Origin of the sequence: Plantactinospora sp. GCM10030261 (assembly GCF_042666615.1) — a bacterium.
Classification (GTDB): domain Bacteria; phylum Actinomycetota; class Actinomycetes; order Mycobacteriales; family Micromonosporaceae; genus KBS50.
Map to the genome: position 1 here is coordinate 1 of NZ_JBHTDD010000042.1, position 42,075 is coordinate 42,075.

Annotated in this window: 40 protein-coding genes and 3 pseudogenes; 17 read left to right on the forward strand and 26 right to left on the reverse strand. The window is 69.2% G+C overall.

Translation table 11 applies throughout. The annotated features are described in order from the left end of the window. Positions 1–383, forward strand: a 383-nt coding sequence (locus ACFQUZ_RS30385) for a hypothetical protein (protein ID WP_377448394.1), incomplete at its 5' end; no start/stop codon positions are given. A 127-nt stretch (positions 384–510) separates the two neighbouring features. Here the strand turns inward: ACFQUZ_RS30385 and ACFQUZ_RS30390 are convergent. Further along, entirely contained in the window at positions 511–2,238 is a 1,728-nt protein-coding gene (locus tag ACFQUZ_RS30390; RefSeq protein ID WP_377448396.1) for a tetratricopeptide repeat protein, read from the reverse strand. Then, complete coding sequence (locus ACFQUZ_RS30395) at positions 2,192–2,860, reverse strand: hypothetical protein (protein ID WP_377448398.1); 669 nt, start codon at positions 2,858–2,860, stop codon at positions 2,192–2,194. The genes ACFQUZ_RS30390 and ACFQUZ_RS30395 overlap by 47 nt, the downstream gene beginning before the upstream one ends. Positions 2,861–3,141: 281 nt before the next feature. Between ACFQUZ_RS30395 and ACFQUZ_RS30400 the strand changes: the two genes are divergently transcribed. Further along, positions 3,142–3,948, forward strand: a complete 807-nt coding sequence (locus ACFQUZ_RS30400; protein ID WP_377448400.1) for a hypothetical protein — start codon at positions 3,142–3,144, stop codon at positions 3,946–3,948. Between the two features lie 302 nt (positions 3,949–4,250). On the opposite strand, the gene ACFQUZ_RS30405 is transcribed toward ACFQUZ_RS30400, so the two are convergent. Next, entirely contained in the window at positions 4,251–5,054 is an 804-nt protein-coding gene (locus tag ACFQUZ_RS30405) for an alpha/beta fold hydrolase (RefSeq protein ID WP_377448402.1), read from the reverse strand. Positions 5,055–5,379: 325 nt separating this feature from the next. Here ACFQUZ_RS30405 and ACFQUZ_RS30410 point away from each other — a divergent pair, with 325 nt between their 5' ends. From ACFQUZ_RS30410 to ACFQUZ_RS30420, 3 genes are all read left to right on the forward strand, one after another. Next, entirely contained in the window at positions 5,380–6,108 is a 729-nt protein-coding gene (locus ACFQUZ_RS30410) for a GntR family transcriptional regulator (RefSeq protein WP_377448462.1), read from the forward strand. 142 nt (positions 6,109–6,250) lie between these two features. Then, positions 6,251–6,454 carry a ferredoxin gene (locus ACFQUZ_RS30415; RefSeq protein WP_377448404.1) on the forward strand — a complete coding sequence of 68 codons (204 nt, stop codon included), beginning with the start codon at positions 6,251–6,253 and terminating at the stop codon, positions 6,452–6,454. A gap of 69 nt (positions 6,455–6,523) precedes the next feature. Continuing rightward, positions 6,524–7,483, forward strand: coding sequence for an amidohydrolase family protein (locus ACFQUZ_RS30420; RefSeq protein WP_377448406.1), 960 nt, complete (start codon positions 6,524–6,526; stop codon positions 7,481–7,483). Between the two features lie 26 nt (positions 7,484–7,509). On the opposite strand, the gene ACFQUZ_RS30425 is transcribed toward ACFQUZ_RS30420, so the two are convergent. The 10 genes from ACFQUZ_RS30425 to ACFQUZ_RS30470 form a co-directional block, all read right to left on the reverse strand. Next, a complete protein-coding gene (locus ACFQUZ_RS30425) occupies positions 7,510–8,391 on the reverse strand; it encodes a fumarylacetoacetate hydrolase family protein (RefSeq protein WP_377448408.1) in 882 nt (293 codons plus the stop codon). Continuing rightward, complete coding sequence (locus ACFQUZ_RS30430; RefSeq protein ID WP_377448410.1) at positions 8,391–8,801, reverse strand: RidA family protein; 411 nt, start codon at positions 8,799–8,801, stop codon at positions 8,391–8,393. Before ACFQUZ_RS30430 ends, ACFQUZ_RS30425 begins: the two co-directional genes overlap by 1 nt. Before the next feature lie 23 nt (positions 8,802–8,824). Beyond that, positions 8,825–9,361 carry a cupin domain-containing protein gene (locus ACFQUZ_RS30435; RefSeq protein WP_377448412.1) on the reverse strand — a complete coding sequence of 179 codons (537 nt, stop codon included), beginning with the start codon at positions 9,359–9,361 and terminating at the stop codon, positions 8,825–8,827. Beyond that, a complete protein-coding gene (locus tag ACFQUZ_RS30440; RefSeq protein ID WP_377448414.1) occupies positions 9,358–9,717 on the reverse strand; it encodes a cupin domain-containing protein in 360 nt (119 codons plus the stop codon). The genes ACFQUZ_RS30435 and ACFQUZ_RS30440 overlap by 4 nt, the downstream gene beginning before the upstream one ends. 13 nt (positions 9,718–9,730) lie before the next feature. Next, on the reverse strand, positions 9,731–11,386 hold the full coding sequence (locus tag ACFQUZ_RS30445) for an FAD-dependent monooxygenase (RefSeq protein WP_377448416.1): 1,656 nt from the start codon (positions 11,384–11,386) through the stop codon (positions 9,731–9,733). Beyond that, positions 11,383–12,117, reverse strand: a complete 735-nt coding sequence (locus ACFQUZ_RS30450) for an SDR family NAD(P)-dependent oxidoreductase (RefSeq protein ID WP_377448418.1) — start codon at positions 12,115–12,117, stop codon at positions 11,383–11,385. Before ACFQUZ_RS30450 ends, ACFQUZ_RS30445 begins: the two co-directional genes overlap by 4 nt. Beyond that, entirely contained in the window at positions 12,114–13,229 is a 1,116-nt protein-coding gene (locus tag ACFQUZ_RS30455; protein WP_377448420.1) for an Ldh family oxidoreductase, read from the reverse strand. Before ACFQUZ_RS30455 ends, ACFQUZ_RS30450 begins: the two co-directional genes overlap by 4 nt. Beyond that, positions 13,229–14,026 (reverse strand): ABC transporter permease, encoded by a 798-nt coding sequence (locus ACFQUZ_RS30460; RefSeq protein ID WP_377448422.1) that lies wholly within the window; start codon positions 14,024–14,026, stop codon positions 13,229–13,231. The genes ACFQUZ_RS30455 and ACFQUZ_RS30460 overlap by 1 nt, the downstream gene beginning before the upstream one ends. Then, complete coding sequence (locus tag ACFQUZ_RS30465) at positions 14,023–14,793, reverse strand: ABC transporter ATP-binding protein (RefSeq protein WP_377448424.1); 771 nt, start codon at positions 14,791–14,793, stop codon at positions 14,023–14,025. The genes ACFQUZ_RS30460 and ACFQUZ_RS30465 overlap by 4 nt, the downstream gene beginning before the upstream one ends. A 65-nt stretch (positions 14,794–14,858) precedes the next feature. Next, positions 14,859–15,860 carry an ABC transporter substrate-binding protein gene (locus ACFQUZ_RS30470; protein ID WP_377448426.1) on the reverse strand — a complete coding sequence of 334 codons (1,002 nt, stop codon included), beginning with the start codon at positions 15,858–15,860 and terminating at the stop codon, positions 14,859–14,861. Between the two features lie 227 nt (positions 15,861–16,087). On the opposite strand from ACFQUZ_RS30470, the gene ACFQUZ_RS30475 reads away from it, so the two are divergent. Genes ACFQUZ_RS30475 through ACFQUZ_RS30485 form a run of 3 tightly spaced genes read left to right on the forward strand, consistent with a single transcriptional unit; the run spans position 16,088 to position 20,022 of the window. Further along, the gene (locus tag ACFQUZ_RS30475) at positions 16,088–17,470 is read left to right on the forward strand and encodes a cytochrome P450 (RefSeq protein WP_377448428.1); all 1,383 of its coding nucleotides are present in this window, start codon (positions 16,088–16,090) and stop codon (positions 17,468–17,470) included. Further along, positions 17,467–18,402, forward strand: coding sequence for a PDR/VanB family oxidoreductase (locus ACFQUZ_RS30480; protein WP_377448430.1), 936 nt, complete (start codon positions 17,467–17,469; stop codon positions 18,400–18,402). The genes ACFQUZ_RS30475 and ACFQUZ_RS30480 overlap by 4 nt, the downstream gene beginning before the upstream one ends. Positions 18,403–18,429: 27 nt before the next feature. Then, complete coding sequence (locus ACFQUZ_RS30485; protein WP_377448432.1) at positions 18,430–20,022, forward strand: phytoene desaturase family protein; 1,593 nt, start codon at positions 18,430–18,432, stop codon at positions 20,020–20,022. Between the two features lie 107 nt (positions 20,023–20,129). Here the strand turns inward: ACFQUZ_RS30485 and ACFQUZ_RS30490 are convergent, their stop codons facing one another. The 5 genes from ACFQUZ_RS30490 to ACFQUZ_RS30510 form a co-directional block, all read right to left on the reverse strand. Further along, on the reverse strand, positions 20,130–21,176 hold the full coding sequence (locus ACFQUZ_RS30490; protein ID WP_377448434.1) for an ABC transporter permease: 1,047 nt from the start codon (positions 21,174–21,176) through the stop codon (positions 20,130–20,132). Continuing rightward, on the reverse strand, positions 21,173–22,681 hold the full coding sequence (locus ACFQUZ_RS30495; protein WP_377448436.1) for a sugar ABC transporter ATP-binding protein: 1,509 nt from the start codon (positions 22,679–22,681) through the stop codon (positions 21,173–21,175). The genes ACFQUZ_RS30490 and ACFQUZ_RS30495 overlap by 4 nt, the downstream gene beginning before the upstream one ends. Next, complete coding sequence (locus ACFQUZ_RS30500) at positions 22,674–23,771, reverse strand: substrate-binding domain-containing protein (protein WP_377448438.1); 1,098 nt, start codon at positions 23,769–23,771, stop codon at positions 22,674–22,676. Before ACFQUZ_RS30500 ends, ACFQUZ_RS30495 begins: the two co-directional genes overlap by 8 nt. A 326-nt stretch (positions 23,772–24,097) precedes the next feature. Further along, positions 24,098–25,717, reverse strand: a complete 1,620-nt coding sequence (locus tag ACFQUZ_RS30505) for a phytoene desaturase family protein (protein WP_377448440.1) — start codon at positions 25,715–25,717, stop codon at positions 24,098–24,100. A gap of 166 nt (positions 25,718–25,883) precedes the next feature. Further along, positions 25,884–26,678, reverse strand: a complete 795-nt coding sequence (locus tag ACFQUZ_RS30510) for an SDR family NAD(P)-dependent oxidoreductase (protein WP_377448442.1) — start codon at positions 26,676–26,678, stop codon at positions 25,884–25,886. Between the two features lie 166 nt (positions 26,679–26,844). Here ACFQUZ_RS30510 and ACFQUZ_RS30515 point away from each other — a divergent pair, with 166 nt between their 5' ends. Continuing rightward, on the forward strand, positions 26,845–27,777 hold the full coding sequence (locus ACFQUZ_RS30515; protein ID WP_377448444.1) for a LysR family transcriptional regulator: 933 nt from the start codon (positions 26,845–26,847) through the stop codon (positions 27,775–27,777). Between the two features lie 37 nt (positions 27,778–27,814). On the opposite strand, the gene ACFQUZ_RS30520 is transcribed toward ACFQUZ_RS30515, so the two are convergent. Beyond that, positions 27,815–29,014 (reverse strand): low temperature requirement protein A, encoded by a 1,200-nt coding sequence (locus ACFQUZ_RS30520; RefSeq protein WP_377448445.1) that lies wholly within the window; start codon positions 29,012–29,014, stop codon positions 27,815–27,817. Between the two features lie 601 nt (positions 29,015–29,615). On the opposite strand from ACFQUZ_RS30520, the gene ACFQUZ_RS30525 reads away from it, so the two are divergent. Further along, positions 29,616–30,743, forward strand: a complete 1,128-nt coding sequence (locus tag ACFQUZ_RS30525; protein ID WP_377448446.1) for a Fic family protein — start codon at positions 29,616–29,618, stop codon at positions 30,741–30,743. A gap of 40 nt (positions 30,744–30,783) precedes the next feature. Here ACFQUZ_RS30525 and ACFQUZ_RS30530 read toward each other — a convergent pair. Next, positions 30,784–31,323: pseudogene (locus ACFQUZ_RS30530) on the reverse strand (kinase). 135 nt (positions 31,324–31,458) lie between these two features. Here ACFQUZ_RS30530 and ACFQUZ_RS30535 point away from each other — a divergent pair. Next, positions 31,459–31,635, forward strand: coding sequence for a VOC family protein (locus ACFQUZ_RS30535; RefSeq protein WP_377448447.1), 177 nt, complete (start codon positions 31,459–31,461; stop codon positions 31,633–31,635). Between the two features lie 55 nt (positions 31,636–31,690). On the opposite strand, the gene ACFQUZ_RS30540 is transcribed toward ACFQUZ_RS30535, so the two are convergent. Genes ACFQUZ_RS30540 through ACFQUZ_RS30550 form a run of 3 tightly spaced genes read right to left on the reverse strand, consistent with a single transcriptional unit; the run spans position 31,691 to position 34,428 of the window. Further along, the gene (locus tag ACFQUZ_RS30540) at positions 31,691–33,238 is read right to left on the reverse strand and encodes a hypothetical protein (RefSeq protein WP_377448448.1); all 1,548 of its coding nucleotides are present in this window, start codon (positions 33,236–33,238) and stop codon (positions 31,691–31,693) included. Further along, entirely contained in the window at positions 33,235–33,807 is a 573-nt protein-coding gene (locus ACFQUZ_RS30545) for a DUF3558 family protein (RefSeq protein ID WP_377448450.1), read from the reverse strand. The genes ACFQUZ_RS30540 and ACFQUZ_RS30545 overlap by 4 nt, the downstream gene beginning before the upstream one ends. A gap of 12 nt (positions 33,808–33,819) precedes the next feature. After that, the gene (locus ACFQUZ_RS30550) at positions 33,820–34,428 is read right to left on the reverse strand and encodes a hypothetical protein (protein WP_377448452.1); all 609 of its coding nucleotides are present in this window, start codon (positions 34,426–34,428) and stop codon (positions 33,820–33,822) included. A 176-nt stretch (positions 34,429–34,604) separates the two neighbouring features. Between ACFQUZ_RS30550 and ACFQUZ_RS30555 the strand changes: the two are divergent. The 3 genes and pseudogenes from ACFQUZ_RS30555 to ACFQUZ_RS30565 form a co-directional block, all read left to right on the forward strand. After that, a pseudogene (locus ACFQUZ_RS30555) lies at positions 34,605–34,796 on the forward strand (glycoside hydrolase family 15 protein); the annotation flags it as partial. Positions 34,797–34,866: 70 nt separating this feature from the next. Beyond that, positions 34,867–35,376 (forward strand): hypothetical protein, encoded by a 510-nt coding sequence (locus ACFQUZ_RS30560; protein WP_377448453.1) that lies wholly within the window; start codon positions 34,867–34,869, stop codon positions 35,374–35,376. Positions 35,377–35,815: 439 nt separating this feature from the next. After that, positions 35,816–36,277 carry a DUF1877 family protein gene (locus ACFQUZ_RS30565; RefSeq protein ID WP_377448454.1) on the forward strand — a complete coding sequence of 154 codons (462 nt, stop codon included), beginning with the start codon at positions 35,816–35,818 and terminating at the stop codon, positions 36,275–36,277. Positions 36,278–36,519: 242 nt separating this feature from the next. On the opposite strand, the gene ACFQUZ_RS30570 is transcribed toward ACFQUZ_RS30565, so the two are convergent. Beyond that, positions 36,520–37,224 (reverse strand): hypothetical protein, encoded by a 705-nt coding sequence (locus ACFQUZ_RS30570; RefSeq protein WP_377448456.1) that lies wholly within the window; start codon positions 37,222–37,224, stop codon positions 36,520–36,522. Between the two features lie 137 nt (positions 37,225–37,361). Between ACFQUZ_RS30570 and ACFQUZ_RS30575 the strand changes: the two genes are divergently transcribed. Next, the gene (locus tag ACFQUZ_RS30575) at positions 37,362–37,763 is read left to right on the forward strand and encodes a hypothetical protein (protein ID WP_377448457.1); all 402 of its coding nucleotides are present in this window, start codon (positions 37,362–37,364) and stop codon (positions 37,761–37,763) included. Positions 37,764–37,870: 107 nt separating this feature from the next. On the opposite strand, the gene ACFQUZ_RS30580 is transcribed toward ACFQUZ_RS30575, so the two are convergent. Next, complete coding sequence (locus ACFQUZ_RS30580) at positions 37,871–38,386, reverse strand: hypothetical protein (RefSeq protein WP_377448459.1); 516 nt, start codon at positions 38,384–38,386, stop codon at positions 37,871–37,873. A gap of 1,272 nt (positions 38,387–39,658) precedes the next feature. Here ACFQUZ_RS30580 and ACFQUZ_RS30585 point away from each other — a divergent pair. Continuing rightward, entirely contained in the window at positions 39,659–40,075 is a 417-nt protein-coding gene (locus ACFQUZ_RS30585; RefSeq protein ID WP_377448464.1) for a hypothetical protein, read from the forward strand. Between the two features lie 13 nt (positions 40,076–40,088). On the opposite strand, the pseudogene ACFQUZ_RS30590 reads toward ACFQUZ_RS30585, so the two are convergent. Continuing rightward, a pseudogene (locus ACFQUZ_RS30590) lies at positions 40,089–40,199 on the reverse strand (tyrosine-type recombinase/integrase); the annotation flags it as partial. Between the two features lie 481 nt (positions 40,200–40,680). On the opposite strand from ACFQUZ_RS30590, the gene ACFQUZ_RS30595 reads away from it, so the two are divergent. Further along, on the forward strand, positions 40,681–41,832 hold the full coding sequence (locus ACFQUZ_RS30595; protein ID WP_377448460.1) for an epoxide hydrolase family protein: 1,152 nt from the start codon (positions 40,681–40,683) through the stop codon (positions 41,830–41,832). Positions 41,833–42,075: the final 243 nt, after the last annotated feature.

Genomic DNA, 42,075 nt, shown 5'->3' on the forward strand with positions numbered 1-42,075 from the left:
TCCGTGAGTTCCTTGACGTCGAGATCGAGGGTCTCGTTCCGGATCTGGACGCGGACGTCGACGGCTTCATCGTCCAGTGGGGCCGCTATTCCTGGCATGGCGGGCGACGATGCGTCTCATTCACCCGTCAGCTGGCGGTGGCGACCGGCGGTGACGATCCGCAGCCGGAGTATTGGCAGGTGGGCCTGACGTTGGTCTTCGACGATGCAGCCGGGCTGGCCGTTCTGGATAGCGGCCGCGAGCCGGACACCGGGTTCTTCTTCCGGCCCGTCGGTCCGCAGCGTGACGACGCGGTCGCCGAGGCTGGGCGGTACCCGCAGGTGCACGCCGCCCTGACCGCGAAACCCGCCCACAGCGAGCTGTCCTTCGACCGCGTCTGCTGACCATTCCGGGCCCCTCACCTTCCTGCGTGCCGAAGGGCGAGCATCCGCGTCGATCGTCCCAGCGGCCGCGCCGGCCGGCATGACGCGCGTGATGCCGTAAGCAAGCTCGACCAAAGCCGATCGCGGGCTACATCCTCCACGTCCTGGAGTTTTGGTCGGCCGCGTCAGCCGGGGGCGCTGCCGGCTGCGCGGGTGGTGTTCCGTCGAGCCGTGCCCGGACGGCAGCCGCTTCGGAGACGCCAAGCTCCTCGAGGATCGTGAGCGCTTGTCGCCACGCACGTCCGGCCGCCTCCGGCAAGCCGGCGGCCTGGTGGGTGTCGCCTAGATGGACCAAAATCTCCGCCTCGTTGTTCCGTTCACCGATCCGGCGGATGAGGGCCAGCGCGCGCCGGTAGGCGGCGTCCGCTTCTCCGTACTGCCGGAGCCCGTGGTGGGCGAAGCCGATACTGTCCCAGGCCTGGGCCTGCCCCAGCCGGTCTCCGACGGCCCGCATCAGGTCGAGGGCGCGGGCGCAGGAGGCGAGCGCGACCTCGTAGTCGCCGAGCAACGCATGCTGCCAGCCCAGCCCGTTGTACGCGCGGGCCTGCCCGGGACGGTGACCGGCACGCTCGAAGAGTTCCAGCGCCCGCCGGGTGTGCTCCAACGCTGCCCGGTACTCGCCGTTCCGTTCGCAGAGCAGGCTGAGGTGGAACCGTATGTAGCCCTCGTCGATGGGCCGGTCGGCGGCGGCGAAGTTCCTCAGGGCCCGGTCGAAGTGGATGCGGGCCCGGATTCGGCGGTTGTCGATGCTGCTGTAGGCGCGGCCGAGTCCGCGATGGGCGTAGCCCAGGGCCAGCGGGTCGCCGATCCGCCGTGCCGCGGCCAGTGCCACCCGTTGCAGGGCGGCCCACTGGTGGCGGGTCACCTGGCGGTACAGCATCGGCTCGCACGCCCACGTCAGTCGCCAGGCACGGGCGTGGAAGCCGGACCGCGCGGCACCGTGGATCGCCGCGACCAATGTGGTTTCCTCGGCCGCATACCAGTCCAGTGCGGCGGCTTCGTCGCTGATGGCGGCCACGGTCACCCCTTCGCCGGGCGGCGGAATGGCGATCGTGTGACGCTGGGGGTCCAGCATCCGGCTGGCAGCGTGGGCGGTGTGGAGCAGATGGTCGAGAAGCCGACCCTGCGCCACCCGTCGGCGCGCTTCGGGATCGGTGGCCCGGGCCAGTTCCATCGCGTAGGCGCGCAGCAGATCGTGCGTGCGGTACCGGTCAAGATGGGGCGCTGCGACGAGATGCGCGCGGGTTAGTTCCGCCAGGGCCGGCCGGACCTGCCGCACGGGTACGCCCGCGAGGCTGGCGGCGGCGGCCACCGTGACGTCGGGACCAGGGTGCAGCCCCAGCGTCCGGAACAGGTACGCGGCGGTCGGGCTCAGCCGTCGATAGGACCAGGAGAAGGCGGTACGGACGTCGGCGCCGTCCGTGCCGGTGGACAGCCTGTCGAGCACCGCGGGGCCGGTCCGTAGCTGCGCGGCGAGGGCGGCGAGTGGTTCGTCGGGGTGGGCGGCTGCGCTGGCGGCGGCGATGGCCAGGGCCAGGGGTAGCCGGGCGCACCGGTCGACGATCTCCGCCAGGGCCGCGGGTTCGTCGGCCGCCCGGCGGGTGCCGAGTCGGGACGCGAACAGGTCCGCCGCGTCGGTGGGGGGCGGCAACTCCAGCCTGAGCGGCAGCGCGCCCTCGCCCACCACCAGGCCGGTCATCTGGTTGCGGCTGATCACCAGAGCCAGGCAGGAGGGGCCGCCGGGCAGCAGCGGGCGGACCTGGCCCGGGTCACGGGCGTTGTCCAGCACCACCAGCACCTGACGGCCGGCCAGCATGCTGCGGTAGAGCGCGACGCGTGGACAGGTCGTCCGGCAGCCGGTGGGGGTCGGTGCCCAGCGCGATGAGGAATCCCCGCAGGGCGTTCTCGGGGGAGACCTGGGTGCCGTTCGCGTCGAAGCCGCCCAGGTCGACGTAGAGCTGACCGTCGGGGAACCGGCCGCCAGCCCGGTGTGCCCACCAGAGCGCGACCGTGGTCTTGCCGACACCGGCGGTACCGTCGATCACGACCACGGTGGCCGATCCGTCCGGCTTCTCGCAGCTTGTGGCGGCCCTGTCGAGTGTGGCCAGTTCGGTCGCCCGGCCCACCAGGTGTCGGGCGACCGGGGGGAGCTGCCGGGGCACCGGCCACCGGCGGGATGCCGTGGGCGGGCGGGAACCGGTGCCACTCGGCGGGGTACGCCTGCGCTGGAATCCGTACTCCAGCACCGCGTACCGGGGTCGCCAGGTCTCCTCGATGCCGGTACGCAGGGACAGCCGGGACAGCCGGTTGTGTGCCCGTGCATGGTCGTGAAAGCACTCCACCAGGCGACGCACCACGTCCCAGTCGGGTGGCCGGCGGACCGTGCCGTTGAGGATCGCGCCCACCTGGCTCTTGCCGAGACCGACTCGGGCGCTCACCACCCGCAGGCTCGGTCCCTGCGCCTGTGTCCAGAGTAGACGTAGGTCAGCGCAGAGATCACGAAGCAGCTCGTCTGGATCGTCGGCGGGCACGGGCGTCGTCCTTCCGCTCGCTCGCTGGCGGAGTCGGCCGCTGGCTGTCCGGTGCCGTCCGGCCGGGGCGGTCGGCAGCGTGCACCCGACCAGCGGCATCACGGTACCGCGACGCAGAGCGTCCGCACCGGCCACTCACCGTCACCCGGACAGTCGACCCTGAAGGCTCCCGACGGGAGGGAGTGGGAATGACAAGGGGTAAGACGAGGGTCCGGGGCCGGCCGGCGCGCGTCCTGCTGGCCGCCCTGCTATCCATCGTGGTGGCAGTGCCCATCGGCGCTCGACCGGCGAAGGCGGCGATCGACTGGACCCAGGTGATCACCGCAGCGATCAGTGCGATCAGCTCGTGGGTGAACGCCGGTAACACCCAGGCCGCGATCGAGGAGGCCACCCGGCAGATCCTGAGCGCGGTCAACTCGGCCCGCAACGACATCCTGGCGCAGATCCAGACGATCACGGTGGCACAGACCCGGGCCTGCGCCAACCATGCCGTGATCGAGTTCGCCGACATCGAGCGGATGACGCCGGACAACATGCAGCGGTTCGCCCAGGACGCCACCGGCTGCGCGGTGGCGATCGAGAGCATGATCTCCGCCCTGACCGACCCGGCGAGCGTGGACCAGCTCGGTTTCGCGATGAATATCGTGGCGCCGATCGCCCTGGTGGCGCGGGCCCGGACCGGCCTGACCACCGACGGGCTGGAGAACACCCTGCGCTCGGCCAACACTCAGGTGGCGTCGAAGATCTGGGCATCGGTGCGCTGCGGCGTCCCCTGGTCCCCCGACCTGGATCCGGAGCTGCCTCCGCCCCGCAACGGTCAGATCGTTTCGTTCTATATCTACTGCGATTCGCACAACGGTTTGGGGCAGGCGTACGTGGAGGTCGTCTGGCCCAACCGCATTCCGGACAGCGCCTGGGAGGCGGTGATGACAGACGCCACTCGTAACACCAGCCGGGCGATCGCCGTCTCGGTGTTACCCATGCTGGGAGGCTGACCCAGGGACGGCGCCCCCGCGCACGGTCAGTCTCGTGCCGGCACCTGTCACACCTGTCTCGTCGGTGTGGCAGGTGCCCGCCGTTTGCCACGCCGATCGCCCTTTAGCCTGCCCAGCCGTGGATCCTCGCGGAGGGTGCGCACTCATGGCCGATGAGCGCACATGCTGCACGATGTCCCGTGTGCACGGAGAACTCGACGACACGGGCAGGGTCAGTTCTGCGAATGGGCGGATAGCTCGCTGCGGTCGATCGTGGGATCAGAGACCTTCGGAGGCGTCATCGAGCCAGGCGCACTGAGCTGTCACGGACGCAAGAACGCGGCCAATGCGGCGGCGAGTTCGGCGGGGCGCTCCAACGGAATCAGGTGTCCGCAGTCGGCGACCGTGTGGAGAACAGCGTCGGGTGCGACGGCCACCATGCGCTCGGCGACCTCGGCGGGCAGGTTCGGGCTCTGTTCCGCCCGTACGACGAGCAGTGGGCCGGGAAACGCGGCGAGTTCTGGCCAGAGATCTTCGGCGCGGAACGGCCACCGGTGGGTGAGGCGCGGGTCCATCTTGCGGTGGTAGCCGCCGTCCGGTCCGGGACGGGTCAGGTGAGCGGCGTCGCGGCGCAGCACTCGATCGGTGGCGCGGGGGGCCAGGCCGCGGCTGGCGGCGACGGCGGCCCGCTGGTCGGCGAAGGTGACCGGCAGGCGCGGGATGTCGGTGTCGGACAGCGGTGTGGACGGCGGGATGTCCAGGACGGCCAACCGCCGTACCGCCGAGGGTCGCTGGGCGGCGAGGGCCAGCCCGACGAGACCGCCCCAGGAGAAGCCGACCACGTCGGCCGGTTCGGCAGCGAGGGTACGCAGTACCTCGCCCAGGGTGGCGGCGAGTGACCGGCTCGCGTAGTCCCCGTCGGCGCGCCATCTGCTCTCTCCGTACCCGGGTAGGTCGGCGGACAGGAGGCGGAGGTCTCCGGGAAGGTGTTCGAGCACCGGCTCCCAGGTCCACGCGCCGCCGCCGACGCCGTGCAGGAACAGGACCGGCCGACCGGTGCCGCCGAAGTCCAGGACGTGGACGACGTCCTCGCCGGCCGTCACCCACTCGTGGGTCACCCGAGCCATGCTCACCACCCCCGGCCAAGAGTTTGACATTTGATAAAACATGCGTCAAGCTGTCCTCCCCCGCGGGTTCCTGGAGATGGCATGGGTGGACCGGTTCGTCTGACCGAGCGAAAGACCGTACCGTTCGCCGACGATGCGGCAGACGGCCTGCGGCGACGCCGGGTCCGCCCGCGGCACACCCGTCGACCTACGACGAGCGAGCTGTGCGCCAGGTGCCGCGGCGCCCCCGGGCACGGCGGGAGTCGTAGCCTCGGTCAGGTAATCGCGGGTACGGAAACTGGCGTGTCGGGCGGACGGTTCGACTCCGGAGGGAACGTTGACACTGATGCACGGGCTGGGAGCGGGCAACGGGCTGGGCGGCAACGGCGACCTGGCCCGGCCGGCACAACGGCAGTCCCAGCACCGGACCCTGGTCGACACGGCGACCGCACGCTTACACGAGGCCATCCTGACCGGAGAGCTGCCCGCCGGGACGCCCCTGCGGCTCAATGAGATGTCCAGCCGGCTGGGGATGAGCATGAGCCCGGTACGGGAGGCCATCCGGCGACTGGCCGCGCTCGGGTTGGTCGAGATCCTGCCGCACAAGGGTGCCTGGGTGGTCCCGCTGACCGTCGAGGACGCGCTCGACACCCACGAGACCCGGCTCGCGTTGGAGTCCATCCTGACCGAGCGGGCGGCCCGCTGGTTCACCCCGGAGGACACCGAGCGGGCCCAGGCAGAACTGGACCGGCACGCCGCGGCGGTCGAACGCGGCGACGCGGCGGAGGCCCGGCTCGCCCATTCGGAATACCACTTCACCATCTACCGCGCGGCCCGGTCCCGCTGGTTGCTGCGCGGGCTGGAACCGGTGTGGGAGAACAGCGAACGGTACCGGTTCGCCACGGTGACCACCGCCGGCGCCGGAGCCGACCGGCTGCGTGAACACCAGGCCATCCTGGCGGCCTGCGCCGCGAACGACGTCACGGCGGCGGTGCTGGCAGTCCGCCAGCACATCCAGCACGCCACCGACCGTGTGGTGGCCAAGATGAGCGCCGCCGGCAAGGACGGGGACTGACAGCCGAACCGGACCGCGCCGCGAGCGGGTCGGCGCCGCGCAACGACAAGGAGGCCGGTCATCTTTCTTGCCCGAGGTTTCCGCCGGGTCGGCCTGACCTGGGATCCGGACCCGGGCCCGCTGCCGGCATGGGAGTGATGACATGCGAATTCAGATTGATCGACAACGCTGCCAGGCGACCGGCCTCTGCGAGGCGACCGCGCCAGAGGTGTTCCGGCTCGGCGACGACGGGGTCGAGCTGATCGAGGGTGTCGACCCGTCCGGGTATGCCACCGAGGTGGCCGCGGCCGTTGACGGCTGCCCGATGGAGGCACTGCGGCGGCTCGACGCGTCCGGGCCGCCGTGACGACCCGAGGCGTCACGTGGTCGCCCGGGCCAGCGAAACACCCCCGGATCGTGATTCCACCGTGCACCGATGGAGGAGACGCCGATGCCCGGCATCGATCTGCACACCCACCTGGCGCCGACGCTGACCGGGGCGCGGTTGCCCGGAGTACACGAGGACACCGGCACACTGGTCCTCGACGGTAACCGGGTCGGACTGCCCGACCTCTACCGGCCGGACCGGCTGGAGCAGCACCTCACCTCGGTGGGGCTGGACGAGGCCGTGGTCACCGTGCCGCCACCGTTCTACCGCCAGCACCTGCCCGCCGACGCCGCCGCGAGCTGGGTCAGCGCGCTCAACGACGGACTTGTCCGCGCGATCGCGGGACATCCCCGGCTCACTCCCCTGGCCTACCTGCCGCTGGAGCATGCCGAGGTGGCGCTGGCCGAGTACGACCGCGTCGCCGACGATCCCCGGTGGGCGGGAGTCGCGGGTGCCGCGGGCGGGCGGAGCATCCCGCTGGACGACCCGAGGCTGGCTCCGCTGTGGCTGCGGCTGGCGGACGACGGCCGGACCGTCCACCTGCATCCGGGGCAGTCCGCCGACGCCCGGTTGACCCGGTACTACCTGGCCAACCTGCTCGGCAACCCGATGGAGACCACCGTCGCGGCCGCGCAACTGGTGTTCGGCCAGGTACTCGCCGACTACCCGGGGATCCGGTTCCTGCTGGCGCACTGCGGCGGGTACCTGGCCGCGGCGGTCGGCCGCTGGGAACGGGGACACCGGACCGCCCGCCCCGGCCTGCCGGACATGGCGTTGGCGCCGGCCGCCGCCGCCCGCCGCTTCTACGTCGACGTCCTCGGGCACGATCCGGCACTGGTGGACCTGGCGATCTCGGTCTTCGGCGCCGATCGGCTGGTGCTCGGCAGCGACTGGCCGTTCCCGATGGGAACGGACGACCCGGCGGCACTGGTCCGCCACCGCGGGACGGTGTATGCGGCACAGGTGGCCACCACCAACGCGGCGGCGGCGCTGGGCCGCCGGCACTGATCCCGACTCCGATCCGAACGCCGGGGTCAGCTCAACCGGGTCAGGGCAAGACGGTTGCGCAGTTCCCCCAGCCCGGTCACCCGGGTCACCACCAGGTCCCCCTGGTTCAGGAAGACGGGTGGCTGCCGGGCGTTGCCGATCCCGCTGGGGGTGCCGGTGAGCAGCACGTCCCCGGCCCGCAGGGTCATCCCCCAGCTCAGCTCGGCGATGATCCGGGCGAACGGGAACGCCATCTGCGCGGTGCTGGCGTCCTGCCGCAGTTCCCCGTTGACCTCGCACTGGATGCGCAGCCCGGCCGGGTCGGGTACCTCGTCGGCGGGGGTCAGCCACGGGCCCAGCGGCATGGTCGCGTCGATGCTCTTGCCCTTGAGCCACTGCCCGCCGTGGGCGCGTTGCAGGTCCCGCTGCGACACGTCGTTGGCCACGCAGTAGCCGAAGACGTACGACAGCGCGTCCGCCTCGTCGACGGAGCGGCAGTCGGCGCCGATGACGAGCGCGACCTCGGCCTCGTAGTCCCACCGGGCGGAGATCCGTGGGTCGTAGGCGATGTCGTCGTACGGGCCGACGACGGTGTCCGGGCCTTTGGTGAAGAAGGTGGGGCGGGTCGGCTCGGCGGGCGGGTCCTGCCCGTCGCGTCTGCCCCGGGACTCCTCGAAATGGTCGCGGTAGTTCCAGCCGGTGCAGAGGATGTCCCGGTTGAACCGGCGGAGCGGGGCGTCCAGGCGTACCTGTGACAGCGCGACGGTGGGTGCCTTCCCGGCGGCCTCGCGGACCCGGTCCAGCGCGGCGGGGCCGCCGCGTACCACGTCGTCGACGGTTCCCCAGTCCGGGGACAGTACCGCCACCTCGTCGTGGCGGACCAGCCCGACGCACGGGCCCTGACCGGTGCGGACCGATGCGAGCGGCATCAGCCGGCTCGTTCGTCGGCGAGAACGGCGATCGCGTTGATCTCGATGAGGTAGTCCTTGTTGACGAACTTGGCGACCTCGACCATTGTCGACGCGGGCGGATCGCCGGTGAAGTACTGCCGGCGTACCGCGTGGATGGCGGCGAAGTCCTCCATGTTGCGTACAAAGACGTCCACTCGGGCGATGTCGTCGAGTTCTCCGCCGGCCGCGGCCACCGCGGCGCGCAGGTTGCGGCAGACCTGGTGTGTCTGCGCGGTGATGTCACCGACCCCGACGACCGTGCCGTCCCTGTCCCTGGCCGTCATGCCGGAGATGAAGACCAGCCGGGCCCCGGCGGGTGCCACCGTCGCCTGGGCGAAGTGTCCGTTGGGTGCGGCCAGGTCGGTGGAGACGATCTGTTGTTTGGGCATGCGGCGCTCCTGAGGTGGCTCCACTAGCGGGCGTCGGTTGGGTCGCTGTACCACCGGGGCTGGGTGGGATAGTGCGGACCGTCGTAGATCTCCAGCAGCACGGTCTCCTCCTCGGCCCGGGTGGGCCCGTGCAGGCAGCCCTTCGGGTTCCAGTAGAAGGTCCCGGGGGTGAGGGTCAGCCCGGTCGGCAGGTAGGTGTACCGCCCGCGCAGGCAGAACATGAACTGGTTGGCGGCGTGCGAGTGCCGCTCCGGAATGCCGGCGCCGCGTTGGAAGCGGACCAACGCGATGGACGCCTCGGTTTGCTCGTCGCGCCACAGCATCCGCTGCGACAGGCCGGCCAGCGTCTTGTCCACCCAGTCCAGTTCGTCGGTCCGCAGCAGGATCTCCCGGAACCGGGCCAGCACGACGCCGGGGGGTCCGGGCACCAACCGCTCCCGGGACCGGTCGGGGGCGGCACCGGAGTAGTCGGCCGGATCGGACAGATTCTCCGTCCACTCCCCCGGGTCGGTGCCGGGCGGCACCGGCGGGCTGGGCACGACCGGGACGTCCCTGGTCACCGCCGGCCCTCCGGCGCACCGCCGGTCGGCCGCTTCAGCTCGACCAACCGGCTGCGGTACCGGGTGGAGCCGTGGTTGGTGAGCATGTGGATCTCCCCCGGTTCGCGGTAGACCACGCCACCGACCGGTTCGTGCACCAGCCGGGGCGGGCCACCAGCCAACGCGTCGATCCGGTTGTCCGCGGCCTCCAGGGCCAGCACCAGGTACGGGTGATGGTGGTGGTGCCAGGGTTGGCTCTCACCCGGGGCGAGGGTGATCTCCCAGACCCGGACCTCGTCGTTTTCGAAGACGACCTGTTGGCCTACCGGCCCAAGGGTGATCTGCTGGCCCTCCGGGGAGGAGACGGTCTCGGTCATGCTGAATCTCCAATCAGATTTTTCGCCGGGCGGGACGGATCGGCGGGACCGCCGGTGCGGGCGGGCACCCGGTCACCGCGGTGTAGATGTCGGCGGCGGTGTCCGAGCCCACCCGGGGATCGACGTCGATCACGGCGGCAACGTGCGCGTCCGGTCTGATCAGCACCAGGGTGTCAGCCGCCACCCCGAACCGGTTCCGTACCCGGTCGCCGGGGTCGAACAGCGCCCGGTCCCGCAGGCCGGAGTCGTGCGGGGCGTCCCAGCGGCTGACCAGGAAGTGCCGCAACGCCGGTGACTGTGCCGGTATCACCGGCATCCGCCGGGGATCGGTGAAGTAGAGCGCCACGAAGCCGTCCGCCACCAGATCGTGCAGGTGCACGATCCCGGATGGGCCGAACAGCGGCAGGTCCGGCGCCCGGGAGCCGGCGACGACGGGTTGCGGCACATCCCCGTTGACGACCATCGACCAGTCGCCCGTACCGTCGACGTCGAGCCGGACACCGAGCATGGCGCGGGTGAACGCGTTGCCCCAGCCGCCCTCGGTCATCACCCCGGTGTCCGCGACCCGGCGTTCCATGTAGGCCCGGGCCGCCTCGGCCATCGCCCCGGACCCGCGGGCGGCGATCGGTGCCTGCTCGGTCTGATAGCCGGCCAGCAGGGACGGTGTGGCCCAGCCGCGCAGCACCCAGGCCAGTCGCCACGGCAGGTTGGAGGCGTCGAGAACTCCGGTGTTGAGGCCGAGGGCCCACATCGGGGTGATCAGGTGCGCGGCGTCGCCGAGTAGGAACACCCGACGGTCCTGCCAGCGGTCGGCGACCCGCTGGTGGACGGTGTAGACGTTGGTGCCCAGCACGGTCAACTCGGTGACGTCGCCGATGAATCGGCGGGCCTTCGCGGCGATTTCCTCCGGCGCGGGTTCCGGGCGGCCAGCGGGCAGCGGATAGAGGAACCGCCAGCAGTGCGGCTGCCGCACCAGGATCATCCATTCGGTCGGATCGCCGAAGTAGGCCAGGTACGGGTAGTCGCGGGGGTTGGCGATGTCCAGGTCCACCTTGAGGTCGACGAGCATGTACCGCTCGTCGTAGGTGCTGCCGGCCACGGTGGCGCCGAGTCGCTCCCGCACGACCGACCGGCCGCCGTCACAGCCCAGCAGGTACCGCACCGCGACGGTCCGCTCACCGGCGGGTGTGGCGAGACAGACCGTCACCCGGTCGTCGTGTTGGACGAAGTCGAGGAGCCGGTGCTCCATGCGCAGGGCGCCGGGGGCGACGTCGGCGAGCCGGTTCCGCAGCACCGGTTCCAGCTCGTGCTGCGGAATGTTGATCACGAATGGGAAGCGGGTGTCCTCGGTGAGCAGCCCGGTGCGGACGCTCAGCGTCTGCTGGTTGGTGGCCCGGTCCAGCTCGCCGATCTCGTCGATCCGCAACGCCGCCCGCAGCACGTCGGGCAGCGCACCGTACCGGTGCAGCACCTCCAGGGTGCGGGTGAGAACCGTCCCGGCCTTGGTGTCGCGGGACAGCCGGTCGTCCTCTTCGAACACCACCACGGGAACGCCGTAGCGGGCCAGGCCGAGTGCGGTGATCAGGCCGACCGGGCCGGCGCCGACCACACCCACCGGCAACTGGTCTCCGGCGTACGGCCGGCCGTCGGCGTGCGGTTGGCCGGTCACGACAGGTCCCCCGCGGAGAAGGCCCGCTCCCGGGTCAGCACGGATCCGGTCATCGCGGCGGCCGGGGACAGCAGGAACAACAGCGGCCCGACGACATCCTCCGCGACGCCGATGCCGGTGCTGCGCTCCCAGCGTTCCCGCTCGCCGCCGGGTGGATTGGCCGCCCGGAACTGGGCCGTGTCCACCACGCCGGGAAAGACGGCGTTGACCCGGATCCGGTCCGTCGCGACCTCCGCGGCCAACGACTTCGCGAAGGCCACCAGGGCGGCCTTGCTGGCCGCGTACGCCGAGGCCCCGGGATGGCCGGCGCTGCCCAACCCGGATCCGAAGACGAGGATCACGCCGGACTGGCGGGACAGCATCTGCGGCAGCACCGCCTGGACGCACCACAGCACACCGTCGAGGTTGACCGCCAGCGCCCGCCGCCACTGCCCGGGGTCCATCTCCAGGACGTTGACCCGGGGCTGCACGGCCGCGCCGGCGACCAACGCGTCGATCCGGCCGTGCTCGGCACGCACCTCGGCGACGGCGGCGAGTACCCGGTCCCGGTCGCTGACGTCGACCAGGTAGTGGTGCACCCGGCCGGACGGGTGGTCGGCGCCGCGCCGCACGTCGAACACGGCGACCGTGCCGCCGGCGGCGGCGTACGCCCCAGCGAGCGCCGCGCCGATCCCGTTGGCGCCGCCGGTGATGATGAGGACGTCACCGTCGGCGTCGAACCTGGCTTTCATCGCCACCCCTTCTCCGGTTGGTCGGCCACCGGCTGGTCGGCGGGTGGGTCGGGTTCGCCGACCGGCACGCCCAGCGACGCGGCCGTGTCGCGCAGCCGGGTCAACACCGCCGGTTCGACGGACACCCCGGCCCGCAGGGCCCGCGCGTACCGGGTCGCCTCGATGTCGCCCGGTAGGTAGACCCGGTCCACGTCGGGCGCCAGGTCGGCGGTCAGCACCTGGTCGGCGAGGTCGGCCAGCCGTTTGCCGAACTCCGCCGGATCGCCGAACGCCGCCACGTCGAGGGCGAGGAAGAAGTGGGCGCAGTCGTTGGGAACGGAGGTGTCGGCGTACAGCCCCCGCACGTGCCGGCCGTACCCGCCGCCGGACAGCACTCCGGCCAGCACGTCGACCATGAACGCCAGCCCGTACCCCTTGTGCCCGCCGGTGGGCAGCAGCAGACCGTCGAGGGCGGCGCCCGGGTCGGTGGTGGGCCTGCCCTGGCGGTCAGTGGCCCAGCTGGCCGGGATGGTCCGGCCACCGCTGGCGGCCAGCCGGACCTTGCCGAGCGCGGCCTCGGACAGGGCGATGTCGAGGACCACCGGCGCTCCGTCCGGCCGGGGCACCCCCACGGCGACCGGGTTGTTGCCCACCACCGCCGCCGCGCCACCGGGCGCTGGCATGAGTGGCCGGGTGTTGGCGGCGGCGATGCCGATGCAGCCGTCGGCGGCGGCCAGTTGGACGTACCGGAAGGCGCCACCGAAGTGGAAGGCGTTGCGAACGGTGACCGCTCCGACGCCGAACCGGTGCGCCTTGGCCACCGCCAGGCGCATCGCCTGGTCTCCGGTGAGCTGGCCGAGGGCGTGTCCGCCGTCGAGGACCGCGACGGCACCGAGGTCGGACACCGATTCGGCCGCCTCGCGGCGGCTGACCGATCCGGCCTGGATCCGTTCGACGTACATGGGCACGAGCATCACCCCGTGCGAGCCGATGCCGCGCATGTCGGCCGCCACCAGGGTCTCGGCGACCAGCCCGGCGGCCGGGCCGGAGAAGCCGAGAGCCCGGAACACGGTGGTGACCGCGTCGACCAGCCATGGCACCGGGACGGTACGGGGAGCGTCACGGGTGTCCATCACTGCTCCGCCCAGGGCAGCAGCCGGCGTTCGACGGCGACGAGGGCGTAGAACAGCGCCACGCTCATCGCCCCGAGCAGCACCATCGCGGCGAAGGCCAGGGCCGTGTCGGCACTCGCCCCGGACACCACGATGACGTACCCGAGGCCGGCGGTGGCCCCCACGAACTCGGCGATCACGGCGCCGATCACCGCGAGGGTGATGGCGACCTTGAGGCCGACGAAGAGTTGCGGCACCGCCGCCGGCATCCGGATCTTGCGGAGGTTCTGCCACCACGACGCCCGCAGTGAGCGGCCCAGTTCGACCAGGTCGGCAGGGGTGGCGGAGAGACCGGCGGCGGTCGAGATGACGATGGGGAAGAAGCAGACCAGGAAGACCATGAAGACCTTCGGAAACTGGCCGAACCCCATCCAGACCACCAGCAGCGGGGCGATGGCCACCTTGGGTACCGCGTTGAGCATCAGCAGCAACGGGTAGATGGTGCGTTCCAGCAGTTTGGACGCGGTCACCACGAGCGCCAGCGGGACGGCGACGAGGATCGCCAACAGGAAACCCTGAACCGTCTCCAGCAGGGTCACCCAGGCGTTGTCCAACAGGTAGCCGGCCTGGTCGACGAGGGTCCGCACGACCTGTCCCGGCGTCGGCAGGATGAAGCTGCGGACGTCGAAGACCAGGATGACCGCCCACCACAGGGCGACCACGGCGACCGCACCGACCAGGGGCATGAGCCGGTGGGCCCACCGACCGCCCGGTTCCGCTCCGGTCGCGGACCGCCGGTCCGGGATGACGACGGTCATCGTTCGGCCCCATCCTGCCGGTTCGTCAGCAGCTCGTGGAGGTCGCTGCGTAGTTCGGCGAGTCGCGCCGCGTGCTCGTCGTGTCCGAGCGATCGAGGGCGGCTGATATCGATGTCGAGGATCCGCCGCAGCCGGCCGGGTCGTGGACTGAGCACCACCACCCGGTCGGCGAGCAGGACCGCCTCGTCTACCGAGTGGGTGACGAACAGGACCGTGGACGCGTCGCGCATCTGCAGCCGTTGCAGTTCGACGGCGAGATCGGCCCGGGTCAGCGCGTCGAGCGCGGAGAACGGTTCGTCCATCAGCAGCACCCGGGGGCGCATGAGCAACGAGCGGCACAGCGAGACCCGCTGTTGCATGCCGCCGGACAGTTCGTGCGGCAACCGCTTGGTGAACTCGGCGAGCCCGACGAGATCGAGCAGTTCTGCCGCCCGCTCCCGGGCGATCCGCCGGTCGAGACCGGCGATCTCGGCGGGGAGCAGCACGTTGTCCAGGACAGACCGCCAGGGCAGTAGGGCGGGGCGCTGGAACATGAGGCTGATGTCCCGCCGTGGTCCCCGGATCGGCGTACCGCTCACCGTGAGTTCGCCGGCGGTCGGCGGTAGCAGGCCGGCGACCAGCCGCAGCAGGGTGGACTTGCCACAACCGGACCGGCCGACGATGGCGACGAACTCCGACTCGGCGACATCGAGCGACAGGTCGTCCAGGGCCCGTACCTCGCCGCCGCGGGTACGGAAGGTCTGCGTAACCCGGTGTATGCCGATCATCTCTGCGCTCCTCGACGGCCGTCCCGCCTGGCCCGGTACGGCTGACTGGGCGGGGATCGTGGTGGTCACGAGCCGGTGCGGACGTCGAAGACCGCGACGTCGTCCGGGGCCGGCACGGCCGGCAGGGTGCCGGTGGAGCTGAACAGCTCGATCATGCGTTGGATCCGTGCCTGGTCGAGTTGGCCGACCGGGGTGCCGTCGACGCGCACGTACGCCTTCATCGCCTCAAGTTCCGCCGCGGCCACCGCCGTGTCCTGGGTGGGCTGGTACTTCTTGAGGATCTGGGCGGCCTCGGCCGGGTTGTCGAGCGCGTCGTTGAGGCCGCGGGTCAGAGCGGTGACGAACCGGTCGACCTCCGCCCGGTCGCCGTCGAGCTTGCGCGTGTTGGTGAGCAGGCCGACGCCGTACAGGTCGGGCAGCTTGTCGGCGTACGGGAGCATGGTGACGGCGCGGCCGGATGCGGCCCGTTCCAGCAACGGCTTGCCCACCACGAACTGGCCGATGCCGTCCACCGTGCCGGCGGCGAGCAGTTGCGGCAGGGCCTGCGGGGCGGACGGCACCCATTTAACGGAGTCGGCGCTGATGCCGGCGGCCTTCGCGTACGCCGGGAAGACGACCGAGACGGTAGAGCCGGAACTGTCGGCGACGCTCGCTCCGGCGAGCTTCTCCGGCGTGTCGATCCGGCCATCCAGCGAGGCGATCGCGACAAGTGATTTCTGGTGCACCGCGGCGACGGCGCGGACCGGCAGTTTCTCCTTGGCCTGGGTGGTCACCACGGCCGCGAGGTCGGCGACCCCGTAGTCCGCCTGTTCGGAGGCGAGCAGCTTCATCACGTCCACGCTGCCCGTACCCGGGCGGATGGTGACCTTGAAGCCAGCGTCGGTGAAGTAGCCCTTTTCCAGGGCGACGTACGCGTACGCGTCCCGGCCGAAGGTGCCGAAGGAGGTCAGGTAGGTGACCTCCTTGGCCGGCTCGGTCTCGGCGACGGGGGTCGAGGAACCACAGGCGGGGAGGACGAGAAGAAGGGGGACCGCTGCGGCGGCCAGTAGCGGGTGACGGCGGGACATGGCGCCTCCTGAACGCGAGGGGTTTTATCAAATGTCAAATATCCTCGGCCGTCAAGAGCCCAACCACCTCCGGTACCCTGGGTCTACGGAACATAACCGCAGGTAGCGGCGCCGGCCTGCCGATCGGCCGGCTGCCGTACCGCTCGCCCGCAGCCCGTCCCGCCGCCGATCCGGGTCGCCGAACGCCGCATCGCCCGACGCCCTCACGAGACTCCGACCCACCGGAAATGACCGGCACGACGAATCGTCGGCATTACTACATCGCCGCGGCTGATACAAGGCATCACCACCAATCGTTTCCGGAGATTCCTCGACCCGCCTACGCTGACCGGCACGGCGACCACCGTTGGCCTGCCGTGACGAACGCGAACCGCGGAAATGGAGTGGCGGACATGACGGCCTGCCCCGTTCACTTTGACCCTCTCGCGCCGGACCAGCTGGCCGATCCCTATCCGGTGTACGCGCGGCTGCGGGACGAGGCGCCGGTCTACTACGACGAGCAGACCGACCTGTGGATTGTCAGCCGTTACGAGGACGTGGTGGCGGTCGCCAGGAACCCGGACGTCTTCTCCTCCGAGAATGCCGTACGCGCGTCGGTGAAACCATTTCCCGAACCGGTCCTTGAGGTGCTGAGAAGCGGGTGGCCGCTGGGGCCGACACTCACCGACAGCGACGGCGACGTGCACCGGCGACTACGACTTCTGGTGAGCAAGGCGTTCACCCCGAAGCGGATCGCCGCCATGGAGGACGACATCCGGCGCACCACCGACGACCTGATCGACGCCTTCCACGCCGACGGCCGCGTCGACATCATCGAGCGCTTCGCCTGGCATCTACCGATGATCGCCATCACCGACATCCTCGACGTGCCCCGCGCGGACGTCCCGACGCTGCACCACCAGAGCTACAACTGGCTGCGCCTGTTGCAGGCCACCGACCCCGTCGACGACCTCGTCAGGTACGCCGAGGACGTGGTGGCGATGCAGCGCTACTTCATGACCGCGCTGCGGGAGCGCCGGGGTGACTTCATGACCGGGCTGCTGGAGGCCCGCGTCGCGGGCGGCGACCCACTCACCCTGGAGGAGGCGATGCGCGTACCGATGAATCTGATCATCGCCGGCCACGTCACGGTGACCCGGTCCATCGGCAACGGCATCACCACGCTGCTGGCGCACCCCGACCAGCTCGCGGCCGTCCTGAACAACCCCGGCCTCGCCCCCACCATGGTCGAGGAGATCATCCGGTACGAATCCCCCGCGCAGGGCCTGTTCCGCACCGTCCGCGCCGACACTACCCTCGGCGGCGTGCGCATTCCGGCGGGCGCCCGGCTCATGGTGCACTGGGGCTCCGCCAACCGGGACGAGACCGCCTTCGACCACCCGGACACCTTCGATGTCACCCGGGACTCGGCGGCCGTCCACGTGGGCTTCGGCAAGGGCATCCACACCTGCCTCGGCGCCCCGCTGGCCCGGCTGCAGCTACGGATAGCGCTGCCGCGGCTGTTCCAGCGGCTGCCAGGTCTGCGCCTGGTGGATGGCGGCGCGGCCCGCGACACCATCTTCTTCGCCCGCGGCTTCAAGAAGCTTGAGATCGAGTGGGATCCCGCATGACGATGCTCAAGGTCACCAGCAAGACGGTCGCCGCCGACGGGGTGGTGCTGCTGCACCTGGCCGCCCCGGACGCGAGCCCGCTTCCGGAATGGACTCCGGGTGCCCACATCGACCTGGTCCTCGGCGACGGCATCATTCGGCCGTACTCGCTCAGCGGCGACCCCGACGACCGCGGCGAGTGGCGCCTCGGCGTGCTCCGCGAGGAGAACAGCCGCGGCGGCTCCGCCTACCTCCACGACCACCTCCAGCCTGGACACGAGATCGAAGTACGGGGGCCACGCAACAACTTCGCCCTCCACCCCGCCCGGCAATACCTGTTCATCGCGGGTGGGATCGGCATCACGCCGCTCCTGCCGATGATCGCGTACGCCCACCGACAGGGCGCGGACTGGCGACTGCTGTACGGCGGCCGGTCGCGCGCGTCCATGGCCTTCCTCGACGAACTGGAGGTCTACGGCGACCGGGTCCGCGTCGTCCCGCAGGACGAGGAGGGCCTGCTCGACCTGGACACGGTCATGAAGTCCGTCACCGAGGAGACACAGGTGTACTGCTGCGGCCCGGAGGGTCTGCTGGCCGCGGTGGAAGGCTGGTCGGACCGGCTACCCAACGGAGGTGTCCACGTCGAACGCTTCCGCGGCCTACCCCTCGAGGACGCCGTCTGGGAGGGGCCGTTCGAGGTCGTCTTCCAGCAGAGCGGAATCACCGCCGTCGTCGAACCGGACCAGCAGATCATCGAGGTGGCCGAGGAGGAGGACATCCCGGTCCTGTACTCGTGCGCCGAGGGGACCTGCGGCAGCTGCGAAACCACCGTACTGGCCGGCGCCGTCCACCACCGCGACTCCTACCTGAGCCCGCAGGAACGGACCGCCGGCGACCGGATGATGATCTGCGTGTCGCGCAGCGCCGGGCCCCGCCTGGTCCTGGACCTCTGAGCCGAGCGCGACATGGGTGCCGGGCCGATGAACACGTACGACGTGGTGGTGGTGGGCGGCGGTCACCAGGGCCTCGTCGCCGCCCTCTACCTCGCCCGGGCCGGATGGTCCGTGGCGGTCGTCGAGCGCAACGACGTGGTGGGCGGCGCGATCGCCAGCGGCGAGGTAACCCTGCCCGGGATCGTGCACGACCTGTACTCCACTAACCAGAACCTCTTCCTCAGCTCGACGGCGTACGCCGACTTCCGGACCGACCTGACCCGGCACGGCCTCGTGTTCCGGACCACCGACCGGCCGTACTCGAATGTCTTCCCGGACGGCCGCAGCGTGCGCGTCTACCGCGACTATGACCGCACACTGCGGGAGCTGGCGGCCCACGACCCGCGAGACGCCGCGGGCTTCGAGCGCCTGTACCAGCTCTACCAGCGGGTTTCGCCGCACCTGTTCGCGCTCTACGGCGACGCGCTGCGACCCGGTCCGGTCCTGCGCAATCTGGCACGTCTCGTCCGGCGCCAGGGCTTCGGCGCCACCACGGAACTGGCCAGCACGCTGCTCATGACGACCCGCCAGCTGGGCCAGACCTGGTTCGCCTCGCCCGAGGCACAAGCGGTGGCGGCCTGCTGGGGCATGCATCTGGACTTCGCGCCCGACATCGCCGGCGGCGCGGTCTTTCCACTGCTGGAACTGTTCGCCGACATGGAGAACGGGATGGCGGTGGTCGAGGGCGGAGCACAGCGGCTGCCGCAGGCGCTCGCCGCGGTGCTCGGCGAGCACGGCGGCGACATCCACACCGGCCTCGAGGTCGACCGGGTGCTCTGTGCCAACGGACGGGCTGTCGGCGTCCGGACCACCGACGGCACCGAGCTGCGGGCGCGTCGGGCCGTACTGGCCAACGTCGGCCCGCGCGCACTCTACGGACGGCTGCTGGAGGACGCTCCCACGATGGTGCGACGCCAGGCGGCAAACTACCGCTACGGACCCGGCACCCTCATGGTGCACCTCGCCGTCGACGGCCCGCTGCCGTGGGCGGCCGGTGACGAACTTGCCGAGTTCGGCTACATCCACGTCGGACCGTACGTCGACGACCTGGCCCGGACCTACGCCGAGGCGCAGGCGGGCCTGCTGCCGGTCGATCCGCTGCTGGTCGTGGGCCAGACCTCCGCGATCGACCCCACCAGGGCACCCGATGGCCGGCAGGTCGTGTGGATCCAGGTGCGCACGGTGCCCTCAGTGGTACGCGGCGACGCGGCGGGCACCATCCGCGGCACCCGGTGGCCCGATGTCGCCGCCGCGATGGCCGACCGGGTACTGACCAAACTCGAACGGTACGCGCCGGGCGCCAGGTCGCGGATCGCCCACTGCACCGTCCACACCCCACAGGATCTGGAGGCGGCCAATCCGAACCTCGTCGGCGGGGACAGCGTCGGGGGCAGTCACCACCTGACGCAGCAGCTGTTGTTCCGGCCGATGCCCGGACACTCCGGCTACCGTACGGCGGTGCCTGGCCTGTACCTGACGGGCGCCGCGACCTGGCCGGGCGCCGGAACCAACGCGACGTCCGGCCGACTCGCGGCCCGGCAGATCATCCGTGACCGACACCGACTCGCCCGCCGCCGGTAGTCGTCTACCACTGGCGGCTGACCGGCGACCCTCAGCCCGCGCTGTCGCGGTGGGCCGGATCAGATCCCCGGTAGGACCTCAGCAGAACTTCGCCGGCGGCTGCCCGTCTACCCGGGCTTCGCCGCCGCCGCGCGCCGGCGGCGCTCTGCGCTGTACTGCGCGACCGCCACCGCGATCAGCAGCGCGCCGCCGTTGAAGAACTGTTCGATGTAGAAGGGCGCCCCGAGTTGCTGCAGTCCGACGATGCCGGTGGCCAGGAAATAGACGGCGATCACGGTGCCCCAGGCGTTGAAGCGACCCGGTCGCAGCGCCGCGGCGCCGAGGAAGACCCCCGCGAACGCCGGCAGCAGGAACTGTGCGCCGACCTCCGGACTCGCGGCACCGAGGATGGTGACCTGCAGGGCGCCCGCCCCGGCCGACACGACGCCCGCGACGGCGAACGAGGTGACCGTCATGCGCCTGACGTTCACACCGGACAGCAGCGCCGCCCGCGCGTTGCCGCCGATCGCGTACGCCCGCCGTCCCCACCGCGTGTATTCCAGCATCACCCACATTCCGGCGGCCAGCACCAGGACGTACACGAACGGCAGCGGGACACCGGCCAGGTTCGCCCGACCGGCCGACGTGAAGCTCTCCGGAAACGATCCGATGATCTGGGCGCCGCCGGTGTACCACTGGGTCAGGCCGATGGCCAGGGTGCCGGTCGCCAGCGTCACCACGAACGCGTTGATCCGCGCCACCGCGACCAGGAATCCGTTGGCCACCCCGAATACAGCGCCGACCAGCAGCACGACCAGCACGCCCGGCCAGGCGGGGAGCCCCTGCTTGACCACCAGCCCGGCACACAGCGCCTGGGCGAGCCCGAACTGGGAGGCGACCGACAGGTCGAACTGGCCGACCACCAGGGGGACCAACGCGGCGAGCGCGAGGATCGCCACGACGGCCTTGGTCGACGCGATGGTCTGCGCGGTCAGCGGACGCAGGAAGACATCGCCGTTCAGCGCCACGAACACCGCGATGAGCAGGAGCCAGACCACCAGCAGCCCGTACCGGGCGCCGATCCGGGTGGCCAGGTCGCGATACGGCTGGGGCTTGTGGAGTTCCGGGTGGGTCGCGCGTGGTGTGGTCGCCGCTGGCTCAGTTGAGGTACTCATGCCGTCTCCCGTGTTCGGTAGCTCTCCGCGGCCAGGCGTTGCTCGGTGAGGTCGCGGCCGGTGAGCACGGCACCGACGACGCCGTCGCGCAGCACGTACGCCCGTTGTGCCTCGGACGCGACCTCCGCGAAGTCGGTCGAGGCGAGCAGCACCGGTACTCCCGCGTCGGCGGCCCGGCGGATGAACAGGTGCACGGCCGCGCGGGCACCGACATCGACGCCGACCGTGGGGTCGTCGAGAACAAGCAGGCGCGGGTTGCCCGACAGGGCCCGGCCCACCACGATCTTCTGCTGGTTGCCGCCGCTGAGGGTGACGGCCGGCAACTCGGCCGCGTGCGCGGGGCGGATGTCGTACCGGGCGATCAACTGGCCCGCCGCCTGCCGTTCCGGTTCCGGCCGCAGCCGTCTGCCCCGCTGGCAGAGATCGGTCAGGAAGAGGTTCTCCCGGACGGTCAGGTCGGGCGCGATGCTTTCCACGCGGTCGCCCGCCACGTACCGGCAGCCGCGGCCGGCGGCGCCGATGGGGTTACCGAGCGGGTAGGGGCTGCCGTGCAGCGTCGCCCTGCCCGCGACGGGGTGCAGCGCGCCCGCGACCGCCCGCACCACGTCGCGGGCACCGGAGCCGATCAGCCCGGTGAACGCGAGCACCTCGCCCGGCCCGATCCCGAAATCCAGCGGAGCGTGGAACTGCGTCGCCCGCAACTCCCGCACCTGGAGCGCGGGCTCGACCGGCCGGTCGGAGCACCGCCCGCTCCGCGCGGGCAGCGCGGCGACATCACGGCCGACGAGCCACTCGACCAGCTGCGGATGGGTCATCCCGGAAACCCGGTCGGTGACGACCCGTCTGCCGTCACGCAGGACGGTGACGCCGTGCGCCACGTCGAACACCTCACCCAGGCGGTGCGTGACGAACAGGAAGGCGGTGCCGTGCGCGCTCGCCTCCCGCAACAGGCCGTGCAGGCGCGCGACCTCGGGGGTCGGCAGGCTGGCCGTCACCTCGTCGAGCACGATGAGCCGCGCTTCGGTCGAGAACGCCCGCGCGATCGCTACCATCACCCGCTCGGCTTGCGAAAGCTCGCCGACCGGCCGCCGCGGGTCGAGATCGACTCCGAGCCGCCCGAGCACCTCCCGGGCGCGTCTGCGGGTGGAGTCGAACCGGATCAGCCCGCCGCGGGTGGTGAAGCCGGTGACCAGGGCCATGTTCTCGGCGATGTCCAGGTCGTCGACGAGCCCGAGGTCCTGATGCACGAACCGCATACCGAGGGCCATGGCGTCGGCGAGCTGGTGGCGGGAGCGCAGCCGCCGACCACCCACGACGATCTCGCCCGCGTCCGCGGCGTACACCCCTGCCAGAATCTTGATGAGCGTGGACTTGCCCGCTCCGTTCTCGCCCAGCAGCGCGTGGATCTCACCGGGTTCGATCCGCAGGTCCACCTCGGTCAGGACGGGCTGCCCGACGAACGACTTGCTCAGGCCGGTCACGCGCAGGGCCGCCGCGCTATCCACCGTTCTGCCAACGCGCGGTCAGCTGCGTCTTGAAGTCCGCTTCCGGCACCCACAGGCTCTCCGGCATGGTTTCCGGCGTGAACAGGCGGCTGGGCATGACATAGTCCCGGCCAGGCAGGCCCGCGAACGCGCGGATCAGCAGGTCGGCGGCGAGCCAGCCCTGGAGCGAGTAGCTTTCCACGATGTCCATCGCCTGGACCCCGTCGCGCACCAGCTTGTAGTTCGGCGAGTTGCCGTCGTAGCCGGTGAGCTTCACCGCACCGGCACGGCCGGCCAACTGGATCCCCTGCGAGGCGAACAGGGCATGGTTGTCCGTCGGGGTGACCACGTGGGTCGCGTCCGGATGCTGCTGAAGCGCGGCGGTGATCGCGCTGGGCAACCGGGTCGCCAGCGTCGCGAGCGTGGAGCTGACCTTGGTTACGATCTCGCAGTCGCCGCACGTCTTGAGCTGCTCGTCGAACGCGTCGACACGCTGGCCCAGCTCGACGAATTCGTCGTCGGTCACCTCGATGACCTTCGCCTTACCACCCGAGTCAGCGATCACCCAGTCGGCCGCGAGCTTGCCCTGCGTCGTGTGGTCGGGCAGGACGTGGCCGTAGAGACCGTCGCTGGAGTCCCTCGGCTGGAACATCGACACCACCGGGATGCCGGCCGCCTTGGCCTTGGCCAGCGAGTCGCGCACGAGCGCCGGAGCGACCGCCGACAGGACGATCGCGTCGGCTCGGACGGCGATTCCGTTGAGGATCGCGGAATTCCACACCGCCGGGTCACCCTTGCCGTCGATCACGTCCACCCGCCAGCCGAACGGGCGCGTGGCCTCGCCGATGGCCTGTGCCGACAACGGGCATCCGTCGCCCTGGTTGGTGCAGGTGACCGCCACGATGTATTTGTCGCGGACGGCTTTCGGGGAATCGGTCGGTAGGTCCACCTTCGTCACGGGCGCGGATCCCGCCTCCACCGCGGCCCGGGCCCGCTCCACGATGGCGTTGTCGACGCCACCGGAGGAGGCTGTCGATTCCGTTTCGGTACTGCAGCCCGCGAGAACGACCACGGTGGCACACAACGTCGCGGCGATTCTGGAAATATGCATTCCGGTCTCCCTATTATCCGTTGGAGAAAGTGGGCACCGCCCAATTGCCGGGATTCGCGTTCGGCCGCCTTTACAGGTTGGGACAGACTGTAAGACAGCTCACGCAGAGCCGGAAACGATTGATAGCGATATCGGCCATCGACGCGGTCGATATCAGGATGACGGGCGCGGCTCGGACACGACATGGGCGCACGACAACGACCCGCCCGGGCGGGCGAGGGTCAGCCCGATGCCCGCGCGAGGGTCAGCGACGTCCGAGGACGAGGTGCCGCACCCGCGGGTCTCGACGATGGACCCGCGCTGCCAGAACGCGCCGCCCGCCCAACTCAGCGGCGCCGCAGGACCGAGGCCACAGCGTTCGTCCCGGCCCGGACGCGACCAGGTCTGGTGAGGATCTGCGCGACCAGGTGGCCGGAGGCTCCACCGAGTCCCGCGCCGGGGTGGGTGGACGCGCCGATATGCCACAGCCCCGCCACCGGCGTCTGATGGCTGGCTGCGTTCGGCATCGGCCGCCACAGGAAGTTCTGATCCAGCTCGGCGGACCCGCCGTACGGGTCGCCGGCGACCGCGTTGGGATTCGCTGCGGCGAGGTCGGCCGGCGTGATGACGTCGACGGCGAGAACCTTCGCGGTCAGGTCCGGCGCGTGCTGTCCGATGCGATCGAGCACGCGATCCGCGTAGCCCTTGGCGAGCGCGGGGGTCCACCCGTCGGTGACGGTCAGTCGTCCGGCGGCGTCGCCGACCGGCGCGAACGGCGTTTCGTGCAGTTGCAGCCACAAGGCTGCTCTGCCATCGGGTACGCGGGAGCCGTCGAGCACGTACTGCTGTCCGACCACGACGGTCGGCCGCTCGGGCAGCAGCCCGGCCTCGGCCTGGGCACACGCGATCCCGGTGCTGCCCGAGCCGTCCGAGAGGTGGGTCAGCGGAATCTTTGACAGGCGGTCATCACGCCAGCCGAGCGGAGCGGACAGAGCCACGTGGATCTGCATCTCGCCCCGCCCGTAACGGAACTGCCGCGCCTGTCGCGCGATCTTGTGACTGACCGCGCCGGGCGGCAGCAACTCGCCGTAGAGCGCGGTCGGCGTGACCGAGGCCAGGACGGCCCGGTTCGCCCATATCGTCTCGCCGCCAGCGGCCACCCCCACCGCACGCCCGGCCTGGACAAGAATGCGGTCCACGGGGGCCCCGGTGCGGATCTCCACGCCCCGCTCGACGAGCAACGACCGGAACGCCTCGACGAACCGGGCCGCGCCACCGACGACCACGGGCAGCCCCGCGCCGTGCGTGGTGGCGGCCATGACCGGCAACATGAATCCGCCGGACGCGTGATCGGGTGCGAGGCCGGCGTGCAGTAACCACGGAATCCACAGGTGGTCCACCTCCGCACCGGTGAACTCCCTGCGGCACCACGACCGCCCACTGCTCACCATGTCCCGCAGCCACCGCTCGGTGCCGGCCCGGCGTAGTCCACGAACCAGCCCTGCGCCGTGGCGCAGCAGCGCGGACGAACGCAGTTCGGCGGCCATCAGCCCGTTGACCGGACCCGCCTGGTCCTGGAGATCCCGCAGCGCGGCCAGATACCGGGCACGGTCCCCTGGGTGGGCGAACCCGGCGGCGGTCTGCTCCGGGTCGCGGTCGGCGACCACCACCCGACCGTCGTCGGCCACGCTCGCCGTCACGGGACCGTCGGCGTTGCGGAACTCCAGGCCACGGCGGTGCAACTCGTCGCCGAGCGCCGCATACGCCTTGCCCGCGACGAACAGGGGATGCCACGAGGAGTACGTGTCGTGGATGTAGCCGGGCAGCGTGCGTTCCTCGCTGCGGATGAACCCGCCGAGCCGGTCGTTGCCCTCGACGAGGGTGACCGACCAGCCGGCACCGGCGAGTTCGGCCGCCGCGACCAGGCCGTTGACCCCCGAGCCGATGACGATCGCGTCCGTCCTCACCAGCAACCTCCGCCTGCGTACCGCCGCCGCGCACCCTGCGCCGAGGGACCGCTGGCCGGCTGGTGTGCCCCGGTCACCGGCCCCGCCAGGACGTGCGTCGGTTGGGCGACGGTGTGGTGTGTACCGTCCGGCATGCCCGCTCCTTCCGACGTGCCGACCCAGGTGGTCAGGTGAACGCCCTGCCGCCGTTCACATACAGATTCTGGCCGGTCACGAAGTCCGAGCCGTGCCCGATCAGATAGAGCATCGTGCCGATGAGGTCATCCGGCCTCATCTCCCGCTTGAAGATACGCTCCTGCACGATCGCGGTTCCCATGGCGTCGTCCTGCTTGGCCACGTACGTCGGATCATGTGGCACATAGCACGGCGAGAGGGTGTTGACCGCGATGCCGTGCCTGCCCACCTCCCGGGCCAGGGCCCGGGTGAGGCCGATGATGGCCGACTTCGTGGACACGTAGTGCAGGAAGTACGGCACGGCCGTCGGCACGACCATCGAGGAGGTGTTGACTATCTTTCCGTAGCCACGATCCCGCATGTACGGAAACACCGATTTGCAGCAGAGCCAGGTGCCGCGGACGTTGACCTGGAAGGCGATGTCCCACTCATCGACGGTCAATTCGTCGAATGGCTTCTTGCGGACGGTGGTGAAGTAGGCGGCGTTGTTGATCAGTCCGTCGATCTGACCCCACCGGTCGACGACGGTCCGCGCCATGTGACCTGTCGACTCAGCGACCGCCACATCAACGTGTACCGCCATCGCCTGACCACCGTTGTCGTTGATTTCCGTGACCACCACGGACGGATCCGCGATGTCCGCCACGGCAACCCGGTAGCCGGCCTGCGCGAGCGCCAGCGCATAGGCGCGGCCGATACCTTTTCCGCCACCCGTGACGATCACGACTTCGTTGTCGACATGATTCACGTCGCGCTCCTGTCCAATGTGGTTCAGCGCTGAGAACACGATGGGATATCGAGGCGCCGGCTCCGCACCACATCGCTGCGGGAAACGTACAGTGACGGTGGTAGCATTGGAAACGATTCCTATTGATATCAACCATCAACACCGTCGATAACGCGCAATCGTCGCGAAATGATCGAAAACCGTCTTAATGCACAGGGAGGCCCTTATGGGGCTCGCAGGCATCGATCTGAACCTGCTGATTGCGCTTGACGCGTTGCTCACCGAGTGCAACGTCACGCGGGCGGCCAGACGGACCTCCGTCGGCCAACCCGCGATGAGTGCCTCGCTGGCCCGGTTGCGCAAGCATTTCGACGATCCGCTGCTGGTCAAAGAGGGTAGACGACTGATGCGTACTCCCCTGGCCGAAGCCCTCGTGAGCCCGGTGCGCGAGGCGCTGACCGCCGTCGAGTCGGTGATGCTGCGATCGTCCGCCTTCGACCCGAAGACTGACCGCGCGGCGTTCAGCATCGTCGCGGCCGACTACGTCACCATGGTGCTGCTCCGACCGCTACTCGGCATGATCGCCGACGAGGCCCCATATGTACGCATCTCGGTGCGTCAGGTCGACGTCAACTTCGCCGACCAGTTGCGCCGCGGGGATGTCGACATGGTCATCGTTCCCACCGAACTCACCGGCGAACGGCTCGCCTTCCCCTGCGAGCAGCTCTTCACCGACCGTTTCGTCCTGGTCGTCGACCGAAACCATCCCGACATCGGTGACGAGGTCACGCTCGACGAACTCACCTCCCTGCGCTACGTGGCCTACAGCGGCGGTGCCGTCACCCCGATCGCCGATGCGGACCTGGCGGCGCTCGGGGTGCACCTCCAGGTCGAGGTGACCACCCAGGGCTTCGTCGTCGTGCCGTTCCTGATCACCGGCACCCGCCTGGCCAGTCTCGCCCTCGAACGGCTCGCCCGGCTACTCGCGGATGCCGCCGGGGTGCGCATCGTCGAATGTCCACTGTCGGAGCGCTCGATCCACGAAGTGCTGTACTGGAACCCCCGGCACACCGACGATCCCGCACACCAGTGGCTTCGCAGCCGGATAATTCGGTTTGCGCGGAGCCTGCGGCATCCGACCGCTCCGTTCGTGACATAACCCCTGCGCCGTGCGGCGCTGGCCGGGAAGCGACGGCTTACTGCCCAGACCCGGCCGGGTGTGGCCGCTCGGGCGGGCTACTCCTGGCATGGACGGCGTCGGAAGCGGCGATGCCGGCGAGGACGACGACGGTGGTGACGGCCACCGCCAGCGGGGGCACGAGGACCATGAACGGCGCGGCCCCGGCAAGCGCAAGCGTGCCAGCGATCCGCGAGTTGGACGCCCGGTTGAACACGGCATGTTCTACCAGGGCCCGCCCGATCAGGAACAACATCGGTCCGCCGAGAAGAACCAGAGCCCATGCCGCGGTGGTGCGCCCGAAGGGGGCCCCGATCACGATCTCGTATCCGACGGCGACGGCGACGACCCCGGCCACCATAAGTACGTGCGCGAGGAACGCCTCCCGGATGAGGTTCGCGGGTTGATCGGCGACTCTGATCGCTTCGGGCAACAGCTGGCCCGCCCTGAACAGATAGACCCGGAACAGCAGCACGGTGGTGACGAAGGAGAGCGCGAAGGCCGCGGCGGTCCCGCCGGAGAACGACGTGTCGCTGTAGGCCGAGCCCGTCGTCAGGATCAGATCGCCGAGGGCGATGATGAAGAATTGCCGGTAACGCTCGGACATGTACTCGGCCAGGACGGGCCACCGCCGTTGGCTCGGGCGGGCCCACGGCGCGGGATAGAACAGCAGCAGTGCCGTGCAGTCCATGACGATCGCCAACGTCCACAACAGCCCGCGGACCCACCCTGTCACGATCGCCCCGACGATCCAGGGCACGGCCGACAGCGCGAACCAGAAGACCACCCCTGCCGCTCGTCGTTGCGCCTCGTGACCGCGCAGGGACGGTACGATGACCAGCCCACGAATGAGGTGGACCGCGACGTACGCCCCGGCGAAGGCCAACCCGGTGTCACCGAGCGCCTGGGGCACCGCGACCGCCATCATCAGCGCACCGAGCATGGAGATGTAGACGAGCAACTGGACCTGCGGCTGATGCGGGTCGTACAGATCGGTGACCCATGCCGTGACGAACCACAGCACCAGGAAGGCCAGCAGCAGAAGCAACGTCTCAGCCGCGTCGACGAGGACGATCCGACGCTCGGTGAGCTCCTCGACCAGCCGCTTCGAGACCCGGTTGAGCGCGAAGATGAACACCAGGTCGAAGAAGAGCTCCAGCAGGCTCGGTCGCTGTGGTTGCCCCGGCTTTCGCAGCAGGGCTACCGCCCTTGTCGACATGGGCCGCCCACCTCTGCCAGCTTGGCCTGTCCGGGTATTGGTACCACGCCGGGCAGGTCGTCAAGTCGAGATCCGAGGAATGCTGCGGATTCGTACGTCGATCAGCTGGTACAGGTGCAGCCACCAGTTTGCGTTGACCGCGTGTCGGCCTGTCTGCGCCGCAACCATGTCGGCCACATCGCCGGCTCCAGGTGCAACAGGTGGGCGAGCCCATCGGTGGTTGACCGGCGAGCATTCTCATCACCTTCGAGGTTGATGATCCTGCGCCACTCGGGCTGGATCGACCATACATCTCCCGATTCATACTGCTCGTCAGAGAAGGCCCATGGCCAGGACCACTACGCTGACCCCTGTCTCGGCGCACCAGAACCGCCGGTAGTCGGGCAGGTCCGCATCGGTCGCGATCTCCTCGAAGGAGAGCCCAGCCTTCGATCTCCTCGAAGGAGAGCCCCAACCCTTCGACCCTCATGCGCAGCCGGTCAAAGGGGACGCGGGACGCGAATTGGTACCGCTGCCCTCCGGGCGTGCTGCCGTCCACCGCCCTTCACGGTAATGCCGAAATTAATCTGGGATTTTGCGGAAAGCATTGTATGATTAGCGCATGTTGTATCGGACCCCTGCGCTCGCCGATGACGACAAGCGCGTGCTTGGCGAACTGGACACGATGCGGGACAACCTGCGGTATCAGATCGCTGAGCCGCACCGATGGACAGGGCAACTCCGACGCACCTTGATCGCTCACGCCATCCAGGGATCAAATTCGATCGAGGGCTACCAGGTATCCCTGGACGACGCCGCCGCGGCCGTCGCCGGCGACGAGCCGGTGGAGACGAACCCGCAAACGTGGGAAGTCATCACCGGCTACCGGGATGCCCTGACCTATGTGCAACAACTCGCCCGCTCGCGCGAGTTCGCCTGGCAGTACATGCTACTCAATGCATTGCACTTCATGATGCTCCGGCATGAGCTCGGCAAGTGGCCGGGTCGCTTCCGTCCGGGTGACATACATATCGACGAGGCGCACACCGGCCGACGCGTCTACACCGGGCCAGACGCCGACGACGTTCCGTCGCTGATCTCCGAGCTGATCGACTGGCTGGCCGACGGCGAGCCGGAGACCCCGCTGCTCGTGCGGGCCTCCATGGCTCACCTGAACCTGGTCAAGATCCACCCCTGGCGGGACGGGAATGGTCGGATGTCACGCTGTCTACACACACTCGTGCTCGCCCGCGACGGTGTCCTCGCCCCTGAATTCTCCTCCATTGAGGAGTGGCTCGGCGTCGGTCGGAACACCTACGCCTACTACGACGCGCTCGGCGAGGTGGGCGGTCCGACCTGGCAGCCTGAAAACGACACCAGCAGGTGGATTCGATTCTGCCTAAGCGCTCATCACCAACAAGCCCAAGTGGTCCGACAACGCCTCGATCAGGCCGCGCGGCTCTGGGAGCTGCTCGACCCCTGGGTCCGACACGCAGGGCTACCCGAGCGGGTGGTCAGCGCCCTCTACCTGGCCGCCACCGGCGGTCGAGTGCGCCGCACTGTCTATCAGCGCGATGAGAGCCTCACCGACGACCAGGCAACCCGTGACCTTCGCGCCCTCGTCCGGGCAGGCATGCTCGAACAGCACGGCGAAACCCGAGGCAGGTTTTACCTCACCTCGCCGATACTGCGCGACCTCGCAGCCCCCGCGCTGCGGCCCAAGGAGATCATCGACCCGTACCGACGCTGAGCCGCAGACCCGGCATGCCCACCACCGTGAATCTGCGACGTCAGCGCGCGGAAGAGACGAGGCCGGAGGCGGCCACCAGGGTGGCGATGGTGTCCTCGATCGGGCTGGGCTCGTCGATGATGATTTCGTCGGTCCATCGGAGGACGTCGCGCGGACTGTACCAGCCGGTCATGTCCTGGCCGGTGAACTCGCTGGCCTGCGGTCGGGGTGGCGGGTCGGCGCAGGGTCTCTGGCAGGCCGACGTCGAGGTAGCAGAACACCGAGGTTCCCTGGTGGGTGTCACGCAGGCGGGTCAGCATGTCCCGGTAGCGGCTGTTGTGCAGGATGCCCATCGAGGATGACGTGATAGCCGTGGTCGAGGCAGAAGCGGACGTTCTGTCGATGTGGGCGCGAGTCCGCCGGGTCTGTCCCGTTCCCGCAGCAGAATGCGACGCAGGTGGTACTGCTCCACCAGGGCACAGCCACGGCCGTGGCGATGCCGCAACTGACGGCCGATAGGTGGCCACGATCCGATCGTCGCTGAGGTGACGACGTCGGCCGCTGGCGTCCGGACGTCGATGCCGGTGTGCCGTGCGGGCAGGCTCCTGCTCGTCACGGCCGGGAGAGGCCAGAGGAAGGCTGTGGTGCAGGCCTGGGGTGTTGCGTTCCTCCCAGTGGGATCCGCGCCGGATCGGCCAGATGTCGCGCTCAGGCACCGGAGGGTACGGCGAACGCTGTGGCGGCTGCGGTCGTCGTGCAGGTCGCAGACTGCCGCCGGGCGTGTGCCGACCTTGTCTCGGCCGGCGGCGAACTGCTCACCGAGCCGGTCGAGCCGGAGTGGGGTGGCGAGGTGAGGGCCTGCCTGCGTGATCCGGACGGCCATCTGATCGAGATCAACGAGACCCTTGGGTGAGGCGAAATCGATCGGACCGGATCATCGCGCCATGTACGGACCGGTGACCCGGGATCTACCTGGACCGATAGCCCGGGGTGTGCCCACAGAGAGCGACGTCCGGTTTCACGTCCTCCTGGCGGTGTATCACAAACTCACTGCTGACCTCGCCCGATGCCTTGATGGGCCTGACATCCAGGAGGCTGAACAGCTCGTTGACGAGTTTCACCACTGGTTCGAGGATGCTGTATCCGATCCCGTAGACGCCGCGGACCCCGAGGCCGACCCCACGGCACACCGCCAACGGAGCACCCAGCGCTGAACCGAGTGTCGCCCCGTAAGCGGTCACCAGCTCGAAGAAGACACCCGCCTTCAGTACGAAGGTGTTGAAGCCCAGGGTGAATTTGGCGGAATGCTCGATCAGTAGTCCCATGACGCCGACCGGTATCCCGGTGAGCGAGTCGCCCAGGCTGTTCTTGAGCTTGAAGTTCTTCTCGACGACTGGCCCCCAGTACGGGCGGTGGTAGCCGTAGCCGATGGAACCGGCGATCGAATACTCCCCGCCGCCGTTGATGGTGCCGACCTTGCCACCGAACGCCGTCTTGATGGCCAGCGTCTGGCTGATGGTCAGCGCGAGCGGCAGGCCGCTGATCGGTACGGGAATGCTGAACTCCTGCCCGATGGGGAAGACCGGGCTGACGTTCTCGCCGGTCTCGGTGCCCGCCTCGAACCGTACCTTGAGCCCGAACCCGGCACTGATCTTCATCTCCGCGCGCTTGACTGATCCGCCGACGATCTCCAGGTAGACATCAGCCTGCGGAGTGTCAAAAGTGACCGACACTTCCCCGAACACCCTGGCACCGTTTCGCCGGTATCCAAAATGGACGCCGGCCTCGCCGTCACAGCAGATGCCGTACACCTGCTTGCTCTCGGGCTTCCTGGTCACGTCGCCCCGGGTCGCCGGGGGCGCCTGGGGACGATCCGTGGGTGCCGCGAGCGCCACCGGTCGTACGAGATCGGGGTTCTCCGACGCGACACCACCGGACCCACCACCGGAACCACCGGATCCACCACCGGGCTCGGCCGCCGTCTCCGCCCAGATCGGATCCCCGGCCGAGTAGACGATCGGGTCTTTCAGCGCAACGCCCTTCGCCGAGAGGGTGGCATCCCGGATCACCTCGGTGAGGTCCACCGGACCGACCGTCACCAGCAGGTCGGAACCCGACCGCCCGAGATGCAGCACCCGGCCGATGGCGCGCCCGGTCACAAACATGATCTTCCCGACCGCCAGCTCGTCGGCGCGTCTGGCCCGGCCGTCGATCCGCCAGGTCAGCCCGTCGGCGGTGACCGAGCGAATGGAGCGCCCACCGTCGCCGACGATGACCACGTCCGGTTGCAGTACGACGTCCGGGTCCGGCGCGGGAGCCATTCCGTACTGGATCGCGGCATCGCTGTACGGATCCTCGCCACCGCTCGCGGTGCTCGGTTCTCCGCCACGGCACGCCACACCGGCCAGCAGCAGGGCCATCGTGGTGCACGCGGCCGCCAGTCGGCTGAGCCGCCGGTGCCGCGCCGGACGGATCGGTCCACCCGTCCGGCGGGGGTTCGGGCTACCAGTGCTCACAGCCGGCCTGCCACCGTACGAGCCAGGGCCTCCAGGGGCTTGCGGTTCTCCTTCGGGTCGTTCAGCCGGACCAGCCGGATCGAGACCCACAGCCCTCCCTTGCTGACAAAAGCGGCCTCGTCGGTGGCATACGCCTCGTCGCCGACCCCGGTCAGCGGGCGCAGCTCGTGGCCGAGGTCGCGTTCGATGTCGAGGTACTTCTTGGCGCCGTCGCCGACAAAGATCTCCACCTGGGCGGTCGGCCCGGTGACCGGTCCGGTGTAGGTGCAGGTCTCCCGCACCGGCTTGGCGTCCTCCAACGGTGTGCCGGCCAGTTGCTCGGCTTCCTTCTTGCTCACCAGCGAGCAGGGTTCCACCTTCGGTGCGGCGGCCGGTGCCTCCGTCGGTCCGGTGGGCGTGGGCGCCTCCGTGGCGACCGCAGGAGGCTGGGCTCCGCTGGGCGCCGGATCCTGCTCGCCCCCGCAGCCGGTGAGCACGAACAGCAACGGCGCGACCAGCAGCCCGATCAGCGGTGTGGGCCGGACTCCCGCCGGGCGACGGGTGGCGGGTCGGGGGCTGGACGTTGGCATCGGGGAGCCCTTCTACGTGAGGCGGCTGCGGACCAGACCGGCGAGCCTGACGGCGGTCGCGCTGTCGGCTTCGCCGTCCGAGAGCTGGATTTCGCACTGCCGGTCACCAATGGCGAACTCGGCGACACTGCCGGACCCGGTCGCGTATCTGATGCCGTCAGGGCCCCGCGTCGCGGTGGCGTAGTCAGGCTCCGCCAGCACTCCACCGGGCGCGCTGCCTGGCGCCCCGATCCCGACGACGACGGTTGCGGCGGTGCCGGGACTGCTCCACATGCAGGCGCTCCCCCCGTCGAAGCTCAAGCTTCGTCCACCGTCGTGTTCGCCGATCACCGCTCGTACCTCACCAGCGGTGAGCAATGTGCACGGATTGTCGATACTGGTGGCAGCTACCGCGTCGGGCGGGCTGACGCCGGTCGCTGGCGCGCCGGCCCCCGGCGGGCCGCTCCCGGTGGTTCCCGCGTCGCCGGCCGGCACCGGCTGCCCGGCCACTCCGTCGGGGCTCTCCGAGCCGCAGGCCGCAAGGACCGCCATCAGCAGGGCCCCGACGAGTACGGCGGGCAGCGCGGTGACCAGCCGCGCGGCAGCAATGACGCCAGCCGGGCGACAGGACGAGTGAATCATCGAGAACTCCGATGGGTGCGCTGGTGAGGGAAGGTGGTTACGAGCAGGGCGGGCGTAAGAGCGGGATTCACCGGACGTGAGCACGATGACTAGACGTCATCTTATTCGTTAGACGGTGTCTATCGGATGCCTTGCTAGTATGACACCGACCTGGCCGACGTCAAGGACGGAAAGCTGACCAGTGCTTCGCGGGCCAGGGGGCCGCCCGGACCGGACGGTATGACCTGCTGGACGAGGAGGTGCCGTTTCTCGTCGGCCGGGTCCTCGCCGACGGGGACCGGCTGGCGCCGGCCTACACGTCCACGGGCAGCCCGGCGCCACCGCGGACCAGGCTGGACTTCCTGCCGGGATACCCCGGCCGGTCGGCGACATGAGCGGACACTTGATCTTGGTTCGTGGGGCTCGCGTTCTGCGGACGCGATCGTCATAATCGGCCTCGTGCGAGAGGCCCTGTTCGCGTTGGCAGGTACTGCCTTGGGTATCGTCGGCACTCTGCTCACCGACGTGTGGCGGGCCAGGAAGGCCGACATCAGCGAGCGGCGCGAGCGGCTGCGCAATGCGTGCGTCGACTTCACGGCGGCCCTCGTCCGCCTGCGTCAGGCGTTCTGGGGGCGGGGCTACGATTCGGAGGGCCGCCGTACGGCGATGCGGGAGGCCCACGACGAGGCCCGGGTTCAGTTCGAGCGGTTGAGGCTGAGTACGACTTCGCTTCAGGTGCAAGAGGAAGCCCGGTACGCATTGCGGTACGGCTACGGACTCCTGCGCCAGCTCGAGGGGTTGCCGCCACGGGAGGACGAGATCGAGCCGTCGGCGCTGGATCAGCTCGAGGACCACCTGGTCCGGCTGTTCGTGGAGGTCCGTCAGGAACTTGGGGTCCCACGTCCCCACCACGTACTGTCCGAACGCGCCTTCTTCGAGAAGATTTCCCCGACCGCAGCCATCGATTGATCGTCGATCGCGGAGTCGCAATCACACTCCGAGGACGTGCCACACCGACCGGCTTCCCTCAATTCGTCGTGGTGGCACAAGATGCGTCACCAAGATCAGGAATCCGCACATCGGCACGTCCGGACGTCGGCGACCGGCGCCGACATCACTCTCGGTGACGAGTGATTCGCGGCAGGTCCGGACGCCGTGCCCGAAGCTCCAGGTCGTTCGACGGGTTCGTCAGCTGCTTCCACCCCGACAACGAGCGGCGCGAACTGTTCGCTGACGTTGTCTGGAGCGCCCTGCATGGCATCGCCGTCCTGTCGAAGAGCGGCCACCACCCCCTGCCGGACAAGAGGAACGCATCGACCTCATCATCCAGATCGCCGCCTCTCGATAGGGTCCGAACGGAGCGGACGTCGGCGCCCACGGACTGCGGGTCGTCGCGCACAATAATTCGATGGGGATGATCGGCAGCTACGACCGGCTGCGCCCGGTCGAGGTGGAGATGTGGCGCACGCTGCGTGCCACCGACCAGCGAGCCGCCAGCGACTACGTTGATCAACTGGATGGCGCCTGGCGGATGTGTGATCTCGACAAGCTCTGGGAGGCCATCGAGTACTTGGTGGACGCCGCGGGCGGCCCTGACCTCAGCCCTCTCATGGGTGACGAGGACTTCGACGACACCGACGTGCTCTTCAACCCGGAGTCCGTGTGCGACATCGCAGCGAGGCTCGACGCTGTTTCCACCGACCGGTTCATGGCGGTCTTCGATCCGGAGTTGCTGAACGCTCGAAACGTCTATCCGGCCAACTACACCCCGGACGACGCAAACGACCTTCGTGATCTTTACGAGGAGGTGGTGCGATTCTTTGCTCGAGCGGCCGCCGACGGAGACTGGGTGAAAATTGGCCAAAGCTGAACCCGCCGTTCACAAAAGCTCGCCGATCGATGCGCAGTGAGATACCAATAGGTGATCTTCGCGTAGACCGACAAGGCGTCCGGTCACAGGCAAGAACAAACACACGCTCGTCGGCTACGACCGGACGTTGACTTGATGAGTCCTCTGTGACGCTTCGCGATCCGGGTTCGGCGGCTACTTATCCGTGCACCCAATCTTGGTCGACGCGTGACGAGCAGGAGAAGAAGCACGTGATCGCCCGCTCACCGCGGGCCGGCGGCTCCTCGCAGCCAGGTGGCCCACTCGTCGGCTTCCTTTAGCCGGGCGAATCCGTTCAGCGCTGCGGCCGCCAGCCCGGTCGGCAGCGCATCGCGCTCGCGCAGTTCCCGCCACTGGGCCAGGCTGAGCTCCAGCACCCGGAGGCCGGGCAAGTCCGCGACCCGGTGCAGGTCGCTCACGTGGGCCCCGGACAGGTCGAGGTGGGCGAGGGCCGGCAGGTTGGCCAGCGCCCCGATCGCGACCGGGGAGCGGGAGGCGAGCTTCAGTCCCCACAGGGTCGGATGCCCGCTCAGTGGCGGAAGGTCGATCTCGGCGGCGTCGATCGACAGCCACTCGACCGGCACGCCGGGCGACACGGCCGCCGTGACCGCTGTCGCACGGTTGATCGAGACGCTGCGCAGGTGGCGGAGCGGCGCGAGTTCCGCCAGATGGAGGGTAGTCCGTTCGTTCAGGTAGAGATCCTGTACGTCGAGCCCGGCGACGACGTCGGCGATCCGCCGCTCCCCCACCTGCTCGGAGTGGCTGTACAGGTCGGGCGGCTGCGAGTCGTGCGGACGTGCGGTTGCGGAGACGACTTCTGCCAGAGCTTCCACACCGCGCCGAAGCCGGCTGAGGCCTACGGCGATGGCCACCGCAATGTCTGCCTCGATGCGCCATGGCCGGGCTACCTCATCCTCGACGTGGTCCACGACCAGATCAGGTACGTCGAAGTGCTGTACCGGTCACCGCTGTGCTGACAGCGCTGGCCTCCGCAGTCGCGCAGTCGGCGGCAGATCCGGATGCCGACTCGATCCATTGACTGATCACCGGTGGGAGAATCGACGGTGTGATCGAACTGCCTGAGGGATCTTGGTGGGACTGGGACGTGCTGCACTTCGATGGCTCCCAGCTTCGGTTGGCCGCGGGACACGACCTGACCTACCATCACGGTCTCGAGGTGGTTTTCACGGACGTCGCATACATGGCCTGCCCGACCCAATTCCGGGATCCCCGGTTTCGGGAATCCACCCTCGACGAGCGCGCACTGGTGCGTCGGCACGTCGGTGAGGAGCCACCAGCGATCGTTGCCTTCGACGTCGACGCACCGGCCGGGGGTGATCTTGTGGTCTGTCTTGTCGCAGCCGGGTCGGTTGAGGTGGTACCCGGCCTGGTCTACCGCTACTGGCGTGACAACCTCGCTCCGGGAGAACGAGTGGCTCCACACGTGCGGCCGCCAGAGCAATCGTAAGGTACGCACCTCGCGGAGCTGCGGCTGCTACTGACGGGGAGGCCCGCCGTAGCGGAGAGCGCACGATCAGCGGCATGAGCGGACGCCGGATCGGGTCGGCTCGGCCCCTACACACCGGTGCCGGCCGCTGCGGTGCTCAGGCTGTCGAGGTCGGTGTGATACCAGGTGGATCGGATGAAGGCGTGCAGCTCTCCGCCTCGGGTGATGTACTGCAATCCGCGGGTCTCCATGCCGTCAGGGAGCACGACTCGGCATTGCGCACCCAACTGAGGTTGGTCGTCTCGGCTGATCCGCAGCATCGTCGCGACGTCGTACTCCGGACCCCATCCCCTGATCAGAGCGAGATCCGGGCCGCGTCGCAACAGGTGGTGAGCAGACCTGTACGGGGATGGTCCCCAGTCAGTCACCTGGCTGCCGGTCGCGGAGAGGATGTGGAAGTGGGTGTAGGGACAGAAGTATGCGGTTTCGCTGGCGACGTTGAGCGAGTAGCAGTCCGAGATGTAGGGCAGCCCGGAGTTCAGCGGGTACACCCAATCGACGGTCAGGTCGCTGTTGAAACGCGCGAGGCCGTGGCCTTCGGGGCCGCATCCGCCCATCGCCTCGTCGAAGTAGCTGGCCCACACCTTGCCGGAGGGGGGTGGTCAGCAGGTCCTCGATGGCGTCGCCGAGGTGGCCCCGATGCTGTAGATCGCCGCTGCTGCTCCATACCTCGGCGTTGGCTCCGCTAGTCCGGGCCCGAGTAGCCGCCAGGAGCACGCGCCCCTCGGGCAGCGGCTGCACGAAGCTCACCTGCAGGTCGGTTTCGACATCGACAGCACCGAGGACACGTCGCCTGCCGGGGACATGCCACGTCACCTGCTTGCGATTGACGCCCTTGCGAAACCGCCACACGGCCAACGCGGTGCCGTCGGGACCTACGGCGACCGCTTCAGGCTCCCGCATCGTGTCCGCTGGCTGCGCTGGCATCACGGATCCGTGGCGTTGCAACGGCGCGACCGGCAGCTTCAGAACCTCCAATCTCCGCAGGAGAATGGCCCGATCACGCTCCACGTCAGTTCTCATCGCGAGCGTCATCTTGACATGACGGTCTGCCGATGGGGGCGCACCGCCGGGACCGGCCCGTCAACTGAGAGCCGATCCGCTTTACGCACACTTCCTCGGCGGATCCGTGCACGTCAGCTGGCGGTGCACGAACTCTCCAAGCATCTGACCGAGGCGACACTCGGGGTGGAGATCCAGCCATCCGCAAGACACAACCCCGCACGGTGCGCCAGTTGGCCCGTACGGCCGGCATCCCGGCCGTGGCTAAGCCAACCACAACCATCATCCGACCAATTAGCCATGAAACGTGAGTTGGCGAGGCGGGTCCGCGACCAACCAGTTCGGTCGGTCCTCAACCGCGCCCCGGAAGCCGGTCACAGCGCCGGTGGCCAGTGACCTGCAACGCCTGCTCGGGCAGTTGCTCTACCCGCCAGGTGCGTAGACGGAGCGCATCAAACATATCGTAGCCGAGCACTCCTTCTCGTCATACAGGCTTCTGGATCGGTGATTCGGTTGGGCGCGAGTACTCACGCGGCGGGCGCTGTCGGTGGCCGGCTCTATGGTGCCGCCATGACGATCAAGGACGGTTGGATCTCGTTCGATCTCGGCAGGTTCCGCAGCCACGAGGTCGATTTCGCCACATACAGCGGCAGCTCCCACACCGTGCTGCCGGCGCTTCCCCTCGGGCACCCAGGTGGTCTGCACAGCTGGATGCGGGAGTTGGTGCCACTCGGTGAACGCGCTGCCGGTCAGTACGGCCTGGACACACTGACCCACGGTGCGCCCGTGTCCGAGAATGAGGCCGTCTTGCCGGAGCAGTTCGTCGCGTTCATGGCTGATCCGGTGCTGCGCGATTGGGTGCCGACCTGTACGTCGTGTTACTGGGCTTCGATCTTCCGTGGGCGTCGAGCCCCGTCCACCATGGCGCGCAGCTGGTGCGGTTCCTCAACGACCAGCAGGGTTGTCTGTTCTGGTATCTGCACCTGCTGCCAGATGGCCGCCACGAGGTCCTCTGCGGTGGCGAGGCGTACGACCTTCGGGTGGTCCCCCAGGAGGAAGCGCATGAGGACCTGATGCGGGTGGCCGACGACTTCGACCGGTTCATTGCCCGGTTCTGGATCGAGAACCTTGCCTGGTACGAGGTGGTGGGACAGAAGCGGTCCGATGAGGATCTCTCCGAACCGGTCTGGGAGTACGTACGCCAATATGCGTCTGCGGACCCGACGCGGGGTCGGCGTGACGAGCGGCGATCTGCTCGTCGCGCAGGCTGACGCCGGCGTCGAGCATGGTGGTCGCGAACGTGTGGCGCAGCATGTGGGGGTGCATCCTCGGCATCTGAGTCCCCGCGACGTGGGCCAGGCGCTTGAGTCGACGAGTGGCGGTGTGTCGGTCCATCCGCCCACCCTCCCAGGATCAGCCGTAACGGCAGGACCGTCGGGTTCGCCGACGACGACGAACTTGACGACGCCGTCACCTGCGGATGGATAACCGCAGCCGAGGCGGCCCGGACGCGTGAGGAAGCACTTCACGTCGCCGGCTTGATCCTTGATGGGGCCTATCCCTTCACCCAGGCAGCCTGGGAACGCTTCGAGGAGGCAATCACCCGGAATTGGCCGCCTCCTCAACACCCCAGTTCGCCCCTTGACCGTGAGGCCGATCCGGTGACCGTCGGGTGTCCCGCAGGTGACGATCGGTCACTGACAAGCCCAACCGTGCCACGCCGTCATCGCGGCAAGAGAGGATGTGTAGGCTGACCCCTGTCAGCGATGAGGGGAGGTGAGCCCGGTGAACACCCAATGTCACGTCTGGGCGCTCCACCCGGCCATCCCTGTCCGCTGACTTCGCGTCGGGGAGCGCCCTCCTAACCGGAGGAACAATGACCTTCTCCCCGTTCCGTATCGACGTATCCGACGAGGTACTCGACGACCTGCGGGCTCGACTGGCCCGTACCCGCTTCACGGACCGCAGCGGCGACCAGCCGTGGCAGGCCGGCGCGGACCCCGACTACCTGCGACACCTGGTGTCCTACTGGGTCGACGGGTTCGACTGGCGGGCTCGCGAGGCCGAACTCAACGCACTGCCGCATTACCAGGCCCAGATCGGCGGCCGACGCATGCACTTCCTTCGCGTACCAGGGGCGCGTCCGGCCGGCGCGCCCGCACCGCTGCCGCTGATCCTGAGCCACGGCTGGCCCAGCAGCTTCGTGGAGATGCTGCCGCTGGTGGATCGCCTGACCAACCCCGTGAAGTACGGGGGCGACCCCGCCGACGCATTCGACGTGGTGGTGCCCTCGCTGCCAGGCTTCCTCTACTCGCAGCTGCCGAATGGCCCGCTCACCCGCGCTTCGATGGCACAGACGCTGCACCTGTTGATGACCGACGTCCTCGGCTACCAGCGCTACGGCGCCTTCGGTGGCGATGTCGGCGGCGTGGTCACCGGATGGATGGGCACCCTGTACCCGGAGCAGGTAGCCGGCATTCACATGATCCACCCACCGTTCCCGGCCAACTTCGACTCCCACCCGATATCGCCCCCCGAGCAGGCATTCCTGGACGCCGAGGCGGCATACGACGAGACCGATGGCGGCTACAGCGCCATCATGGGCACCCGGCCGGACACCATCGCCGCAGCGTTGAATGACTCCCCAGCCGGACTGGCCGCCTGGCTCATCGACAAGTACCGAGACTGGAGTGACAACCAGGGGGACCTAGAAAGCCGTTTCGACCGGGACACCCTGCTCACGATCATCACCCTGTACTGGACCAGCGGCACCATCGGCTCGTCGTTCCGGCAGTACTTCGACTTCGACCACAACAGCCGACGACCGACTATCACCGTGCCCGCCGCGTTCACGGTGAGCACCGAACCCTCAATGGCCAACTTCCCCCGCGAAATCGCCGAACGCGCCTGCACCAACATCCAGCACTGGAGCGAACCAGGAAGGGGCGGACACTTCATGCCGCTCGAGGAACCGGACCTGCTCGCCGGCGAACTGACGCAGTTCTTCACGTCGCTTCGCCCGTACTGACCAGCAAGGGAGCCGGGTCATATAGGCCCGGCTCCGCTGTCGGGTTCCGCATACATCGCTCGAACAGCTACCCGTGAACCGGGTCATGTCCAGGCCGATCTCACCGATGATCAGTTGGGCGGTCTCGTCGCTCAGACCCGGGATTTGGGTCTGTCAAGTTAACGGCTGATCTTGGTTGTTGAGGTGGTCAGTTGTTGGCCGGGGTGAGCCGGCCTTCGAAGGCGATCTGGAAGGCGTTCAGGG

Excerpts from the sequence above, each read along its gene's own strand:
- ACFQUZ_RS30480 (WP_377448430.1), top strand. The coding sequence starts at position 17,467 with ATGACGATGCTCAAGGTCACCAGCAAGACGGTCGCCGCCGACGGGGTG.
- ACFQUZ_RS30390 (WP_377448396.1), bottom strand. The coding sequence starts at position 2,238 with ATGCTGGCCGGCCGTCAGGTGCTGGTGGTGCTGGACAACGCCCGTGAC.
- ACFQUZ_RS30550 (WP_377448452.1), bottom strand. The coding sequence starts at position 34,428 with ATGATTCACTCGTCCTGTCGCCCGGCTGGCGTCATTGCTGCCGCGCGG.
- ACFQUZ_RS30500 (WP_377448438.1), bottom strand. The coding sequence starts at position 23,771 with ATGCATATTTCCAGAATCGCCGCGACGTTGTGTGCCACCGTGGTCGTT.
- ACFQUZ_RS30470 (WP_377448426.1), bottom strand. The coding sequence starts at position 15,860 with ATGTCCCGCCGTCACCCGCTACTGGCCGCCGCAGCGGTCCCCCTTCTT.
- ACFQUZ_RS30450 (WP_377448418.1), bottom strand. The coding sequence starts at position 12,117 with ATGAAAGCCAGGTTCGACGCCGACGGTGACGTCCTCATCATCACCGGC.
- ACFQUZ_RS30475 (WP_377448428.1), top strand. The coding sequence starts at position 16,088 with ATGACCGGCACGACGAATCGTCGGCATTACTACATCGCCGCGGCTGAT.
- ACFQUZ_RS30485 (WP_377448432.1), top strand. The coding sequence starts at position 18,430 with ATGAACACGTACGACGTGGTGGTGGTGGGCGGCGGTCACCAGGGCCTC.
- ACFQUZ_RS30515 (WP_377448444.1), top strand. The coding sequence starts at position 26,845 with ATGGGGCTCGCAGGCATCGATCTGAACCTGCTGATTGCGCTTGACGCG.
- ACFQUZ_RS30595 (WP_377448460.1), top strand. The coding sequence starts at position 40,681 with ATGACCTTCTCCCCGTTCCGTATCGACGTATCCGACGAGGTACTCGAC.
- ACFQUZ_RS30440 (WP_377448414.1), bottom strand. The coding sequence starts at position 9,717 with ATGACCGAGACCGTCTCCTCCCCGGAGGGCCAGCAGATCACCCTTGGG.
- ACFQUZ_RS30425 (WP_377448408.1), bottom strand. The coding sequence starts at position 8,391 with ATGCCGCTCGCATCGGTCCGCACCGGTCAGGGCCCGTGCGTCGGGCTG.
- ACFQUZ_RS30565 (WP_377448454.1), top strand. The coding sequence starts at position 35,816 with ATGGGGATGATCGGCAGCTACGACCGGCTGCGCCCGGTCGAGGTGGAG.
- ACFQUZ_RS30410 (WP_377448462.1), top strand. The coding sequence starts at position 5,380 with ATGCACGGGCTGGGAGCGGGCAACGGGCTGGGCGGCAACGGCGACCTG.
- ACFQUZ_RS30460 (WP_377448422.1), bottom strand. The coding sequence starts at position 14,026 with ATGACCGTCGTCATCCCGGACCGGCGGTCCGCGACCGGAGCGGAACCG.
- ACFQUZ_RS30545 (WP_377448450.1), bottom strand. The coding sequence starts at position 33,807 with ATGCCAACGTCCAGCCCCCGACCCGCCACCCGTCGCCCGGCGGGAGTC.
- ACFQUZ_RS30420 (WP_377448406.1), top strand. The coding sequence starts at position 6,524 with ATGGAGGAGACGCCGATGCCCGGCATCGATCTGCACACCCACCTGGCG.
- ACFQUZ_RS30525 (WP_377448446.1), top strand. The coding sequence starts at position 29,616 with ATGTTGTATCGGACCCCTGCGCTCGCCGATGACGACAAGCGCGTGCTT.
- ACFQUZ_RS30415 (WP_377448404.1), top strand. The coding sequence starts at position 6,251 with ATGCGAATTCAGATTGATCGACAACGCTGCCAGGCGACCGGCCTCTGC.
- ACFQUZ_RS30405 (WP_377448402.1), bottom strand. The coding sequence starts at position 5,054 with ATGGCTCGGGTGACCCACGAGTGGGTGACGGCCGGCGAGGACGTCGTC.
- ACFQUZ_RS30455 (WP_377448420.1), bottom strand. The coding sequence starts at position 13,229 with ATGGACACCCGTGACGCTCCCCGTACCGTCCCGGTGCCATGGCTGGTC.
- ACFQUZ_RS30520 (WP_377448445.1), bottom strand. The coding sequence starts at position 29,014 with ATGTCGACAAGGGCGGTAGCCCTGCTGCGAAAGCCGGGGCAACCACAG.
- ACFQUZ_RS30400 (WP_377448400.1), top strand. The coding sequence starts at position 3,142 with ATGACAAGGGGTAAGACGAGGGTCCGGGGCCGGCCGGCGCGCGTCCTG.
- ACFQUZ_RS30465 (WP_377448424.1), bottom strand. The coding sequence starts at position 14,793 with ATGATCGGCATACACCGGGTTACGCAGACCTTCCGTACCCGCGGCGGC.
- ACFQUZ_RS30490 (WP_377448434.1), bottom strand. The coding sequence starts at position 21,176 with ATGAGTACCTCAACTGAGCCAGCGGCGACCACACCACGCGCGACCCAC.
- ACFQUZ_RS30430 (WP_377448410.1), bottom strand. The coding sequence starts at position 8,801 with ATGCCCAAACAACAGATCGTCTCCACCGACCTGGCCGCACCCAACGGA.